Source organism: Mycetohabitans sp. B46 (assembly GCF_037389205.1).
In the GTDB taxonomy this organism is placed as follows: Bacteria; Pseudomonadota; Gammaproteobacteria; order Burkholderiales; family Burkholderiaceae; genus Mycetohabitans.
The window spans coordinates 225,543-283,213 of sequence record NZ_JADBGL010000002.1 but is presented as its reverse complement, the minus strand read 5'-3'; the positions used below and the strand labels follow the sequence as shown (position 1 = coordinate 283,213).

Below are 57,671 nucleotides of genomic sequence, written 5' to 3'. Positions count from 1 at the left end.
GTCCAAAGGACGCGCTGCGCTATACGTATAAGTTGTGGGCTGACCAGAAGACCGGCTTGCTGTTGCGCGAGCAGACGCTGGATAGCGATGGGCAGGTGCTCGAGCAGGTTGCTTTTTCGCAGGTCCGGCTCGGCGTGACGGCAGAGCGCAACGCGATTGCCCAGGCCATGCGCAACGCATCCGGTTGCGTGCGCTCCCCGGTGGAGCCAGTCAACATGGAAGCAGCGGGCTGGCAACTGCCGAATCAGATTTTTGGGTTTCACAAGGTGCGGGCGCTACGCCGGCCGATGGCCGCACGCGATCCATCGTCGTCGCCCATTGCCGTAGATCAGGCGGTGTTTTCGGATGGGCTGTGTGCGATCTCGATTTTCGTCGAGCCATTCGAGCACAATTCCCGCAAGGAAGGCTCGGGTGCGAGCGGAGCCACGCACATCCTAGTCAAGCGCCATGGTGATTATTGGATCACCGCGTTGGGCGAAGTACCGATGACGACGCTGCAACGGTTCACTTCTGCCATAGAATACAAGGCTCCTCGATAGTTCGCGCGGTCTCTTTCTTTTGTCGACAATATGAATATCCATCCGGTGCGCAGATTTCTGCTCGCGGCCGCCATGGCCCTCTGTATTCCGTTGGTGCCTCCGTGCGCAGCCGCGGCGCCAGCTGCCGCCAGCCTGCCAGATTTCACGGACCTGGTCGATAAGGTCGGCCCGGCGGTCGTCAATATCCGTACCACGACGCATGTGCAGCAACAGGTCCCGACAGGCCTGCCCCCCGGGCTGGATGACGGCGATATGTCCGAGTTTTTCCGGCGCTTCTTCGGTATTCCGCTGCCACAGCAGCCGGGCAAGCCGAACCCGCCACGCAGAGGGGGCGGAGGCGGCGATTCAGACCCGTCGGACTCGGAGCAGAGCAGCGGCGTGGGCTCCGGCTTTATCTTATCGGCCGACGGCTATGTGATGACCAATGCGCATGTGGTGGATGACGCGGACACGATCTATGTGACGCTGACCGACAAACGCGAATTCAAGGCACAGTTGATCGGCGTGGATGAGCGCACCGATGTGGCGCTCGTGAAGATCAATGCGGCGAGCCTGCCGACAGTGACGATCGGCGATTCAGACAAGGTCCGGGTTGGCGAATGGGTCGTGGCGATTGGCTCCCCCTTTGGGCTAGACAACACGGTCACGGTTGGCATCGTCAGCGCGAAGGGGCGTGATACCGGCGACTATTTGCCGTTCATCCAAACTGATGTCGCGGTCAATCCTGGCAATTCGGGCGGGCCGTTGATCAACATGCAAGGCGAGGTCATTGGCATCAACTCGCAAATCTACAGCCGTACCGGCGGTTTCATGGGGATCTCGTTTGCCATTCCGATCGACGAGGCCATGCGCGTCGCAGACCAGCTCAAAGTCAACGGGCGGGTCGTGCGGGGCCGGATCGCGGTGGCGGTCGGCGAAGTGACCAAGAACGTGTCGGACTCACTGGGTTTGCCTAAGGCGCAAGGCGCGCTGGTGTCCAACGTCGAGGCGGACGGCCCGGCCGATAAGGCCGGCGTGCAGCCGGGGGATATCATCCTGAAATTCAATGAGCGCACTGTGGATGCGGCGACGGACCTGCCGCGGATGGTGGGCGAAACCAAGCCCGGTACCCGGGCGACGCTGACGATCTGGCGCAAGGGCCAGACGAAGGATTTGTCGGTCGTCGTGGCCGAGATGCAGCCGGACAAGACGGCGAAGGCACAGACTAGTCGTCGCACGCCGCCGCGCGAGCGGGCATCGAACCAGCTTGGACTGGCGGTCAGCGATCTGTCTCCGGCGCAGCGCAAGTCGATGAATCTGACCGGCGGCGTGCAGGTCGATAGCGTGCACGGCCCGGCGGCCCGCGCCGGCCTACAGCGGGGCGACATCATCCTGCGAATCGGCGATACCGACGTCTCGAATACGAAACAATTCGAGTCGCTCGTGCAGCAACTCGATCCGCAAAAGGCTGCGGCGTTGCTGGTGCGCCGCGGCGACAACACGCAGTTCGTCCCGGTCAGGCCGCAGCCCGCGCCGGCGCAGAAGTAATGCGGGCCGACGCTCGATGATGGCGCACGGCTCGCGCCGCCTGCCTCGCCTGACGCTGTACGGCCGCGCGTGGTGTCATCTGTGCGACGACATGCGGGCGCAACTCGATGCGCTGTGGCCGAGCACGAGCGGCATTGCCATCGACGTAGTTGACATCGACGCGGATCCGGTGCTGCAAGCGCGGTATGACGAGGCGGTACCCGTGCTGCTGCTGGACGGCGTTGAGTTGTGCCGCCATCGGCTCGATCCTGTGCGCGTCGCACGGGCGCTGGCAGGCTTCGATGCGGGGCGATGGCCTGCGAGTCCAGCCTGATTGATGCGTTTTCCGCTAAAATGCGCGGATTCTTGACTTTATCGCAAGGCGTGCTCCGCTTTTGTCCGAGCGCGCCTTTTTCGCTTGATCGGCACTGAATGGATCATATTCGTAATTTTTCGATCATCGCGCACATCGATCACGGTAAATCGACGCTTGCCGACCGCATCATCCAACTGTGCGGTGGCCTGTCGGACCGCGAAATGGAAGCGCAAGTGCTCGACTCGATGGACCTGGAGCGCGAACGCGGCATCACAATCAAGGCGCAGACTGCCGCGTTGACGTACCGGGCGCGGGATGGTCGTGTCTATAACTTGAACCTGATTGACACGCCGGGCCACGTCGATTTTTCCTATGAGGTGAGCCGTTCGTTGTCCGCCTGCGAGGGGGCGCTGCTGGTCGTCGACGCAAGCCAGGGGGTCGAGGCGCAGACCGTCGCAAACTGCTATACGGCGATCGAGTTGGGTGTCGAAGTCGTGCCGGTGCTCAACAAGATTGATCTGCCCGCGGCAAACCCGGACAACGCGATGGCCGAAATCGAGGATGTGATCGGCATTGACGCCACGGACGCAGTGCAGTGCAGCGCGAAGACCGGCCTGGGCGTGCAGGACGTACTCGAAGCGCTGATCGCCAAGGTGCCGCCGCCCCGCGGCGACGCGCAGGCGCCGCTGCAGGCGCTGGTCATCGATTCGTGGTTCGACAATTACGTCGGCGTCGTGATGCTGGTGCGCATCATCAATGGCGCGTTGCGACCAAAGGACAAGATCAAGATGATGGCGACCGGCGCGCAGTATCCGGTCGAGCACGTGGGCGTATTCACACCGAAGTCGCAAAACCGCGACGTCTTGTCCGCGGGCGAGGTCGGGTTCGTGATCGCTGGCATCAAGGAATTGACGGCCGCGAAGGTTGGCGACACGATCACCCATTCGGCGAAGCCGGCGGCTGAACCGTTGCCGGGCTTCAAGGAAGTCAAGCCGCAGGTGTTTGCTGGGCTGTATCCGGTCGAGGCCAACCAGTACGATGCGTTGCGCGAGTCGCTCGAGAAACTCAAGCTTAACGATGCGTCGCTGCAATACGAACCCGAGGTCTCGCAGGCGCTGGGCTTCGGCTTTCGCTGTGGCTTCCTAGGTTTGCTGCACATGGAAATCGTGCAGGAGCGGCTTGAGCGCGAATTCAACATGGACTTGATCACGACGGCGCCGACCGTCGTGTACCAGGTGCTGATGCAGGATGGCTCGATGGTGATGGTCGAGAATCCGGCGAAGATGCCTGAGCCCGCCAGGATCGCCGAGATTCGCGAGCCGATCGTGACGGTAAATCTGTATATGCCGCAGGACTATGTCGGCGCGGTGATCACGCTATGCACGAGCAAGCGCGGCAATCAGGTCAACATGGCCTACCACGGTCGCCAGGTGCAACTCACGTATGAGATACCGATGGCCGAGATCGTGCTGGATTTTTTCGATCGGCTCAAATCCGTATCGCGCGGCTACGCGTCGATGGACTATGAGTTCAAGGAATACCGGGTATCAGACGTGGTCAAGGTTGATATGCTGATCAACGGCGATAAGGTCGATGCGTTGTCGGTGATCGTGCATCGATCGCAGTCGCAATATCGCGGCCGCGAGGTAGCTGCGAGGATGCGCGAAATCATTCCCCGGCAGATGTACGACGTCGCGATCCAGGCGGCTATCGGCGCGCACATCATCGCGCGCGAGAACATTAAGGCGCTGCGCAAGAACGTGCTGGCCAAATGCTACGGTGGCGACATCACGCGCAAGAAGAAGCTGCTCGAAAAGCAAAAAGAAGGCAAGAAGCGGATGAAGCAGGTCGGCAGCGTCGAGATTCCTCAAGAGGCATTTCTCGCTATCCTCAAAGTCGAAGACAAATAACCGAAAAACGGAATCTCCATGAATTTTGCGCTGATCCTCTTTATCCTGGTTGTGTTGACCGGCATTGCATGGGTAGCGGACAAACTGGTTTTTCTGCCTCAGCGCCGGCGGGCCGCGGATGCTGCCGCGCACGAGTTTGATCAGCAGCAACAGCGCATGGATGCGCGCTTTCGCGATGAAAACGCCGCCCGCACGCGGGCAAGGCTGCGCGAAGAATGGCTGCGCCAGCCGTGGTGGCTCGAGTATTCGGCGAGTTTCTTTCCGGTGATCTTGCTAGTCTTCGTGCTGCGTTCATTTATTGTCGAGCCGTTCAAGATCCCGTCCGGCTCAATGGTGCCCACGCTGCTTGTTGGCGACTTTATCCTGGTCAACAAGTTTGATTACGGGATCCGCTTGCCGATCATCGACAAGAAAATCATCCCGAACCGAGATCCGCAGCGCGGCGACGTCGTCGTGTTCCGCTATCCGAAGGACGAGTCGGTCGACTACATCAAGCGCGTTGTCGGCGTGCCGGGCGACGTGGTCGCGTATCAGGACAAGCACTTGACGATCAATGGCAAGGTGGTGCTCAAAACGCCGCTGCCGGATTATCTGGATGAGGACCGGCTGTCGATGGGGCAGCCGGCCAAATACGTCAAGCAGTACAGCGAGACGCTCGGAGACAAGCACCATGCGTTGCTCAACGATCCAGGCGTGCCGCCGTTCGTAATTGGCGCAGACGATTATCCCTATCGCGATAATTGCCATTACAATGACCGCGGCGTGATTTGCAAGGTGCCGCCGGGCCACTATTTCGTGATGGGCGACAACCGGGATAATAGTGCCGACAGTCGCTACTGGGGCTTTGTGCCTGAGCGCAACCTGGTCGGCCGTGCGTTCTTCATCTGGCTGAACTTCTCGAACCTGAAGCGCATCGGCTCGTTCGAATGACGCCTGAGCGTTGCACGGCTCAACCTGCGGCACGCGTTATACTTCTATCCATGCCTTTGTCACCGCTGGAAAGCCGGCTGCACTACGAATTTCGCAATGCGGAATTGTTGCGGCAGGCGATGACCCACCGAAGCCACAGTGCCACGCATAACGAGCGGCTCGAATTCCTTGGCGATTCAGTCCTCAACTGCGTGGTGGCCGCTCTTTTGTTCCAACGTTTTAGCAAGCTCGACGAAGGCGACCTGTCCCGCGTGCGGGCCAATCTCGTCAAGCAACAGTCGCTGTACGAAATTGCTCAGGCGCTGAATATCGCAGAGGCGCTGCGGCTCGGTGAGGGGGAGTTGCGCAGCGGCGGCTTCCGGCGGCCATCGATCCTAGCCGACACGCTTGAGGCGGTGCTCGGCGCGATCTTCCTCGATGGGGGGTTCGACGCGGCACAAACAGTGATCAAGCGGTTATATGTCCCTATTTTGGATCATATTGATCCGCGCACGCTGGGCAAGGATGCCAAGACACTGTTGCAGGAGTATCTGCAGGGCCGCAAGATCGCATTGCCGAGCTACACGGTGATCGCAACCACGGGTGCTGCCCATAATCAGCAGTTCGAGGTCGAGTGCACGGTGCCGAAGCTCGAGGTCAAGGTGTTCGGCACCGGTGCCAGTCGGCGTGCAGCCGAGCAGGCTGCCGCAAAAAAGGCGCTCGAAGAAGTGATGGCGGTGGCGCCACAGTTGCTCGGCAAGCCGAAGCGATCGAAAAGTGCGGCACGCGCCGCCAAGCGCGAATCCGAGGACGCACCGTCGCATAGCACCGGGGTGCAGGGCGCACTGGATTTACGCCCCGCGTTGGACCGCAAGGCTGAGCGGCTGGGCCGCGCCGAGCGCACCGCGGTGCAGCCCGCCGAGCGGGCGATGCAGCCAATGGAGCGCAGGGAGAATAATGATCGTGAACGCGCGAGCAGCGCGCCGTTGCCGCATGGCGTGCCGAGTGCCGTCGCGATGATGCGTGCTTCGCACGCCGATCATTCGATCGAGCGGGCGTCACGCCAGGCCGACAAGGGGGCCGCCGCGGCTACGACGGCCGATGCGCCATTGGCCAGGGCGGCGGCAGCGATGGCCACCCCCACCGTGGTGGCCGATGTGCCGGCTGAGCCCGCACAGGCGCCCGATGAGCGCCGCGATACGGTGCCTCATCCGGCGCCACGCAAGGCCGATGCCGGCGCGTGACCGCGACCGCGTCATGCGGCCTGTCACCATATGACCTGCCGCGCTTTACCCTTTGAACCCGACAGCTGAGGTGGGGCGCCACGCGCCCACGTCAGCAGTATTTCCTGCAGGTCCGCTTGCCATGAATTCGACTCTTGAACAAACCGGTTTCCGTTGCGGCATGATCGCGATCGTCGGGCGCCCCAATGTCGGCAAATCGACGTTGATGAACGCCCTCGTCGGACAGAAGGTCAGCATCACGTCACGCAAGGCGCAAACCACGCGGCACCGGATCACGGGTATCCGGACGCTGGACGATGCGCAATTCATCTTTGTCGACACGCCCGGCTTCCAGACCCGGCACGGCTCGGCGCTGAACCGCTCGCTGAACCGCGCGGTCACCTCGACGCTGACGTCGGTGGACGTCGTACTGTTCGTGGTCGAGGCTAGCCGTTACGGGCCCGATGACCAGCGAGTGCTGGAGTTGATCCCGCCCTCGGTGCCGACGGTGCTGATAGCGAACAAGATCGACAAGCTTTCAGACAAGAGCGTGCTGCTGCCATTCTTGAAAAGCACAGCGGCGCTGCGCGCGTTCCGTGACGTCGTACCGATGAGCGCGAAGCAGCCGGACGACATTACGCGGCTGCTGACGATCCTACGGCCGTCGTTGCCGCTCGGTGAACCGATTTACGGCGAGGACGAGCTAACCGATCGCAGCGAGCGATTCTTGGCGGCCGAGATCTTGCGGGAGAAAGTCTTCCGCTGGACCGGAGACGAGTTGCCCTACACGAGTACGGTACTGATCGACAAGTTCGAGCAGGAAGGCCGCCTGCGGCGGATTTTCGCAACGATTCTCGTTGATCGTGACAACCACAAGGCGATGATCATCGGGCAGAAGGGCGCAAAGCTGAAGCAGATTAGCACCGAGGCGCGCGTCGACATGGAAAAGCTTTTCGATGGTCCGGTTTATCTGGAGACGTTCGTGAAGATCAAGAGTGGCTGGGCGGACAACGAGGCGGGATTGCGCGCCTATGGGTACGAGTGACGTCTGGCCGGGTCATCCAGAGGAGGCCGGGCAACTCGACGCCAGCGAGGCACCCTGCCTGACGCCCGGCGGCGCGCCGCCGGGCGCGTCGGATGCGTCGGATGCGTCGGATGCGTCGGATGCGTCGGATGCGTCGGATGCGTCGGATGCGTCGGATGCGTCAGATATGTCAGATATGTCAGATATGTCGGGCGAGGTGGCGCGGTCCGCGCCAGATGACGCCGCACCGACCCGTCGCCGCGCCGCCGCGCCGCGCTCGGGCCACCGTATCGCCGAGCAGCCGGGCTTCGTGTTGCACACCTACCCGTATCGCGAGACGAGCCTAATCATCGACGTGTTGACGCGCACGCACGGCCGTCTCGCACTCGTCGCAAAGGGGGCGAAGCGGCCGCATTCGGCGCTACGCGGCGTGCTGCAGACGTTTCAGCCGCTCGCGTTGTCATGGACCGGCAAGTCCGAAATGCGGACCCTGACCAGGGCTGAATGGGTCGGCGGAATGCGTCCGCTTACCGGCGATGCACTGCTGTGTGGCTTTTACGTCAACGAGTTGCTCGTTCGGTTCTGTGCACGGGAAGATCCGCATACCACCTTGTTCGACCATTACTTGCTGACGTTGACACGGCTCGCGCATGATGAACCAGCGGTGCAGGTATTGCGCTCGTTCGAGCGCGTCTTACTGCGTGAGACCGGCTATGCTATGTCGCTCGATCGGACCGTGACGAGGCAGCATGTCGTAGCCGGGCGCTCATATGTGTTCGACCCCGAACGGGGCGTGTGTGACGTCGAGATGCTCGAGCCTGAGGCGCACGCGCTGCGCGGACCGGTCATTGCCGGGCAAACGCTGCTTGACATGGAGCGTGACGATTATTCGCGTGCGCAGACCGTCGCGCAGAGCAAGACCCTGATGCGTTTTTTGCTTAATACTTATCTTGGTGGCGCGCCGCTTGCGACGCGCCAGATCCTGATTGACCTGCAAAGCCTATGAACGTCTTCTCGTCGCCGACGCCTATCATCGAATTGGGTGTCAACATCGACCATGTCGCCACGTTACGCAACGCGCGCGGCACGGCGTATCCCGACCCGCTGCGCGCGGCGCTGCAAGCTGAGGCTGCCGGTGCCGACGCGATTACGCTGCATCTGCGCGAGGATCGCCGCCATATTGTGGATGCCGACGTGCGCGCGTTGCGGCCGTTGCTCAAGACCCGAATGAACCTGGAGTGCGCGCTGACGCAGGAAATGCTCGACATCGCCTGTGACGTGCGCCCACATGACGTTTGCCTGGTACCGGAAAAGCGCGCCGAGTTGACCACCGAAGGCGGATTGGATGTGGTCACGCATTTTGACGCGGTCAAGGCGGCGAGCCGACAACTGGCCGATGCGGGCACGCGCGTATCGCTGTTCATCGACGCTGAGCCGGAGCAGATTCGGGCGGCTCACGAAAGTGGCGCACCGGTGATCGAGCTGCATACTGGACGCTACGCCGACGCGGATGACGACGTCCGGCAGTCACAGGAATTCGAGCGGATCGCCGTGGGGGTTGACCTGGGGCTGTCGCTGGGCCTGAAAGTCAATGCCGGTCACGGCCTGCACTATACCAACGTGCAGCGCATTGCCGCGCTCGATGGCATTGCCGAGCTGAACATTGGCCATGCCATCGTCGCGCATGCCATTTTTGCGGGATGGGACAACGCCGTGCGGGAAATGAAGGCGATCATCGTCGCATCGCGTGTGGGCGCGCGTGCATGAGCACCGCAGCCGCGCCCGCGCCGAGGGTGCCCCGCGCCGTCTATGGGGTCGGTACGGACATCGTGCAGCTTAGCCGCATCGCCGCTGTAATGGAGCGCACCGGCGGCCGCTTTGCCGAGAAAATCCTCGGTCCGCAGGAACTGGTGGTCTATCGCCTGCGCGCGGCACGCTCGGACGTGCGTGGGGTGGCGTTCTTGGCCACCCGCTTCAGCGCGAAGGAGGCGTTCTCCAAAGCGATCGGGCTCGGCATGCATTGGCCCATGGCGTGGCGCGCGGTGCAGACGCTCAACGAGAAGAGCGGCAAGCCGGTGCTCGTCGCGTCTGGCGAGCTGGCCCGGTGGATGGCCGAGCGCGGACTTAGCGCACGCGTATCCGTCAGCGACGAACGTGATTATGCGGTGTCGTTCGTCATCGCCGAAGTTGACGCGTCCATGGATAGCCCCGGTGCCGGGCCGATGGACCGGCACGCAACCGACCTCAGGAACCCTAGTTGAACAACCGCAAGGGCCAATATGGTCCGGTGATGCTTGACGTCGTCGGCACTTCGTTGAGTCGTGACGATATTCGCCGGATCGCCGATCCGCTGACTGGCGGCGTGATTGTGTTCGCCCGCAATTATGCGAATCGCGCGCAATTGCTCGAGCTGACCGGCGCAATCCGCGATGTGCGCGATGACGTGATCATTGCGGTGGACCAGGAGGGCGGGCGTGTGCAGCGTTTCCGGGGGGATGGGTTTACGTCGCTGCCGCCGATGCGCGCGCTGGGCGCGCTATGGAACAACGATGCGCTCGCGGCGATCCGAATGGCCACGGCGATTGGCTATGTGATGGCATCGGAGTTGCGCGCGAGTGGCGTCGACTTGAGCTTTGCGCCGGTGCTCGATCTGGACTACGGGCGCTCGAAGGCGATCGGCGATCGCGCGTTCCATGCGGATCCGCGCGTTGTCGCGCTATTGGCCAAAAGCGTCGCGCATGGCTTGGCACTGGCCGGGATGGCAGCCTGCGGCAAACACTTTCCAGGGCACGGCTACGTAGAGGCGGATTCGCATGTCGAAGCGCCTGTCGATACCCGCGCGCTCGACGAAATTCTCGGCTGCGATGCGCAGCCATATCAATGGCTTGGGCTGTCGCTGGCCGCGGTAATGCCGGCCCATGTCGTTTATCCGGCCGTCGATACCCGGCCAGCCGGCTTCTCGTGCGTGTGGCTGCAGCAGATCCTGCGCGGCAGGCTTGGGTTCAATGGCGTGATCTTCAGCGACGATTTGTCGATGGAGGCGGCGCGCCAGGCCGGGACTACCGCCGAGGCCGCGCACGCGGCGCTTGATGCCGGATGCGACATGGTGCTCGTGTGCAATTGTCCCGAGGACGCCGACGATGTGCTGCAGCGCCTGCGCGCGCGCGTTATCGATACGGCGTCCCGGCGTCGCATCAAGCGGCTCGCCCCCCGCGGTGGCGCGCCGAGGTGGAGCGAGCTAATGCGCCAACCCGACTATTGCCAAGCACGCGAGCTGATCGACAATCTGCGGTGAACGGGGTGGACCGGCTTAGGTCACCTTCATTCGCTGAAGCTTGTTGTACAGCGTCTTGGGGCTGATGCCGAGCAGCGTCGCCGCACGATGTCGGGTGCCGCCCACCGCATCGAGCGTGGCGCGGATCAACATCTCCTCGACATCGGCAAGCGGTGTGCCGACCGCAATCTGCACTTGGTTGCTCGACAGCGAACGGCCAGTGCGGCTGCCTTCGTCGTCCGGCGACAAACTTTCGATCATGTCCTCGGACGCCTGATGCGCGCGCTCGATCACGTCGCGCAATTCACGCACGTTGCCCGGCCACTCGTATTGGAACAGCTCGCGCACGCAAAGCGGGCTGAGCCGCTTGACCGACTCGTGGCGTTGGTTCAGCACGTCGATGAAATAAGTGGCCAACAGTTCGATGTCCTCGCCGCGCTCGCGCAGCGGCGGCAATATCAGCGGCGCCACATTTAGCCGTTGCAGCAGGTCGGCGCGCAGCGTGCCGCGGGCCAGCGCCTGCTGCGGCGATTCGACGGTGGCCGCCACCACCCGGAAGTCGGCGCTCAGATCGGTGGTACCGCCCATCCGGCGGAATGTGCGCACGCCCAGCGCTCGTGCGAGTGCTTCCTGCTGCGCGGCCGGCAGCAGATCGACACGGTCGATGAACAGCGTGCCGCCGGCCGCCTGTTCCAGCACGCCGGCTTCGTTCGTCTCCGCCCCATCGAATGCGCCGCGCTGGTGACCGAATAGCATGCTTTCCCACGGCTCAGCGCTTGCGTGATTGGCCGCCGCGCCGTCCAGCTTCACCAGTGGGCCTTTCTTGCGACGGCTCATCTCGTGCAGCGTTCGCGCGGCGATCTCCTTGCCCGTTCCCGGCTCGCCGACGATCAGCACCGCTGCCTCTGTCGGCGCGATACGCTCGATCGTGTCATAGACCTGTTGCATTGCTGCACCGCGGCCAATCATTGAGCCAAAGCGGCCGACTCGCCGCAATGCTGCACGCAAGTTCTGAACTTCCTCGGTAAGCTCGTATGGGCGCGGGATGCGCGCCAACAGGCTGCGCAATCGCGGGATATTGACTGGTTTGAGTAGGTAGTCCCAAATGCCGTGGCGCAGCCCTTCGATCGCGCTTTCTACCGTCGCGTTACCGGTCATGACGATGACGGGCGTCGCGCCGTCCGGCTGGGACGGCAGCGAGTGCAGCACGTCTAGCCCACTGCCGTCTGGCAGGTTCAAGTCGACCAGCACCACATCGGGAATAAACCGCTGCAACGCGGCGCGCGCTTCTTCGAGCGTGGCTGCCGTGTCGACGGAAAAGCCATCCGTACTCAGGATGGTCGACAATCCCGACAGGCTGTTAGGGTCGTCTTCAACGATCAGGGCGTGTGGCATAGCGCGAAGAGGTATTATCTGCGGCGAATTTTTGAGCGCTGCGGTGGCGGTTCGGGGTGAGCATGCTTCGTGCCAGTTCGTAGCACTTTACCAATCAACGTGTTGCTGTAATAGGGTGACTCGCGCGCGGCCCCGATGCGGCAAATTTTTCCCGTTTGGCGCGTAAATTCTTCCACCGCTGCGCAGCGGTGTCGCGTCGCGTCGCGTAGCGTTGACCCCGTAAACAAAAAGCGCTCCAGTCGGAGCGCTTGCGTTGCAGCATTGAGACTATTCGACGCGCTGTTACGCGCGGCTGCGGTACTCGTGTGTACGCGTGTCAATCTCGATCTTGTCGCCGATGTTGCAGAATAGCGGCACTTGCAATTCGAAGCCGGTAGCCAACTTGGCATTCTTGAGAACCTTACCGGACGACGTATCGCCTTTGACCGCAGGTTCCGTATAGACGATTTCGCGCACCAGCGTGGTCGGCAACTCGACGGAGATCGCCTTGTCGTTGTAGAACACCACTTCACACATCATGCCATCTTCGAGATAGTGCAACGCATCGCCCATCATCTCGCTTTCGACCTCGTACTGATTGTAGTCCGCATCCATGAAGACATACATTGGATCAGCGAAGTACGAATAGGTAACTTCCTTGCGGTCGAGCACGACCACGTCGAATTTGTCATCGGCCTTGTACACCGACTCGTTGCCCGCGCCGGTCAGCAGGTTCTTTAATTTTAACTTGACGACCGCGGCGTTGCGGCCCGACTTATTGTACTCGGTCTTCTGCACGACCATGGGATCGTTGCCGATCATTATGACGTTGCCCGTACGCAGTTCTTGAGCGGTCTTCATAACACTGTCCTGTCCGATAAATGGGTATGGCGAATGGCTGACGGCACGCCCCCGCATTGGGCAGTCCGACAGGCGAGCCTAAACGCTTGAAAACTCACCATTTTAACGTATTTTGGACAAATGCGGCCAGATGCCCGGCTAGATCACCGACGGCGGCTAGCTCGTCCGCCCATGCGTGCGCGCGTGCCGCGAACGCTTCCCGATGCTGGATGAAATCCTGCCAATCGGGCAGGCCATGCGTTGAATTGCCGTTCCATGCGTGCCAGAAGCGCGTCAATGCGTCGCGCGCGCGCGGCTCCAGCGCCGAGCCGATATGCGCGAGGGCCGCGTCCAGCTTCGGCAGATGTGCATCATCCGCCTGTGGATAGATGTGCCAGACGAACGGCTTGCGTGCCCATTGCGCGCGCACGAACGAATCCTCGCCACGCACGAAGTTGATATCGGCGCTCCACAACAGTCGGTCGTAGCCGAGCTGATCGGTGAACGGCAACGCATGCGCGCTCAGCGCGCCTGCGCTCGCGCTCGTGCCTGCCGCGAATGCGCGCGGTCCTGCAGGATAACCGAAGAACCGCGCCACGGAGCTAGAGATTTGTCCCTGTGGAACCAGTAGCACCAACGGATCCGTCGCATCGCGCCATTGCTCGAGCAGCACGTCGAGGACGGGATTCTCGTAGGAGAACAGCGATACGACCGTGGCGGCCGGATCGGGCTGTGGCAGCCCGAGCGTCGTCCACCAGCCTGCCCGTTCGGCCGCCGATTCGACGAACGTGCGGCGCTGCGAGTCCAGGTCTTGCTCGCGAAGCACTCCGCCGGTGTGGGCGCCGAGGCCGGGGAAGAAGAACGTCTTAGCCAGCGCATGGCGGGGATGGGACGACGCGCGCAAGTGAAAGTGCGCTACCCAGTCTTCTGACGACAGGTATTCAAGGTTGATCCAGGCTACCTGCGACGAGCGTTGCGCCATCGCAGCAACGTATGACGCCGGCAGATCACAGGCGAATGCCTCGATGACGACATCGGCGATGTTCAGTACCGCCGCGCCAGGCTCAGCGAACTGGAGCCCATGCCAGTGCTCGATGATGACGCCGGCCAGCATTTGCCGCTCACGCTGGGCATCCAGCCCAGGCGCTAAGCGCGCGAGCGTGGCCAACTCGTCGATGAACAGACGCACCTGCCAGCCGTATTCATTCGCCAATTGCCGGGCCAGCCGCCAGCAGACGCCGGCGTCGCCGAAATTGTCGATTACCGTGCAGAAAATGTCGCACGTGAGCGGCGCACGCGCGACGAGTGGGTCGGGGCAGGAGGACATGGGACGCGTGCGCGACGCGCAGGCCGCTTGACGAATGATCTAAACTTCTTATTTTAGAGCACAGATCCCGTGCAGCGCACGAGAGTGATCCGGTATTGGCTACATGACTGAACCGTCCGTCCCGCCGTCCGTTGCCGAGCCCGATGCGGGTTTCGACCCTAAGCGTGTCATTGCGCAGTTGCCGCACCTGCCCGGCGTGTATCGCTACTACGACGCGCAAGGCGCCGTGCTGTACGTGGGCAAGGCGCGCGACTTGAAAAAACGTGTATCGAGCTATTTCACTAGAACGCTAGTGTCGCCGCGCATCGCGTTGATGGTCCAGCGCATCGCGCGTATCGAAACCACGGTGACCCGTTCCGAAGCCGAGGCACTGCTGCTAGAGAACAATCTGATCAAGGCGTTGACGCCACGCTACAACATTCTGTTTCGCGACGATAAGTCGTATCCGTACCTGAAGCTCACTGGGCATCGCTTCCCGCGCATGGCGTACTACCGTGGCGCGGTTGACAAGCACAACCAGTATTTTGGCCCATTCCCGAGTTCCTGGGCGGTGCGCGAGAGCATTCAGATCTTGCAGCGCGTATTCCAATTGCGAACCTGCGAGGACTCAGTCTTTAGCAACCGTACCCGCCCCTGCCTGCTGCATCAGATCGGCCGGTGCACTGCGCCTTGTGTCGGCGCAATCAGTGACGAAGACTATGCACGCGACGTGACGAACGCGGCGCGCTTTCTGCAGGGGCGTCAGCGTGAGGTAATGAACGAACTGGAGGACAAGATGCATGGTTACGCGGCCGAGTTGAAATTCGAGCAGGCGGCCGCGGTACGCAACCAGATGAGCTCCTTGTCCAAGGTGCTGCATCAGCAGGCGATCGAGGTCGGCGCCGAGCGTGGCAGCGGCGATGCCGACATCCTGGCGGTGGTTGCGCAAGGAGGGCGCGTGTGCGTGAACCTGGCCATGGTACGTGGCGGACGCCATCTCGGCGACAAGGCTTATTTTCCATCCCACGTCGAGACCGCGCTGGCCGCGCCGGACGAGTTCAGCGTGGAGGAGGCTATGGGTGCCACGTGCGTCGCCGATAGGCTGTCGGGGGGTAAGGCGCCGGCAACCGCCGATGTGCATGATGCCGACAACGGCGCGGACGTTGCCGAGGTATCAGAAGCCGGCAATGGGTCCGAGGTGGGCAATGGGTCCGAGGCGGGCGGTGGGTCCGAGGTGGGCAATGAATTCGAAGTAGATGGTGGATCCAAGGCCGGCGATGGGCCGGAAGTGACGACAGCCGCCATCCCGGCAGCCAGCGCTGCAGCAGCCGATATCCTGGCGATGGACCGTAGCACACGGAAGACAGCGCGGGATGGCATCGAGGCAGAGGTGCTGGACGCGTTCATCGCACAGCACTATATTGGCCATCCGGTGCCGCCAGTCATCATCGTTAGCCATGCGCCGGCCACGCGTGAGCTGGTTGACGTGCTGACGCAGCAGTGCGGGCACAAGGTCTCGCTGATCCGCCAGCCGCAAGGCCAGAAGCGGGCATGGCTATCGATGGCCGAGCAGAATGCACGACTCGCGCTCGCCCGGCTGCTGTCCGAGCAGGGTTCCCAGCAGGCCCGTACGCGCGCGCTTGCCCAGGTGCTGTCAATTGACCTGGAGGACTTGTCATCGTTGCGCATCGAGTGCTTCGACATCTCGCATACGATGGGCGAGGCAACCCAGGCCTCCTGTGTCGTCTATCACCATCATAAGATGCAGTCCGCCGAGTACCGGCGCTACAACATCACGGGGATCACGCCGGGTGATGACTACGCCGCTATGCGGCAGGTGCTCACGCGGCGCTATGAAAAGGTCGTATCGCAATTGGCCGGCGCATCATCGACTTTGCCGGCCGACGTGCACCCGGCTCGCGGCGCCGCACCCGCCCGCGACGCGCAGCCCGCGGCACAGGCGGTTGCGAGTGCCGGCGCGCTGCCGCACATTGTGCTGATCGACGGCGGCAAGGGGCAGGTCGAGATCGCCCGTCAGGTTTTCACGGAACTGGGGCTGGACGCCGGCATGCTGGTTGGGGTCGCGAAAGGTGAAGGTCGCAAGGTTGGTCTGGAGACTCTGGTCTTCGCAAACGGGCGGGCGCCGCTCGAGTTGGGCAAGGAGAGTGCCGCGCTGATGCTGGTCGCGCAGATCCGCGACGAGGCGCACCGCTTTGCCATCACCGGGATGCGGGCCAAACGCGCCAAAGCGCGGCACAGCTCGCGCCTGGAGGAGCTTGAGGGGGTGGGGACGAAGCGACGGCAGCGATTGCTCGCGCGCTTTGGCGGACTGCGCGGCGTGATGTCCGCTAGCATCGACGAATTGGCCAGTGTCGAAGGCGTGTCGCGCACGCTGGCCGAGCAGATTTACCGTCAATTGCATTGAGCATGGCGGCTGGCGCGTGGGCCGTTTGCTTGTGACGCGCCGGATCACGCGGCACAATGGCAATCCTGCGCAACCTTTCATCGCCCGTTCGCTTCGATGCCTTTCAATTTACCGATTTTCCTGACGTGGCTCCGGATCGTGCTGATCCCGTTGATCGTTGGCGTGTACTATCTGCCGGACACGATGCTGATCGCGCAGGACAAGAACGAAGCGGCTGCGGCCATCTTCATCCTGGCGGCGTTGACCGATTGGTTCGATGGATTTCTCGCGCGCAAGCTCAACCAGACTTCGGCATTTGGTGCCTTTCTTGACCCGGTTGCGGACAAGCTGATGGTGACCGCCGCGTTACTGGTACTGGTGCACTTGATGCGGCTCGATGCGGCCATTGCGCTGGTGATCGTGGGCCGTGAGATCGCGATTTCCGCGCTGCGTGAATGGATGGCGCAGATCGGCGCATCCAAGAGCGTCGCCGTCAATTCGCTAGGCAAGTTCAAGACCGCGTGCCAAATGATCGCGATTCCAATGCTGCTGTACTACGCGCCAATTGGCGTGCCGGGGCAGTTCGCGATCAACACGCGCGTCGTGGGCGAGTGGCTAATCTACTTGGCGGCCGTGCTGACGATCTGGTCGATGTTCTATTACATGAAGTTGGCCTGGCCGCAGATCCGCGATCGGGCTGCATGACGGGCTGGAGCGGAACGGGCATTGCTGCGATGGCACGGATTTTTTATCGGCCTCGGTCCTTGACACTGTGCGTCGCTTTCAGCATAATCTCGAACTCTGCTGAACACGCCAACGCGTGAACGGCGATAGCATCGTGCGGGAGTAGCTCAGTTGGTAGAGCGCAACCTTGCCAAGGTTGAGGTCGCGAGTTCGAGACTCGTCTCCCGCTCCACGACGCATAGTAGCTCATGCTTGCGGGAGTAGCTCAGTTGGTAGAGCGCAACCTTGCCAAGGTTGAGGTCGCGAGTTCGAGACTCGTCTCCCGCTCCAGGTGCCATGGCGCGATAGCAAAGCGGTTATGCAGCGGCCTGCAAAGCCGTTTAGGCCGGTTCGACTCCGGCTCGCGCCTCCAGACAACCCCCTAATTTCAGGGGGTTTTTTGTTTGCACCGCGCCCCTATGACGACCAGTCGCTTGACGCTTGCTGTCTTCAGCGCTGCCAGCCGTGCAGCGGCCTTCAACGCCAAAAGCGTGTGCTGCTGACGACCGCGTCGACGCCGCGTATCGCCGGCCAGTGCAATGACGTCGTTGGCGCTGCCCTCGTGGACGGCGGCTTCCCCAGTACGGCGACCCGATAGGGCCGGCAGTGGGCGGCGGGCAGCGCATGATGCTCACGCGTGCATGCGCAGGCATCATGCAATAATGAATAGTAGTCGTGCCACCTGCATGACGTCGGCGTACCAGCGTGCCATGGTGGCGCACGTCTGCCTTTCTACCTTTGGGGCCCTGTGCGGCCCATGCACGCCGGGATGAATGGATGACATGATCGAATGGCGTGTCCGGCACTTCGCCGAGTTGAGCGTGGCTGACGTCTATGACATGTTGGACGTGCGCAGTGAGGTCTTCGTCGTCGAGCAACGGTGCATTTATCGCGATATCGATCAACTTGATTGGCAGGCGTGGCGTCTGTTTGCGCGCGATACGCGCTTGCCGGGCCGTCCGTGCGCGGGCTATCTCCGGGTGCTGTCCGCCGCGCAGCACGATGCGCGCGCCGATCGCGTCATCGGCCGTGTGCTGGCCTCGCCGCGCCATCGTGGCGATGGGTTGGGCCGCGCGTTGATGGCCCAGGCGCTCGACCCTATCGGCTCGCGCTGGCCAAGCACGGCGGTGCGGCTGCACGCGCAGGTGCACCTGCCGTGCTTTTACCGCGGGTTCGGATTCGAGCCGATCTCCGACGAGCATGATAACGATAGCATTGCATCTATCTGGATGCGTCGCCTTTGACCGATAACCGCCTTCGCGCCAACACGATGAAGAACGCCGCTACAAGCGCTGTCCTGACCAAGCAGGATTTCGAAACGTTGTCCGAGTTCCGCTATCAGATGCGGCGGTTCCAGCGTTTCTCGGAAAACGCTGCGCAAAGTGAAGGCATCACGCCGTTGCAATACCTGCTGCTGTTGCATGTTAAGGGTTTCCCGGGTCGCGAGTGGGCGACCATCGGTGAGTTGGCTGAACGGCTGCAAGCCCAACCGCATGGCGTGGTGGCGCTGGTCACGCGCTGCGAGGCGTTGGAATTAGTCAAGCGCGTGCAAAGCGAAGTGGACCGGCGACAGGTCCAGGTGCATCTTTTGAAGAAAGGCGAGTGCGTGCTGGGTCAGCTTGCGTCGCTGCATCACGCGGAACTCAAGTCGCTGCGCGGTATGTTCAAGGTGCCCAAGCTCGATTACTGAACCAGGCTCGCGCGTTGCGACGTGCATCGCGCGTGCACAACTCGGCGATGGAGCGGCGTCAGGACGTTTGCTCGATCAGGTGCTTCAAGTCGTCGGTGATCATGTTGGCGGAGTCGGATGCGGTAGCGAGCAGGCGCGCGCGGCCGGTACGATCGAACACATAGACCGCCGAGCTGTGCGTGACCTCGTAGTTTCCGTTGCCGTCGGGTTTTTCGGCCTGGTACGCGACGCGATAGCGTCGCGCCAAATTAGCGATCTGTTTTTCGGAGCCGCTTAGGCCGACCACGTGTTGTGGATCGAACGCCTGTACATAAGTATGCAATGTCTGCGGCGTGTCCCGGTGGGGATCGACCGAAATAAACAGAATGCGCACGTCGCGGGCGTCGTCGCCCAATTGCTCGACCACTTGCATCAACCGGGCCATGGTCTCCGGGCATACATCCGGACAATGCGTGTAGCCAAAGAAGACTAGCGTGGTTTTGCCGGCGAACGACGCGCCGGACACAGTCTGCCCGTTGTCTGCCTGCAGCGAGAAGCCAAGATCCGGCAGGTGGCCGGAGACGTTGGTCAGTTTCCATTGGCCGGTATCCCGCGTGCACGCCGACAATGCGACCAATAGGCCGACGCACGCGGCGAGCACGGTGTGGCGCAGCACCGATTGACGGCGGGGCGCGCGCGGAATGCGCATACGCGATCGGGGCAACGGGATGAACATCGGCAAACGGAACACAGGTAGGGGCTTGGCGCGGAGCGTATCGACGCATCCACCGAATGGGGTACTTTAGCGCATTTCGTTGCGCACGGCGACCCATGCATAGCGGTGGGGCAATATGCCGCGCGTTGCCGTTGCGGTAAGATGCCACGACAATAAGGCGGACGATGCGGCAACGTGCGTGATGCTCGTCGATGGGTCATCGTCCCGCGCCGCTGTCTCTTTGATCCAGATTATTCATTCGATGCAACACTTATCCGATTCATTTGCCGCACTGCCTCGCGTCAACCCGCTTGATGCCGCATTTTTCTTCGATTTCGACGGCACGCTGGTGGAATTGGCGGGGGCGCCGGATCGTGTGGTCGTCGAACCGGTGCTCATTCAGTTGCTAGGCGGGTTGCGGCAAGCATCGCACGGCGCGCTTGCAGTAGTGTCCGGGCGCGGTATCGACAGCATTGACACGCTGCTCGCGTCGGACGCGCTGGCAAACCTACCCATCGCGGGGTTGCATGGCGCGGAGCGGCGCGATGCGAATGGCGGCGTGTTGCGCGTGGGGTTCAACGATCCACGACTCGCGTGCATCGAACGGGCGCTCGAGCGTGTGGTCGGTAACAATCCCGGCATGCTGCTCGAGATCAAGGGCGCGGCGCTTGCGCTGCACTATCGAAATGCGCCGGATCGAGAACTGGTGGCACGACGCGAGACCGAGCGGTGGTGCATTGAATACAGCGATGCGTATGTGCTGCAGCCCGGCAAGATGGTGTACGAAATCAAGCCGAAGCATGTCGACAAAGGGCGGGCGATCGCGGCATTTCTCGACGAGCCGCCGTTCGCGGGTCGCGTGCCGGTTTTTGCGGGCGATGACCTGACGGACGAAAAGGGCTTCGACGTGGTCAACGCGCGCGGCGGCGTGTCGATCAAGATTGGTGACGGCGATACTCGGGCCGGTGCCAGAGTTCCTTCGGTCACCGCATTCCGTGAATGGCTCGCGACGCTAATTGGCGCGCGGCCGCCGCGCGCGTGAACCGCCGGATGCACGGCGACCTGTACGGTGCCGCATGAGCCGGTTGATCATCGTTTCAAACCGGGTTGCGCCGATTTCCGAGGGAGGGCCCGCAGCCGGCGGACTGGCGATCGGCGTCTATGACGCGCTAAAAGAGACTGGCGGCATGTGGTTCGGCTGGAGCGGCGACACGCAGTCCGGTCCGATCGGGCCGATCAAGCTCGAGGAGCGTGGCCCGGTGACTTTTGCGACGATCGCGCTGTCCCGGCGCGACTACGAGCAATACTATCGCGGCTTTTCGAACGCGATGCTATGGCCGACGTTCCACTATCGCTGCGACCTTGCCCATTTTGAGCGGCAGGAGTTTGACGGTTACTGCCGGGTCAATCGATGGCTGGCGGACCAGTTGGTGCCGCTGATCCGGCCCGACGATGTGATCTGGGTCCACGACTATCATCTGATTCCGTTTGCCCAGGCGCTGCGTGCGCGGCATGTGGCGAACCGTATCGGCTTCTTCCTTCATATTCCGTTTCCGCCCGCGCAGTTGCTGTTGACCGTCCCGCCGCATGAGGAACTGATGCGGGCGCTGTGTTGCTTCGATCTGGTCGGTTTCCAGACTGAAGGGGATCTGCGTGCATTCGTCGACTACATCGAGCATGAGGCACAGGGGCAGGTCGAACGTCGCATCGACGCCAGGGTATGCAGCGTGCGAGCGTATGATCGCACGCTGCACGCCGGCGCCTATCCGATCGGCATTTACCCGGACGAGATCGCGCAATTGGCCGCGGCCGGCGAGAGCGCTAGCTACGTGCGCAATCTGAAGGCAACGCTGCATGAGCGACAACTGATCATGGCCGTGGACCGGCTGGACTATTCGAAAGGGCTGGTGGAGCGGTTCCGTGCGTTCGAGAAGCTGCTTGAGGCGACGCCTGCGCGCCGCAACAAGGTATCGTTTGTGCAGATCGCGCCACCGACTCGCGCTGACATGAATGCGTATCAGGACATCCGGCTGCAGCTTGAGGCGGAGGCGGGCCGAATTAACGGACGTTTCGCCGAATTGGATTGGGCACCGATCCGCTACATTCATCGGCAGTACGAGCGACAGGTGCTGGCCGCGTTGTTCCGGATATCCGATGTCGGTTACGTGACGCCGCTGCGCGACGGCATGAATCTGGTGGCCAAGGAGTATGTGTCCGCGCAGGATCCGGATGATCCGGGTGTTTTGGTGCTGTCACGCTTCGCTGGCGCCGCGCAGGAACTGCACGGTGCGTTGATCGTCAATCCCGCTGATCTCGCGGGCATGGCCGACGCCCTAGACCGCGCGCTAAGCATGCCGCTGGTTGAGCGGCGGCAGCGTCACGCGGATATGATGACGCAGTTGCATGAGAACAACGTGTCTGTGTGGCGTGATCACTTCCTTGGCGACCTGTGCTTGCCGGCGCCGGGCGGAGGCTGACAGCGAGCGCGCCGTCGAAGAGAACGGCAGCGCTGTCCACGCGCAGCGACGTCTACACGTAGCGGCGCCCGCAGCAGCGGTGGGGCGAGCGCGCGGGCCGAGCCCCGCCAGAGAGGCGCTAGCCTCGTGGCCAGAGACGCGCCAGCCTCGTTAAGCGTGCTCAACGAGCCGCGGTTCGTGGTTATGGGCCGCTGCCCGTCCCGATTGCTTTGTCAACAGGTCTCGATACGGGCCGGGCCGGTTCTTCAATTCGTCTGGCGTGCCATCGTCGATGACCTTGCCCGCGCTCATCACGATGATCCGGTCAAAGTTCTGCAGCGTCGAGAGTCGGTGCGCGATCGCCACCACGGTGCGGCCTCGCATCAGCCGGTCCAGCGCCTGCTGGATCGCTTCCTCGGATGCGCTGTCCAGTGCGGACGTCGCTTCGTCCAGCAGCAGGATCGGGGCGTCTTTCAAAATGGCGCGAGCGATCGCGATACGTTGGCGCTGTCCGCCAGAGAGCTTGACGCCACGGTCGCCGACGATCGTCTCGAATCCCTCTGGCATGGTCTCGATGAAGTCCGTGCAGCGGGCTTCGCGTGCGGCGGCGAGTACTTCTTCGCGGGACGCATCGGGCCGGCCATAAGCGATATTCTCATACACGGTTCGATGGAACAGCGAAATATCCTGCGGCACCAGCGCGATGGCACTGCGCAGGCTGTCCTGCGTGATGCGTGAGATGTCCTGTCCGTCGATCCGAATCACGCCGCGCTGTGGCTCGTAGAAGCGCTGCAGTAGCGCCAGTACGGTTGACTTGCCGGCGCCGGACTTGCCCACCAGCCCAACCCGCTGACCCGGTTCGATATGCAATTCGAAATGATCGAGAATCGGGTGACGTCGCGGATACGCGAACGTGACCTGCTCGAAATCGACGCGCCCCCCATTCGTGCTTAGCTCGGTGGCGTCGTTGCGGTCGGGCATGTCATGCGGCTCGAGCAGCGTCTGCACGGCTTCGGATAGCCTCGCCACATGCTGTGTGACATCCACCAGCGCGACCGCGAGGTCCCGCGTGCCGTGCAGGATCGTGAAGCCCAGCGAGCTTACCAGCACGATGTCGCCGGGGGTGGCCTGTCCACGCGTCCATAGCCACAGCGTCCAACCGAGCAGCCCGGCTGAGAGCAGTGCCGTGATCACCGCGTGCAACAGCCGCAGCTTCTCCAGGTACAGCAGACTTTGCTGGCGTGCGGTCATCTCGGCGCGCACTGTCATGCCGAAGCGCCGTTGTTCGCGCAGTGTCATGCCGAACGCACGCACCAGCGCCATGTTGCCGATCACGTCGACCAGTTCTCCGTCCACTGACGCGGCGCGCGTCGCGAAGGCCTGATGACGCGCGCTGCCGCGCCGGGCTAGCTTGAACAGCCCGATCGCCAGAATGGCGGAGGCCACCAGCAGTGTGCTGGCCATTAAAGGGTTGACCGCGAAAATCATCACGATCGCGCCGCACACGGCGATACAAGGCGGTAACACATTCCACGCCATCATATTCTCGGCCGTGTAGACCGCGTTGGATGTGGCAGTGATGCGACTGGCTAGCATCCCAGGCTGCTTTTCGGCGAAATAGGTCGGCGAGTGGCCGCTCAGGTAGCGGAATAGATCCTTGCGCAAATCGCCTGTGACGACCACGAACGTATGCGCGGCGATCCAGCCGCCGACCCGCCATAGCAGGTTGTCGGCGGCAATCAGGCCGACCAGCAGACCGAACGCACCCCATAGCTCGAGCGGGTGATTGCGGCCGTGACTGAGCACGTCGATCAAATGCTTGATTGCATACTGTGACGCAAGCGCGCAGCCGACTGCCGCGAATACGCTTGCCAGTACGGTGGCATGCGCGAGCGGATGATGCCGGATGTAGCGAAACAGGAACGCCAGCGGACGACGGGCGTAGCTCGCCAGCCGCGTATTGCGCGCATTGCGTTCGGCCGTCGTCAGGTGCTCGGTCTGGTCGGGGTAAAGCGTCGAATCAGTGTTTGCCATGGCGAGTACGTTGGCCTCGAACAGTGGTGACCCTGGCAGGCGGCTGCCAAAGACGGGATTGTAAACGCGCCGGAAACGGTTCGGTTAGGCGATGTGCGAATCGGCAGGCCAGGCCACGTATGGCAGTGAACCCCAACGGCAGCCGATCGGGCGTGGCCAGCAAGCGACATTTCATGTCCGTATATGACTGTATTTTAAGATACAATTCCACGGTGGACTGCGCGGATTGACTGCATGCCGTATTGCATTGCATTAAATTGCGCAGCCCGGCGCCCGGCCCGCGTGGCCAGCCCTGCAAACAATCTAAAACAGCTTTTTAAAACAAGGCTTAGCAAAGTGTATCCATACTGTAACAAGGTAAAGACTTTGAAAGGCAGGCGTGGATTGGTGCGATGCGGCGTCGATAATCGAGTCCTGTTCAGCCTCTAGGCAGTTTTGCCGAGCAGTCAACGGCTTGACGTTTCGAGCGTTGATGGCTTGCCCACCGTCGGAGGGCGACGGCATTGTGCGCGGCAGACGGGTCAGACCGAGAGACTGGACAACCGCACCGCGCCGGTGTGGCAAAACCGGCCACGCGCTCGCGCCGATGGCGCCGGCGCGGCGGCCCGGGTGGCAAGCCGGGGTTGCTGAGCCGTATTAAAACGAAGTCGTCACTTCGCCTGACTTTTTTTAGGAGTTTACCGACATGCGAATTGCTCAAATCGCGCCGCTGCACGAGGCTGTTCCTCCAAAGCTGTACGGTGGGACCGAGCGCGTCGTGTCCTATCTCACCGAAGCGCTGGTCGAACTCGGACATGATGTGACGCTGTTTGCCAGCGGAGATTCGCAAACGTCGGCCAAGCTCGATGCGGTATGGCCGCAGGCATTGCGACTGGATCCGTCGATCCGCGATACGATGGCGCCGCACATGTTGTTGCTCGAGCAGGTGCGCCGACGCTCGGAAGCGTTCGATGTACTGCATTTCCATATCGACTACTACCCGTTTCCGCTGTTCTCGCGCCAGCCGGTGCCGCATTTGACGACATTGCACGGCCGGCTCGACTTGCCCGAGTTGCAGCCGATCTTCAACGTGTTCAACGACGTGCCGGTCGTGTCGATCTCCGACAATCAGCGCAATCCGTTGTCGCAGGCCAATTGGCTCTCGACCGTGCATCATGGCCTGCCCATCGATCTGCTCACGCCGCGCACTGACATCGAGCCGAGCTATCTAGCCTTCCTGGGTCGTATTTCGCCAGAAAAGCGCGTAGATACAGCGATCCGGATCGCACAGCAGTGCGGCATGAAGATCAAGATCGCCGCGAAGCTCGACAAGGCCGATCGTGCCTATTACGAGGAACAGATCAAGCCGCTGATGTTGCTGCCGCACGTCGAGTACATCGGCGAGATCTCGGAAGCCGAGAAGGCCGAGTTCCTGTCGGGCGCGCATGCGCTGCTGTTCCCGATCGACTGGCCGGAGCCGTTCGGCCTAGTGATGATCGAGGCAATGGCTTGTGGCACACCCGTGATCGCGTTCAAGCGCGGCTCCGTGCCGGAGGTCATTGAGAACGGCGTGTCAGGTTTTGTCGTCGAGGACGAACTGAGCGCGGTGGCTGCGGTGAATCGGCTGCATACGCTGCCGCGCACCGGCGTGCGAGCGGCGTTCGAGGCTCGTTTTACGTCGAAGGTGATGGCGCAACGCTACGTCGATGCGTACGAGGCGTTGCTGCGCCGCAGCCGTCGTACCGTGCTGCGCGAAGTCGCCGCCGGCTAAACAAGCCGCATCGGGCCGGTTCGACGAGCCGGCTGCCGCTCTCCAATGCCCACGGTGTTCGATGCCGTGGGCGTTTTTGTTTGCGCGGCAATTGCCGCATTGACCTGCCCCCGGCAAACAGGGCCGGCCGGAGTTTAGTAAAGTTCGTTTTCGGAGAAGAAGACGAACATGAAGAAGCGCTTTACGGAAGAACAGATCATCGGTTTTCTGAAGGAAGCCGAGGCCGGCAGGCCGGTCAAAGAGTTGTGCAGGCAATACGGGTTCAGTGACGCGTCGTTCTACACGTGGCGCGCGAAGTTTGGCGGCATGCAGGTGTCAGAAGCGCGCCGGCTCAAGGAGCTGGAAACCGAGAACGCGCGGCTGAAGAAGCTGCTGGCCGAGGCGATGCTCGATATGCAAGCGTTAAAGGTTGTCGTCAAGGGAAAGCCCTGAGCCCGCAAGCCAAGCGCGAAGCAGTCGCGGCGATTCGCAAGAAGGTGAATATCTCCGAGCGCCGCGCCTGCCGGCTTGTCGGGCTTTCTCGCAGCGTGTTGCATTACGAAGCGAAGCTGGACCACGAGAATGATGTGTTGAGGGCTCGCCTGGTGGAACTGGCGCACGAGCGTCGGCGGTTCGGTTATCGGCGATTACACGCGATGATGGAGCGCGAGGGTATCCAGGCGAACCATAAGCGCGTGCATCGCCTTTATCGTGAAGCGGGGCTTGCCGTACGGCGCCGTCGACGGCGCCACGGCGTCATGATTGAGCGCGAGCAGTTGGCGTTGCCAAGCGGACCAAACCAGGTGTGGTCAATCGATTTTGTGATGGACGCGCTGTCCAATGGGCGGCGTCTGAAGTGCCTGACCATCGTGGACGATTTCACCAAAGAGGCCGTGGATATCGTGGTGGACTACGGCATGTGCGGCTTGTATGTCGCGCGAGTGTTGGAGCGCGCCGCGCGTTTCCGAGGCTATCCAAAAGCACTGCGAACGGACCAGGGACCGGAATTTACGGGCCGGGCGCTTGATCAATGGGCGTATGCTAACGGGGTGAGCTTAAAATTGATTCAGCCGGGCAAGCCGACGCAGAATGCTTACATCGAATCGTTCAACGGCAAGTTCCGCGATGAATGCCTTAACGAACACTGGTTCACGAGTCTCGCGCACGCTCGCGCGCTTATTGCCGCGTGGCGCCAGGACTACAACGAGCAACGGCCGCACAGCGCACTGAATTACCTTTCGCCCGCACAGTTTGCGGCGAAATATCGGGCAACAGCGGATGCTCCTGCCGCTTTCCAGGAGCTGGTTTAAAAGGACTTTGCTAGAAGCCGGCTGGCCCTAACCAAGGGGGCAGGTCAGCATTGCTCCATAAGAGTCCTTATAATGTGCCGCTGAGGCGATTGCGGCGGCCTGCAGGGCGGCTGTGCGACAAACAGGAGAATAATTTGCCGAGGGACTTGCCAAGGGCAATGCGACCGAACCGCCATACTGTGCCAGGCGCCGCGACGATCTTCGCGCTGCGCGCGATCGGCCTAGCGTTGCTTGCACGCTGGGTGCACTCCATGTCGCAGATGGGCTTCGTGTCGATGCTGAACGGTGTCGCATCGTCGCCGTGGGCATGCTTGAACATCATCCTGCTGTTCCTGCTGGTGGCGCTGCCTGGAGCGCAGGCGCGCGCGGAACGGCCGTTTCATCCGCTACCTCAATGGCTGAGGCAGGCTTTGCGTTGCTTTGCGCTTGTCTGTTTTCTGTTCGCCGCATGGTCGATCGGGTTGTTCGTCGCTGCGGCTGGACCCAAGGCACTGCTGCGGGCCGTAGCGGACAGCAATGGCTGGTTGGCCGTATCACCTTGGCTGTATCTCGCTGTGATTTGGATTTGCCGGCCGCGGCCGCTGTGGCGGTCGAATTTTGCGGCGCGGCGGTTTGCGATCGGTCGCTATGCGGTGTCCATCGATCTTGTCACGCGGACCACCGTCGTGTGGGTCGAGAGCCGCAAGGTTGGCCAGTATGATGGCCGCGAGCTATCGCTGCGCTTCGTCAACGAGGGTGCGCCGATCCGTGCATGGCGGCGGTGGGTTCGTGCCGCGCAGCCGTGCGCCCAGTTGTTGTGGAATTCGCCAGCGGCTGCCGGCCACAACCGGCAACGGGTGATGCACGCGGTGCTCAAAAATGACGCGGATCGTGCCGCTAGTTGCGCTTTGGGGAAGGCGCTTGCGTCGCTCAGCGCTGCGTGATCCATGGCTGCCAGCGGATTGAGTTGGTCTGCGGGTCATGCCGTGGTTCATGCTGTTTGAGTTCCTTTTGTCTGAATAACGTCGCAAGCTTGCAAGCCATCGAACGGTTTTAAATTTTCCATCGCCACGTGTACGGCGCCTTATTGGACCGCTTCGTCGCAGAAAATTAACATCGGCGCGGCGAATAGCGTTGTGGGATGCATGCGCTTTTTTAAGCACGACGCTCAGGTTGGCATAGTGTTATCGGACTCGGTTCTAGGGCGTGCGGCACACTACTGTAGTGTAGCGCGCGCTTTCAGCTAACCTATTAGGCAGTCGCACCTCGTCGTGTTTGTCTCTCGTTGCCGAGCTTGCCAATGGACTTTGATCTGAACGCCGCGCTGCATGATTACCGGAGCGATATCTATGCGTTGGAGGTTTATCAAAAACCTTCGGCCGCGTCGACACCGCCACCAACCAGGCCAGCAGACGTTGCCTTGACTGATTCGCCAGCCAACAGGCCGACTACGTACAACGACCTGCCGCCTGAAGTGATCCTGCGAATTGGCAGCCATGTGCCGATCCAGGATGTTGGCAGCTTTGGAGCAGTCAATAGCCGAACTTACCATTTAATGAAGGATCGGCGAACAGTTTGGCGATTTTGGAGGCGTGCCGAAAGGGCTGTCAGCCTTTCAGCGATGAATACCATAATTTGGGACTTTAGTGGCCTTATCGAGGATCCCGAGCAGCGTGTAGAGCCTATTGAAATGCTGCGGCAGCGTCTCATGACGCTGCCCCGCGAGGAGCGAGTCGAAGCTTTTGAGCGACTGTACTTTGCGGCTGATGCTGTACCAAAAGAAGGAGCGCAGATACAGAGGGCGATGATGGCAATGCTTGGTGATTTTCCGCTCTCCGAGCGTACTCTGTTATTCCGCTATTTAAGCGCGATGGTGGAACGACGTAGCCCTGAGCAGGAAAATCTTTGGCCAGATCTTGCACTCCAGTTACTGTCTTTTCCACTGACTTCGCCCAAAATTTTAGAGGGTTACAAGTTCATTTTGGCCAGAATGCCAAGTTTACCTGAGTCACAGCAGGCAGAGCTGATTCCGGTTTTGGCTGATTTACTGTTCCAGCTTTTGGACAAGTATGGGGATGCTAACACGCTCGTTCCGCAACTGTATGCTGAGTTGCGTGACAGGGCGTTGCGTCTGTCAATGCCCTATCAAGGCGCGCCGATTGGTGCATTAGCGGCGGTCGTATCGGCATTGCCGGAATCCGAGCGGTCTGTGCGCAACGCGGAAATGCGCAAAGTGCTCAAAAGGAGGGGCATTGACTTAACTCAGGTGCCCAATGCCAAGCGGGACTTAGCGGTCAGCAAGATCCTATCGTATATGAAATACAACAGATTTTCCGAGCAGGGACGTATCCGGATACTCAAAAATTTGGGGTATAGCGAAGCTTTTGATGAAGCGTAACCCGGATTCAGGTGGTTGCGCTGCACAGTTCACCGTATTGATGGCGGGCGCCGTAGAATTTGCCGCGATTCGAATTTTTTAACCTTCGGGTCGTTGCGTCTTCTAAAACAACGATTCTCTTTTTATCCCGCCCACGCCGGATATAAAAGTTTTGTGAGTCGGGACGGTATGGGAGACTGCTCCCACTCCTTCGCTTGCGCAGACTTACTTGGGCACTGTGGTGCTTCGTAATTTTATAGTTGACGTCGGAATGTGAGCACGTGGCCGCGTGTTTCACGTTAGCATTAAGGACGAGGTTGTGCAAAGGAGGCGCTTGTATGAAGCTAGTCGGGAGGGGATAGGCCGAGGTAGGTGCTGACCCCATGCCTAAGCTAGGTAGGGACATAGAGAAAAAATTTGCTTTACATTACTAATTTATAGTTACGGTCTAGCTACCGCGTGCTGCTTCCCTTGTAGGAACACTGACGCGAATAAGGGCGCTGCAGATACGTGCTCATGCGTGAACTATATTGCTGTTTTTGGGTAAAGCGCTTCATCATGACAGCATCTTGACATGTAAGGATTGTACTTGTGCGATTGTGTGTCGGATGGAGGAGTTGGTGATGGGCGTACCTAGTCATGTAATGCAAGCTGCGCACGACTCTGATGTAAAGACAGGGTCAATTGATCAGATTGTCTGATTAGTACGGTATGCTTAGTTTTTGCCTTTTCGTTTGATCTCAGTGCGAAAGATGACAAGAGGCAGTCTGGTAAATGTAGATGGATGGAGTCGTTAGTTGATTCAACGTATTAAAGCATTATCTGGCGCTGTAGCTGTAGCGCTGACTCAATACGGTTGTGGGAGCGGTGAGGTCGATATGGTAGGCAGTGCTCCCTTAGCAGATTACCAAGGGTTTTACACCGATACAGCGCCAGACGGCACTACATTTTCAACCGCCATCTTTGATGATGGATCGTTATATGCGATATCGTTTGATAAAGAGAGGACGGAATTTCACGCGTTACGAGGAACGGTTGAAGGCAGTAACGGCAACCTTTCCGCTTCGGATATCATCGGCTATAGTTTCAATGGCCTAGGATCAATGCGCGGCCAACTTTCCGGTACATATCGGGCTAAGCAATCTTTAATCGGCCAAGTTACTTATTCCGAGACGGGGCGAATCATGCCGGTTTCGGTGACCTATGATCCGCGCTATGAGGACACACCAACCCTTGCTAATGCGGCAGGTGTGTATTCGGGCCTGGCCGTCGGAAAATCGGAACGAAGTCAAGCGAACATCAGCATAACGCCGCAAGGCACGGTGAAAGTTTCGGGTCCTAACGATTGTCGAGCCGCTGGAGAAATCACGCCTAAGAAAACTGGCAACGCCTACGATATAACGGTTCGATACGATCAGATGGCGAGTTGCTCACTGTCTGGCCAAGTGATGACGGGCAGCGTGGTCATTGAGGCTGAGAAGGGTCATCTGAACGCTCTCGCAACGAGCGCGGACCGAATCCACCCACTGTTGTTTACGGGAGGGAAGTAAGCCACAACGGAAGCAAATGACTATAGCTGCGGCGCGGATGCCGTCGTGCGTCTAGGCATCACGACGTGCGCCGCTTAACACAAAGCTATACAATCCGTCGGATATTGCGCACTTGCAGCGAACGTAGTTGCTGTAGAACGGAGCCAGTACGGCCAATGTCGATGCTTTGCGGTTTATGCTTCAGTGTGATGCTGTCCCGCAAAGCTTGATAACGTCTTGGCTGCCCAAAATTGGGGTTTCCACTATAGGCGAGCAACGCGGCGCGGGTCTCCTGGCTAGACGGGTTGTCCAATCTAGAGAATTCAGGGCAGCGGTATTCTCGATGCGTTGCCGGCAAAGCCAGCTTAGTCGCCATTCCTGTCGCGCATGGTAGGTTCCCTTATCCACGCTCGACAGGTTGCCATGCTGTCGAATGGCATGTAGGTAGCCACTTGCCGGAGGGCTTCTGGTAGCAATGCGCGATAAGTCGCGCAGCTATTCGTTGCGCCGCGGGTTGACGAGACTGTCGTCGGGAGCTACCGCACGCGGCTGTTCGCCGGCGCAGACAGACACGGGGAGTGGGGCGGCGCAGCTGCTGCGGGGCGACCGGCTTGTTGATTTTCCATAGCATATTGCGCGACGGGAGTGCTGCTGAATGCGAAGTTTGTATCGAATTCCATTAGCAAGTATGCCCAATGTGTATGGATGAACCATCCCGGAACTTCGGATGGCTGTTTTACTTGAGTTACGCCGCCGATGGCGGCTCCGGAGTTCCTCATATCATAATAAGCAACTTGATTGGCGCGGGCGAAATAGGGCTGAAAGGGTCGATTAGTCGGCGATGATTGCAGGATGCCGGACGGGTGACTGGGACAGCGCGCTGCAAAAACACACCCCTGATGCGCTGGTGCAGTTGGGCCTGGCGCTGATCCACGGGCGCTGACCCATGATTTTTAAAGTGAAGGGGTTTGGCAGTTTGCTTCGCCTTGCTACACGGGCTTTCCAGTGCTCTACCGCTGAACTAAAGCGCTTAAAATTTGCCTCGGGTCCCAGGACGGTTATGGCACATCGCCATGTGCAAGTATAGCCGTCTGGACCGAAATTTGTCCTGCTAACCCGTGAGCCGTGCGCCTGCATGCGCGCACCCGAATTTCCCCCGTACGCCCGCCTGGAAACGCCCCCAAACAAAATAGAAAACGAGCCATCTCGGTGTCTACCGCATGCCTAGAACAGGCAGGGGGCGCAGGGCAAAATTAGTATTTGTATCAGTAAGTTACGATCTAAATATTGAATGCTGACACTTCATGGGGACACTGCGGCCGCATGACAGGCTCTAGAACGGGCTGGCGGACAAGGCAATAGGGGCAGGTGTAAACGATGGTATTGCAAGCCGTCAGCGGGACTATACGCAAGCCGTAAGGCTGTGAGCCGTCATTGCTGCTTCTAGCGCACCTAGCTTTTGGCAACATGCTGCGAATGCGTGCAAACGCGTGGGCTATCTGTTTGCCGTTTGCTGTGGTTTGCTTGCTGTTCGCCCGTTTGTAACGCGTTGCGAGCTATGAGTTAATTTCAGTCATCTTATCGACACAACACATCATCCTTTGCTCGCGCCGGGAGGCTTGCTGACATTGTCGCAAGTCGCGTATCTGTGCCGCACTCTTGGAGCGAGCGAAGCAATGCGACGAGTGCCAGTGACAACAGTGTACCCTAGAGACCGAAGGAGCAGCGCGCTCCTACAAGACAAGGGCGATAGGGGTGCTCTCTACAGTAACAGTGCCCCGACTTGTAATCCTCGCACTCATGCGATTACGTGTCGGATTCTATTCAGTGTGAATCCGCTCCGAAATACAAGAGACACTAAGCCGACAATTCCCATGAATCATTAGCCAACGATGCTTGTTATTAGAAAGGCGGTGAAACATACTAGAAAGTATTGTGACTAAAGAAAAGCCGGGGGTAGATTGATGAGACAATTAATCCAGGAACAGCGAGCAAGCCAGGCCACTATGGTTTGCTAAGGAATGGAGATCAAGATTGCAGCGGAACTATTCCTGTTCCGCCTGGTTCGTTGGAAACACTTTTTATTAACAATGCTTCTGTGAGGGAAAATGGATCGGAATCGTTAGTCTGTAGCTGTCTTTCGCCACTCAAGCCATATCTATTCATAATATATTGTTGAATCAATAATAAGATTAATAACATGCGTCAGAAATTAATTTTTATAGCTGTTGCCTTTATCATAAGTGGATGCATACATACCCCAGCGAATCCTGTACAAGTGGCACAGATTGGTGACGAGAGCAAGAGTTGCCGAGCAATCGTTAACGAAATAGAAGACATGAAGGCGCTAGTACTTTCTACTCAAAGTGAGGGAAATGTTAAGACAGCCAAGAACGTTGGGCTTGGGGTGGCTGGTGCGTTCCTGCTTGTGCCATGGTTCTTTATGGATCTAGGAAATGCTCCTACAGTCGAGCAGAAAGCCGCGCAAGCGCGAATTAAGCGGCTTACAGCTTTGTATGAGGACAAAAAATGCGCAGGTCCCACTACAGATAGTGTAATAGCACCTGCGCCTGTAGGCAGTGCGGCGGCGTCAAATAGCATGCAATGATCGAAGGCGGCCTCACTTCGCAACTACTGCCCGAGCTACGTCTCATCTTGTCAGCAGTGTGTTGACTACCGTGGTTGATTAGGAAAAACGTCGGGTCAAGCACTTGCTTCATTGACCATGGGCAGATTTCCGGGAACACGTCGAGGCCGGTTTCTTTGGCAGCTTTGGATACGGAGTCCGCCCAAACTCCGGTGATCCATTCAGGATCGATTAGTGAGTTCTTGAGGCTAAGTGTTTTACGCAAAACTATTTTGATTGCTCGGCGTTGTTTCTTAATTGTGGAACCTGTCAAAATTTTAGTGTGCCAAGGTCATGAGACGATAACGGAAATGACGTTCTATGACCGATGCAACTGTGACCAAGAAGAGCAAGAATCCGAAGGCGCCAAAGCTGTTTCCCGATGAACTGATTGACCCACTGCTGGCGCAGGTGCAAAGCGAGGATGTCGAGTCGATTCTGGGCGAATCGGGCTTAGCCGGGCAACTGAAGAAGCAACTGGCTGAGCGCATGCTCGCGGCATGAGCGTGCGCGAGATCCGAGGCCATTTGCTGGAACTGTATGACCTTGAGGTGTCGCCCGATCTGATACTGGATTCGGTGAATTATGACATGCAACACTGGTATGTCCCCGGGACCGGGACTTCACAATCTTTCACGCGTTCGATGAATTGCGTGTGAGGCTCCCCAAAAATCAGAACCATTCCGTCTAATCTTCGATACCCCAAAGCACGCCGATGTGCGCCTGGGTGAGTCGCTAACCGCCATCAGCCAATCCATGCTAGCGGTTCACGTTCCGGGCAGCGACGGTAACGGCTTTGTTACCATTTCAGGCCTACGTCCTTCGCGTTGCGCAGCGTCGGATTGTGGCGAGCCATATGCGGGGAATCCATGTTCGATCGCGATAATCAAAATCGGCCCTTCACATTTCGCCGAACTTGGCGCAGGCTATGTCTTTGCGTCCTGCGCGGTGCCAAATGCACTAGAGATGTCATGGACGCTGCTTGGCAATGTCGATCCCGAACTGCAGTTGGACGTCATCGTGTTCGACTGGTGGATTCGGAACCAGGACCGGACGCTGACCGAGAAAGGCGGCAATCCAAACTTGCTCTGGGACCCAGGAGCCAGTCGGATGCTGGTGATTGACCAAAACCAGGCATTCGATCCCTATTTTGACCGGTCAGCCTTTCTCGAGCTTCACCCGTTCTCGCCAGTATGGCACAGAGTCTATGAAGATTTCGTGGCCCGGCAGGTTTATGAGATGAGGATGCTAAACGCGCTCGAACAGTTCGAGTGCGCGTGCGATAAAATGCCAGCTTCGTGGTTTATCGTCGGTGATGACGTGCCGCTCGGGTTCACGCCCGACGAGGCATACGGCCTGCTGCTTAAGTGTTGCCACGAGGATTTTTGGAAACCATAATGAAACACGCGTGCCGTTACGCCATTGTCCGCTTCATGCCGTACCTGGAGACGGGTGAATTCGCGAACGTGGGACTTTTGCTGATGAGCCCCACGGCGAGGTTTTTTGGTTTCCGCATGCTCGATAGCGTGCGGCGGGTAACCGCGTTCTTTGATGAACTTGACCCGAACATCTTCCGCCGTGCGAGGAAGACCTACCAACAAGAGTTGATGCGTATCGGCGCGTCTATCGAACATGCATTCTGCAACGTATCGCCCGGCTTGGATCCGGACTATGCGAAATTCGCGTTCACCGAATTAGTGAAGCCGCGGCAGGCGATCATGTATGCCGACGCAGAGCGGGCGGTTTTAGCGGACGATCCGGCCGAGAAGCTGCTTGAGCTCTTTGATCACTATGTTGGCCGTGTGTTCGTGACTCGGGCCTATCAGGAGCGGGAAGTCGAAAAGGGCGTGCAGCGCATTTTGAAATCCGCAGAGCTGGCTGCGCTGTATAAACAGCAGGTGTTGATCGGTGATGACGCTTACCGCGCGAGGTTGCCGTTTGCGCGGATAAACGAGCGCGGTCAGGCGATACGTGCGATCAAGCCGCTGTTTCTTGCGCATGACGACCCTTCACGGCTGTACGACCATGGCTGGGACTGGCTGGGCAAGGTCAAGAAGCTGCGTCGCGACGACAAGCTCATTGGCGACATTATGTTTGCTGTCCGGCGTCCGGCAGAGGAATTTGGGCCGCATGCAGAGGCTTTCGCGGATGTAAAGCAGGATTTAGAACGCGAGGATTTCATCTCAGTTGTATCTGACAGCGATGAACGTGGCATCCTTGCGTTTGCTCAGGATTGAGTCACAGAGGGGCGCCGGCGCCTCGACCGTACCGGCTATAGGTGGGGCGGACTCGACACGCCGCGCCCAAGCTTCAACGGCGGTCTTGGTATCGAAACGGCGAGACAGCGACAGTCACCCGCGTCGCCGAGTTTGCGTTTCCCAGTACTCTCCTCATTGCCGAATCGTTGCGATGCAAATGCCTCGCCAAGTAAACAGTGGCAAATTTGTGGCAAACCGCCCGATTCAGGGGAGGATAGAAATCGAACGAGGAGGTGTCCGGTCGCCTGAAAGTAGAAGGGCCGGCAATTGCCGGCCCTTCTAATTCTGGTGGGTAGTACTGGGATCGAACCAGTGACCCCTGCCGTGTGAAGGCAGTGCTCTACCGCTGAGCTAACCACCCAAATGAGTCAGCGATTATGACAGGATTCGCGAGGTCCGTAAAGCACTTTTCGCTGACTCCGGGCTGCATTATCGACCATCTGGCGCTCACGCGAAGCCGCTATGGCGCTGGCCTGCTCATGCGCCAGATCACGTGCGCATCCGTCGACACCGCACCGACGCGCGCGGCACGCCGCTGCATCACGCGGCAGCCGCGGAGGCGGCTTCGCTCACCGACTGCGGCGGCTTCCGCCACACGCACGGCCCTTTGCGTGCTTTGTCAAGCTCGTCGAGCACATCCGCGTGGGCGGCAAGCTCGTCATCGCTCGCACTGATGACGGGCAACTCAAACTGGGCGAGCGACACGCGCGCCGTGGCGACCGACCCTGAGCCCGGCGTGTCGGCCAGCATGTCGATGACCAGGCTTTCCTGGCCGCGCGTCATCGCTAGATAGACGTCGGCCAGCAATTCCGCATCGAGCAGCGCGCCATGCAGCGTGCGGTGCGCATTGCTAATGCCGAAGCGCTCGCACAAAGCATCCAGTGAGTTACGCTTGCCGGGGAACATCGCCTTGGCCTGCACTAGCGTGTCGATCACTTCGCCGCAATGGTCGCAAAACGGCGGCAGCCCCAGCATCGCAAACTCCGCGTTGAGAAAGCCGATATCGAACGGTGCGTTATGAATGATGATGCTGGCATCCTTAACAAAATCGCGCAGCGCATCGGCAATGTCCGCGAATTTCGGCTTGTCGCGCAGAAACTCGGTAGTCAACCCATGCACGGCCAAGGCGCCGGGGTCGCTGTCGCGCTCCGGATTGATGTAAAAGTGCAAGTTGTTGCCGGTCAGCTGCCGATTGACGATTTCGACGCAGCCGATTTCAATGATCCGGTCTCCGCCTTTGGCGTTCAGACCAGTGGTTTCAGTGTCGAGAACAAGAAGACGCATGGTGGGATTGCCTGTTCAGAAAAGTTCAACATGCAGCGCGTGCGCACGCGGCTCACGCTTGCTCGAGCGATGCCACGCCCCGGTTGGCCAGTGCGTCGGCCCGTTCGTTTTCCGGGTGGCCGGCGTGGCCGCGGACCCAGCGCCATTCGATCTCGTGCAGCACGCTCAGCGCATCGAGACGTTGCCATAGATCGGCGTTCTTGACCGGCGTTTTCGCGGCAGTCATCCAATTCTTCTTTTTCCAGCCGTGAATCCATTCGCTGATGCCTTTTTGCACGTACTGCGAGTCGGTATGGACGACTGCCTTGCATGGCCGCTTCAGCGCCTCGAGCGCGGCGATCACAGCCATCAACTCCATTCGGTTGTTGGTCGTTAAGCACTCGCCACCAAACAGCTCTTTTTCCTGCGCGCCGAAGCGCAGCAGTGCGCCCCAGCCGCCCGGACCCGGGTTGCCTTTGCATGCGCCGTCCGTGTAAATCTCGATGAGGGTGTTGGATTCCATGAGTTCGTCAATAGGGTAGGGTGGCACGCAACGCCGGCGTTGTCAGTTAGCGTTTGGTGTTGCAACCGGATTCAGTGCCGGCGCGAGCGCCTGTTTTTTGATTTTGGCCGGGCCGATTAGCCGCATGCCATGCACCCGCTTGATCGCGGTGATCATGTATGCCGCGCCGAAAATTGGCCACCAGCGGTCGCCGGCCGCTTCCATGAACGCATACCGCGCGAGCCACTTCTCGGTGTCCACCGGCGGGCGGTAGCAGCCGAAGCGGCCCCGGTCCAGTTCGAAGCCGAGCAATTTGATCCAGTCCTTCATTCTCGTGAAGGCGATCAGGTCGTGTGCCGCCGGCACGAACGCATGGCCGCCGCGGCGGCTGATCGACTGTCGCATGCCCCATAGGCTCAGCGAGTTGAAGCCGACGATCACGAGTCGTCCCTCTGGCACGAGGACGCGTTCGGCTTCGCGCAGCAGCCGATGCGGATCGTGCGTGAACTCAAGCGTGTGCGGCAAGATCAGCAGGTCCACGCTCTGCGACTCGAACGGCAGGTCCAGGAAATCGCACCAAAGCGTTTCGCGTTGCGGCGGCGCGTGGCGCCGGCCGGTATCGGCGGCGCCATGACTGTCCTGGCCCGGCAATCGATAGGGCGCGCTCGCGCCGCTGGCCGCGTCCAGCACCAGGCCGCGGCATGGCATGCGGTTTTCGCGCAACGCATCAAGTTGCGGCAAGCCCAACTGCAGCGCGTAATAGCCGAACATGTCGGACACCAGGCGATCGAGTTGGCTTTGCTCCCACGCGAGCACGTATTGCCCCGGTGGTGATTCGGTCCAGGTTGGCCAGTCTATAATCGGTCGGTTCGACATTGTATCTATGGGTCCTGCGCGATGAACGTACCGTTGGCAGCCAGATCAGCCCGTGACGCCGGTGGCGGGTTGCAATACATCCCGGTTCCGGCGTTCGAGGACAACTATATCTGGGTCATCTCGAACGGATGTGACGCCGCAGTGGTCGATCCCGGCGATGCCGCGCCGGTCGCCGACTTCCTGCAGCGACAAGGCTTGCGGCTGACCGCTATTTTACTCACCCACCACCATGCCGACCATGTCGGCGGAGTGGCCACGTTGATTCAGACGTTTGGCGCACACGGCGCGATCCCGGTATACGGTCCGGGCAGCGAAGCCATCCAGGTAGTCACGGACCCGCTCGCGGGCGGGGATGAAATCCGAATCGAGCCGCTTCGGCTGGTGTTGTCCGTGATTGACGTGCCCGGTCATACACGTGGGCATATCGCCTATTTCGCGGTGGCCGGTGAGGATCCCGTGCCGCATCTGCTGTGCGGCGACACGCTATTTGCTAGCGGCTGCGGGCGTCTGTTCGAGGGCACGCCGCAGCAGATGCTGGCCTCGCTGGACGCGCTGGCAGCGTTGCCCGATGCCACCGAAGTGCATTGCGCGCACGAATACACGCTGTCCAATATTGCATTTGCGCTCGCGGTGGAGCCGGACAACGCAGATTTGCTCGCCTGGCGGGAACGGGCGCAAGGTTTACGCGCCGACGGGGTGGCGACGTTGCCGACTACGATGGTTCATGAAAAGCGTGTCAATCCGTTCCTGCGTGTCCATCTGCCGTCGATCCGGCAGCAACTGGCCGACAAACGGCATGTGCACACGAGCGAGCGGCTCGACACCTTCACTGCGTTGCGTGAATGGAAGAACGTTTTTCGCTGACGTCAACCGCGTCGGTGGATCCGGACGTCATCACTTATCCCAACGACGCCGCATGTCGGGACCCTCACATCGATGGCGGATTTCGCACGAAACCTGAAGAACAGGCCTCAACGCCCGGATTTTGCAGGCTTTTTTACAGTTTTTGGGTTGACGCGCCGCACGCGTTCTGCGTACTATCGGACCCAATTTTCCGGCGCCCCTTTGGAATCCGAGACGTTCGATGCGATTGATACTCAGCGCGCTGTTGACCCTGCTGCTCGCCGCCTGCGCGAGCAGCGGCACGAATACAGCGCAATCCTCTCAACCGGCTTCCTCCGCGCTTTCCTCCTCGCAGAACCTGCCACTCGTCGAAGGTAATCCCATCCAGAAGCATGCCGTGCTGTCCTCGTCCAAGCACACCATCGACGTGGATCATGGCAGCGTGCAAGACCTGCAAGGCTCTGATGACTTATGGAGCCGGATTCGCGCCGGCTGCCAGATCCCGGACCTGCAAAGCAATCTGGTCGCCATGCAGACGAATTGGTACGCACAGCGGCCCGACTACGTCGAGCGCATGACCAACCGCTCGAAGAAGTACCTGTATCACATCGTCGAGGAGCTTGAGCAGCGGAACATGCCAACGGAGTTGGCGCTGTTGCCGTTCATCGAATCGGCGTTCAACCCGCATGCGCTGTCGGTCGCGAAGGCTGCCGGCATGTGGCAATTCGTGCCTGGCACGGGCCGCAGCTTCAATCTGAAACAGAACATGTTCCAGGACGAACGGCGCGACGTCGTCGCCTCGACCAGTGCAGCGCTCGATTATCTGACGAAGCTGCACGACATGTTCGGCGACTGGTATCTGGCGCTGGCCGCGTACAACTGGGGCGAGGGCAGCGTGCGACGCGCAATTGCGCGCAACCTGGCGCGTGGGCTGCCAACCGATTATCAAAGCTTGTCGATGCCGGCCGAGACGCGCAACTATGTGCCCAAGCTGCAGGCGGTGAAAAACATCGTGATGAACCCGCGGCAATATGGGCTGACGTTGCCGGATATCCCGAATCACCCGTACTTTGTCACGGTGACCACCGCGCGCGACATCGACGTCAAGGTGGCGTCCAAGCTCGCGGCCCTTTCGCTGGACGAGTTCCGCTCGTTGAACCCCGGCTTCAAGCAACCGGTGATTCTCGGCGCATCGCAGCCGCAGATCCTACTGCCGTTCGAGAACGCCAATGTGTTCGAGCGCAACCTGAAGGCCTACGATGGAAACCTGTCGACGTGGACGACGTACAAGGTGACCGAACGCGCGACCCCGGCGGTGCTGGCCCAAAAAATCGGCGTCGACTCGGGCATGCTGATGGCGGTCAACAAGATTCCGGCCGGCATGCGGCTCAAGCCCGGCTCGACGCTCCTGGTGCCCAAGGATAATGGCGACGACGAGGATATCAGCGCCGACGTCGCGGAAAACGCCGTACTCGCGATGGAGCCGGACGTGCCCGATACGCGCAAAATGCTGATCCGCGTGCGGCGCGGGCAGTCAATTGCGGCGGTGGCCCGGCGCTATGGCGTGACCGTCGCACAGATCAAGGAATGGAACCATACGCGGCGCAACACCGTGACGGCGGGTCAGCGGCTGATGTTGCACGTACCGGTCAGGCGGGTGGCCGCGAAAGCGGTGCCGGCGTCGCGCGTGGGCCGCGTGGAGAAGATTTCGGCGCGCGCGCAGAAGAGGCGGGCGGTTTCGCACTATGAGGCGCGCAAGAGTCGTGCGGGCGTTGTACGCGTTGTCCAGCCGGTGCGCAGCAAGACTGGCGGGGCGAAGGCGGGCAAAGGTGTGGCGAAGTCGGCGGGCACTGCTGTGGCCATTGGGGCCGGCAAGGCGGCGCCGGCGTCCGCCGGCAAGTCCCAGGCTACGGTCGCGAGCCGCGCGAAGACGACGGGCGACGCGCGCAAACGCCAAATAAAGTAGACGGGCTCGCGCATCGGCGACGCGTTGCGGGGGCAACGCGTATGACGCTCCGATCGCCCACGCTTTTCATCGCCGCAGCGCAAGCTGCGGCGATTTCGTTTGTGCGCCGGCTGGTGGCCTCGCACGGATGACCCGTGCGCTATGTCAAAAAGTATTGAAGCGATGCTGCGATGCTGACGTGATCGAGTGGCACGACTTGCCCCGATCGATGAAGCGCCGCGCAAGCCGCAGTCGCGTGGTGCACACGCCCTGGTCGGCGAGCGTGGCTTGCAGTAGCCACCCCGAGTCATCGAAGATCGGTCCGCGCGTGGCGCGTGCGCATCCAATCCTTGGAATCTTTGCGTGGCAAGTAGCGATCGATGCGGCACTGAGCCATTGGCCGGTGCGAGGCGGCCATTATCCGGCCCGGACTGTTGGAGATTCACCGGTCCGGTTGAAAGGCGACTAAAATGAAATGGTGGCCGACACAGGGCCATCGAACCGATTGATTTTGAGGTAGGCTCGGTTTCGAGCTATAATTTGAAAGTTTAAGTTAATCAACCCGCACCCTAGCGCCTACCTCCCTCAAACCGCTCGTCCGCCGCGCGCGCGCTTCCACTGGCGCTGTTGCCTGCGGCGGGACCGCTTGTGCACGTCGTCCGTGAGTCGAACTGGCTCCGGAGGCGGGCAATGCGCCCCCGGACAAGGACGACAGGTCGGCAGCAGGGTGTCCCCGGAAGGAGCCCCCCGTGTTGCCGTCTTTTTCTCCCGCCCTGCTTGCGCTTGCCGATGGCACCGTTTTGCGCGGCTACTCGATCGGCGCCACCGGCCACACGATTGGTGAAGTGGTGTTCAATACCGCGATCACCGGCTACCAGGAAATCCTCACCGATCCCAGCTACGCGCGCCAGATCGTCACGCTGACGTATCCGCACATCGGCAATGTTGGCGTAAACGGCGAGGACGTCGAGTCGGATCGCGTCCATGCAGCCGGCCTGGTGATTCGCGACCTGCCGGTACTGGCGTCGAATTTCCGCTCTCAGCGCACGTTGTCTGACTATCTGGCCGGCGAAGGCGTGGTCGCGATTGCCGGCCTGGACACGCGCCACTTGACCCGCATCCTGCGCGAGCGGGGCGCGCAGAACGGCTGCATCCTTGTCGGGACCGACGAACAGCAAGCGGTCGAGTTGGCGCGCTCGTTCCCGGGCTTGGCCGGCATGGATTTGGCAAAAGTCGTGTCGACGCCCGCGCGCTACGAGTGGACCGAGGCCGAATGGCGGCTGGGCGAAGGTTACCGGGCGCAACCGACGCCGCGGTATCGGGTGGTCGCGTTCGACTACGGCATTAAGCGCAATATTCTGCGCATGCTTGCCGAGCGTGGGTGCCATGTAACCGTCCTGCCCGCGCAATCGAGCGCCGCTGACGCGCTCGCGCTCGATCCGGATGGCGTGTTCCTGTCCAACGGTCCCGGTGATCCAGACGCGTGCGATTACGCGATCGCCGCAACGCGCGAATTGATCGAGCGCGGCGTGCCGACGTTTGGCATTTGCTTGGGCCACCAGATCATGGCGCTAGCTGTCGGCGCGAAGACGTTGAAGATGAAGACCGGCCACCATGGCGCCAATCACCCGGTCAAGGATCTGGACAACGGCAAGGTCGTGATCACCTCGCAGAACCACGGCTTCGCAGTCGACACGGCGACGCTGCCGGCCAACGTGAAGGTCACACACGTATCGCTGTTCGATGGCACGCTGCAGGGATTCGCGCTGCAGGACAAGCCCGCGTTCTGCTTCCAAGGGCACCCGGAAGCGTCGCCAGGGCCGCATGATATCGGCTACCTGTTCGACCGGTTCGTTGACCTGATCAAGGCGAGCAAGGCTAGCCGCAGCTGCGCCACGAGCGCCGCATAGCGCCGCGCGGCGGGCGGCTGATTGCCCGCGGCGTGCCAAGCGGCGTGCAGCAGGTGCGTGCGCGATATGCGCCGCACCGCAATACCGAAGACACGAATATCAAGCGCGATACACGCGCACACCAGCGAGTAGCGTTATGCCCAAGCGGACAGACATCAACAGTATCCTTATCATCGGCGCCGGGCCGATCATCATTGGCCAGGCGTGCGAGTTCGACTATTCCGGCGCGCAGGCGTGCAAGGCGCTGCGCGAGGAAGGCTATAAGGTCATTCTGGTCAACAGCAATCCGGCGACGATCATGACCGACCCGGACACGGCCGACGTCACGTACATTGAGCCGATCACCTGGGAAGTCGTCGAGACAATCATTGCGAAGGAGCGTCCCGACGCGATCCTGCCGACGATGGGAGGCCAGACCGCGCTGAACTGCGCGCTGGACCTGCATCGGCACGGCGTGCTGGACCAATACGGCGTCGAGTTGATCGGCGCGTCGCCCGCGGCGATCGACAAGGCCGAGGATCGGCAGAAGTTCAAGCAGGCGATGGACCGGATCGGGCTGGGCTCGGCCAAATCGGGGATTGCGCACTCGTGGGAAGAGGCGCTGAAGGTTCAGGCCGAGATAGCCCATGTAACCGGCGGCGCGGGCTATCCGGTGGTGATCCGGCCCTCGTTCACGCTCGGCGGCTCGGGCGGCGGTATTGCATACAACCGTGTCGAGTTCGAAGAGATCTGCAAGCGTGGTCTAGACCTGTCGCCCACGCGCGAGCTGCTGATCGAGGAATCGCTGCTGGGTTGGAAGGAGTTCGAGATGGAGGTCGTGCGTGACCGGCACGACAACTGCATCATCGTCTGCTCGATCGAGAACCTCGATCCGATGGGCATCCACACCGGTGACTCGATTACCGTCGCGCCCGCACAGACGCTGACCGACAAGGAATACCAATTGATGCGCGACGCGTCGCTCGCGGTGCTGCGCGAGATCGGTGTGGATACGGGCGGCTCGAACGTGCAATTTGCGATCAATCCGCGCGATGGCCGCATGATCGTGATCGAGATGAATCCGCGCGTGTCGCGCTCGTCCGCGCTCGCGTCGAAGGCAACGGGATTCCCGATCGCGAAGGTGGCGGCCAAGCTCGCGGTCGGCTATACGCTGGATGAGTTGAAGAACGAGATTACCGGCGGCCAGACGCCGGCCTCGTTTGAGCCGACGATCGACTACGTGGTCACGAAGGTGCCGCGCTTTGCGTTCGAGAAATTCCGCGAGGCCGATCCGCATTTGACCACCCAGATGAAGTCCGTTGGCGAGGTGATGGCAATCGGGCGCACGTTCCAGGAATCGTTTCAGAAGGCGCTGCGAGGGCTGGAGGTCGGCGTGGACGGGCTGGATGAAAAGTCCACGGACCGCGACGAGATCATCGAGCGGATCGGCACACCGGGTCCGGACCGGATCTGGTATGTTGGCGACGCATTCCGCGTGGGCCTGTCGCGCGACGAAATCTTCGACGAAACCGCGATTGATCCGTGGTTCCTCGCCCAGATCGAGCAGATCGTGTTGAAGGAAAAAGCGCTCGCCGCCCGCTCGCTGGCCAGCCTGTCACGTGACGAGCTGTGGTACCTGAAGCAGAGCGGCTTCTCGGACCGGCGTCTGGCCAAGCTCACGGGCGCAAGCCCGGCCGAGGTACGCGCGCGTCGCATCGAGTTGAATGTGCGGCCGGTCTACAAGCGCGTAGACACCTGCGCGGCGGAGTTTGCGACGAAAACTGCCTACATGTATTCGACGTACGAGCAGGCGTGCGAGGCGCAGCCGACGACGAACAAGAAGATTATGGTGCTGGGCGGCGGCCCAAACCGGATTGGCCAGGGCATCGAGTTCGACTATTGCTGCGTGCATGCTGCGCTGGCGATGCGCGAGGACGGCTACGAGACGATCATGGTCAACTGCAATCCGGAAACGGTGTCGACCGACTATGACACGTCGGATCGGCTCTATTTCGAGCCGCTGACGCTGGAGGACGTGCTCGAGATCGTCGACAAGGAAAAGCCGCTCGGCGTGATCGTGCAATACGGTGGCCAGACGCCGCTGAAGCTCGCACTGGATTTAGAGGCCCATGGCGTGCCGATTGTGGGCACGCCGCCGGACATGATCGATGCGGCCGAGGACCGCGAGCGCTTCCAGAAACTGTTGCAATCGCTCGGCCTGCGCCAGCCGCCGAACCGGACCGCCCGTACCGAGGACGAAGCGCTGCGGCTGGCCGGCGAGATCGGCTATCCGCTTGTCGTGCGTCCTTCCTATGTACTGGGCGGCCGTGCGATGGAGATTGTGCATGAGCCGCGCGATTTGGAACGCTACATGCGCGAGGCGGTCAAAGTATCGAACGATTCGCCGGTGTTGCTGGATCGGTTCCTGAATGATGCAATCGAATGCGATGTCGATTGCATCTGCGATGGCAGCGCGGTCTTCATCGGCGGCGTCATGGAGCATATCGAGCAGGCGGGCGTGCACTCTGGTGATTCCGCATGCTCATTGCCACCGTACTCGCTGTCGGCTGCGACGGTGACCGAGCTTAAGCGGCAGACCGCGGCAATGGCGCGAGCGCTGAACGTGATCGGGCTGATGAACGTGCAGTTCGCGATCCAGCAGGTGCCGCAGGCCGACGGTACGCTCGGCGATGTGATCTACGTGCTGGAAGTCAATCCGCGCGCGTCCCGCACGGTGCCGTACGTGTCGAAGGCGACCGGGCTGCAACTGGCCAAAATCGCCGCGCGCGCGATGGTCGGACAGACGCTGGCCGCGCAGCAGGTGACACGGGAGGTCGAGCCGCCTTACTTCAGCGTGAAGGAGGCGGTGTTCCCGTTCATCAAGTTCCCGGCTGTCGATCCGGTGCTGGGACCGGAGATGCGCTCGACCGGTGAAGTGATGGGCGTCGGACGCACGTTCGGCGAGGCGCTGTTCAAGTCGCAACTGGCTGCCGGCTCGCGGCTGCCCGCGTCGGGCACCGTACTGCTGACCGTGATGGACGCGGATAAGCCCAAGGCTGTCGAGCTGGCGCGCATGCTGCACGAGCTTGGCTATCCGTTGGTTGCGACGAAGGGCACGGCCGCGGCGATTGCGGCCGCCGGCGTGCCGGTCAAAGTCGTCAACAAGGTCAAAGACGGTCGGCCGCATATCGTCGACATAATCAAGAACGGCGAGATCGCGCTCGTGTTCACGACTGTCGATGAAACCCGGACCGCGATCGCCGATTCGCGCTCGATTCGCATGAGCGCCCAGGCGAACAAGGTTACGTACTACACGACGATGTCCGGTGCGCGCGCCGCGGTCGAAGGCCTGCGCTATTTGAGAAACCTCGAGGTCTATGATTTACAAGGGCTTCACGCTCGCCTAAACTGATCATCGATCCGGCGGTTTGCGCAGATGAGGTAAGATGCGTCTGTACCCGTCGGTGGTACCTGAAAAAGCCCTATGAGCCGCGGTTGAGCGGTATCCCGGAATGGGATGCGATCAACCGCGGTAATTTTTTTAATCCTGAGCCTTTTATGAGCACTATTCCACTGACGAAGCGCGGTGCCGACCAACTGCGTGACGAATTGCAACGACTGAAGTCGGTCGAGCGTCCGTCGGTGATCCACGCGATCGCCGAGGCGCGTGCACAAGGTGATTTATCGGAAAATGCCGAGTACGATGCCGCGAAGGAGAAGCAGGCGTTCATCGAGGGCCGCATCGCTGAGCTTGAGTCGAAATTATCGGCCGCGCAGATCATCGATCCAAAGGCGGTCGACGCGGACGGACGCGTCGTATTCGGCGCCACCGTCGATCTCGAGGATCTCGATTCGGGTGACAAAGTCACCTACCAGATCGTCGGAGACGACGAGGCAGATCTCGAGCATGGGCTGATCTCGGTCAGTTCGCCGATTGCTCGCGCGTTGATTGGCAAGCTCGAGGGCGATGTGGCGGCGGTGCAAGCGCCTAGCGGCGTGCGCGAGTACGAGATCATTGCGGTACGCTACGAGTAAAATGTCATGTTCCTGTTGATCGCGGTATTTGAACAATGATTGCACAGCGCCTGTTCCGCCTGTTCGCGATGCTGTGGGTCGGCAGTCTCGTCAGCATCGGCTACCTGGCTGCGCCAACCCTGTTCGCGTCGCTCGATCGTGCGAGCGCGGGCATGGTCGCCGCCTCGTTATTCCACACGCAGGCGGTGATCGGTATGGGAGCCGGTATCGTGCTGCTCGGGTTCGCGCACGCGTTCGTCAAGCGCGGCGACCGAGCGTACCGGGCCGCGCGCTGGGTGATCATCGTGATGCTGGCATGCGTACTGGTGGGCTATTTTGCGCTGCAGCCGTTCATGAATGCATTGCGCGTCGCGGCGCAGCAAGCGGAGACCGATGTCGGACATTCCGCCTATGCGGCGCGCTTTGGTGCGTTGCACGTCGCGTCCAGCGTCATTTATCTGGTGCAAAGCCTGCTTGGCCTCGTGCTGGTGTGGCGCTTGCCGGTCGCTACGCGGTCGATGTTCTGAGTGCTCGCACCGCCACAATCGCGGTGCGCGCGCCGTGCAGGCTGGGCGCAAGCGCATGCCGGCAAACGTCGCGCGTGGATGCGCGGGATCCAGTAGCAGGCCGGTTGTGCCTATTTGTTGGACTGGTGCTGGCGCTTCAGACTCGTCTGCCGCTTTTTCGCCTTTTTGACATTGCCGCCAGCGGTGACGCGCTCATTGCCGAGCACCTTGACCAATTGCGGCTTGGGGCGCCGTACTGTGCTGGACGGTTTCACCACCTTGACGACACGGGGCGCGGCACCGGCCGTCGACGCGTCGCGGCGCGCGGCGGACCGGGCGGTGCCGGCGCTTGGCACGTCGGCGCTGCGCTGTGGCACGGCCCGGGCCTGGGTCGCGCGGGTGCGCGGTGCCGTGCCGCGCGGGGCGCTGGCCTCGGTGTCGTCGCGTCGCGGTCTCCAGATCACCAGCAGTTTGCCGATGTGCTGAATGGGCGCCGCCGACAGACGGTCGCAGATTGTGTCATAAAGCGCCGCGCGCTCGTCGCGCTCGTCGCCGAACACGCGGATCTTAATCAACCCATGCGCGTTCAGGTGCACGTCGATCTCGTTGAGCACCGCGTCGGTCAAGCCGTCTGCGCCGATCAGCACGACTGGCTTGAGCGGATGGGCTTGCGAGCGCAGCGCGCTGCGCTCGGCGGAAGAAAGGGTAAGGGCAGGCATGAGGGTAATCCGGCAAGCAGGGTCACGGCCAACGGCCGCAAAAGACGCGTATTATCCGCCAAAAGCGCCGTCACCGTGTCGCTCGGCCCACATTTAAACTGTTTTATGGCAAAAAAACCGTTTCAATCAGTCGTGGTTGCATGACCACATCAATGATCCGTACGTCAAACTCGCGCAGCGCGACGGGTATCGGGCACGCGCGGCGTACAAGCTCAAGGAAATCGACGAACAGGACAAGTTGATCCGGCCCGGGCAGGTGATTGTTGACCTGGGCGCCGCACCGGGAAGCTGGAGCCAATATGCGCGCAACAAGCTGGCGGCCAGCGCCCACCGTGCTGACGGTGGCATCGACGGCACGATCATTGCTCTAGATATGCTACCCATGGAGCCGGTCGCCGACGTGACATTCATCCAGGGTGATTTCCGCGACGATGCGGTACTGGCGCAGCTAGAGGCGGCCGTTGAAGGTCGTGCAGTAGATCTTGTCATTTCCGACATGGCCCCCAATCTGTCGGGTGTGGCGGTGGCGGATGCCGCGCGGATCGAGCACGTGTGCGATTTGGCGCTCGAATTCGCGCAGAATCACCTGACACCACAGGGTGCGCTGCTGGTCAAGTGTTTTCACGGCAGCGGCTATAGCCAGATCGTCGAGCGGTTCAAGCACCAGTTCAGGACCGTGGCGGCGCGCAAGCCGAAGGCCTCGCGCGACAAATCGTCGGAAACGTTTATTCTTGGTCGGGTGTTAAAGCATCCGCGGGCGTAAATGCAGCAATATTTGCAACAATATCGGTTCGGTAGTGCACCGTTTCGGCATGGCGCGCTGAAACAGGCGAAACATGTGGTTTTTCAAGTTTTTTGCTATCCGCCTGAGCGCCAATCGCTATGGCAGGGGGAGGCGGACTGGATTAGAATGCCTGAGGGTGGTTGGCTTTCTGGCTGAAAGTCGGATGCTGCCCTATATGAGTGAAGGAGTGGTGCGTTGAACAACAACATGTTTTCCAAGGCGGCAGTGTGGCTTGTCATTGCACTGGTGCTGTTTACGGTGTTCAAGCAGTTCGACAAGCCCCGCGTCCCGGAAGGCGTCACGTATTCGCAGTTCATGGACGACGCGAAGAACGGCAAGATCAAGAACGTCGTTGTCCAGGGCCGCAACCTCACCGTCACTCCTGCGGACGGCCAGAAATACCAGATTGTGTCGCCCGGCGACATCTGGATGGTCGGCGACTTGATGAAGTACGGTGTGCAGGTTAGCGGCAAGGCGGATGATGAACCGAACGCGCTGGTGTCCGCGCTGTACTACCTTGGTCCGACGATTCTGATCATCGGGTTCTGGTTCTACATGATGCGACAGATGCAGGGCGGCGGCAAAGGCGGCGCGTTCTCGTTCGGCAAGTCGCGCGCGCGGCTGATCGACGAAAATAACAATGCGGTAAATTTCACCGATGTCGCCGGCTGCGATGAGGCGAAGGAAGAAGTATCCGAACTGGTCGATTTCCTGCGTGATCCGCAGAAGTTTCAGAAGCTTGGTGGCCGCATTCCACGCGGTGTGCTGCTCGTCGGACCACCGGGGACCGGCAAGACGCTGCTTGCGCGTGCGATCGCCGGCGAGGCGAAGGTGCCGTTCTTCAGTATTTCGGGTTCGGACTTCGTTGAAATGTTCGTCGGCGTGGGCGCCGCCCGCGTGCGCGACATGTTCGAGCAGGCGAAGAAGCACGCGCCCTGTATCGTGTTCATCGATGAAATCGACGCGGTCGGCCGTCATCGTGGCGCTGGCATGGGCGGTGGCAACGACGAGCGCGAACAGACGCTGAACCAGATGCTGGTTGAGATGGACGGTTTCGAGGCCAATTCAGGCGTGATCGTGATTGCCGCGACCAATCGCTCCGACGTGCTCGACAAGGCATTGCTGCGTCCCGGACGCTTCGACCGTCAGGTCTACGTCGGCTTGCCGGACATCCGTGGACGCGAGCAGATCTTGAAGGTCCATCTGCGCAAAGTGCCGATTTCGAACGATGTCGATGCGTCGGTGGTGGCGCGCGGCACACCAGGCTTTTCCGGCGCGGACCTCGCGAACTTGGTGAATGAGGCGGCGCTGTTCGCCGCGCGGCGTGGCAAGCGCATCGTCGAGATGCAGGATTTCGAGGATGCCAAGGACAAGATCTTCATGGGCCCGGAGCGCAAGTCAGCCGTAATGCGCGAAGAGGAGCGTCGCAATACCGCGTATCACGAGTCGGGTCATGCGGTGGTCGCAAAGCTGCTGCCGCACGCCGATCCGGTGCACAAGGTAACGATCATGCCGCGCGGTTGGGCGCTGGGCGTCACGTGGCAGTTGCCCGAGCATGATCGCGTCAATCTGTACCGCGACAAGATGCTCGAGGAGATTGCGATCCTGTTTGGCGGCCGGGCTGCCGAGGAAGTCTTCTTGAATTCGATGTCCACTGGCGCATCCAATGACTTCGAACGGGCGACCAAGATGGCCCGCGACATGGTGACGCGATATGGCATGTCCGACGTGCTTGGGACGATGGTCTATATCGATACGGAGCAGGACGGCATGCTCGGCCGGTTGTCGTCGCGCTCGGTATCCGAGGCGACGCAACAGAAGGTTGACGCGGAGATTCGCCGCATCCTCGACGAGCAATATGGGCTCGCGCGCAAGCTGCTGGAGGATCACCGTGAAAAGGTCGAAGCGATGGTCAAGGCACTGCTCGATTGGGAAACGATCGACGCGGACCAGATCAACGACATCATGTCTGGCAATGATCCGCGTCCACCAAAGAATCTGCCTCCGCCGTCCGGCGACGCGCCGAGCGGCGGCACGGGTGGTGGCGCTGAGGTGAAGCCCGCGCCGGGCGCGGCTGCCCCCGCGTAACCGCAGCCGCTTCTCCGCCAAGGGCTGGTGCTGGTGCACCAGCCCTTTGTCATTTGTTTTCTACCGGGTATTGCTGTTCGATGTCGAGCACTCCTAGCGCAACCGGCCTGGTCGCCGGCGCGACGCTGCAATGCGGTCGCTTCAGGCTGACGCTGGCGCGGCCCCTAGTGATGGGCATTTTGAATGTGACGCCAGACTCGTTCTCCGATGGCGGACGTTTCATCGGCTACGATGCCGCGCGGGCGCGCGCTCAACAGATGATCGACGAGGGGGCGGACCTGATCGACATCGGCGGCGAATCGACGCGGCCCGGCGCACCGCCGGTCCCACTGGACGAGGAGTTGGCGCGGGTATTGCCTTTGATCGACGCGTTGCGTGATACGGGCGTGCCGATCTCGATTGATACGTACAAGCCCGAGGTGATGCGTGCCGCGCTCGACGCCGGCGCAGACTTGATCAACGATATCTGGGGCCTGCGTCAGCCCGGCGCGCTCGATGCGGTGCGTGACACGCGTTGCGGACTGTGTGTGATGCATATGCAAGGCGAGCCCGGTACGATGCAGCGCGAGCCGCAGTACCGCGATGTCGTCGCGGAGGTTCGCGACTTTCTCGACGAGCGGATCCGGTCACTGGAGAGCGCCGGGATCGCCGCAGACCGGCTTTGTGTCGATCCAGGCTTGGGTTTTGGCAAGACAGCCGAGCACAACTTCACGCTGCTGCGTGAATTGCCGCACGCCGTGCCCGCCGGCGTGCCGATCCTTGTGGGGCTGTCGCGTAAGTCGATGATCGGCGCGGCCACGGGTCGCAGCGCGCCGCAGCAACGGATAGCCGGCAGCCTTGCCGGCATGCTGGCGGCGGTTGATCGGGGCGCGGCGATTGTGCGCGTGCACGACGTCGCGCCGACGGTCGATGCATTGAAAGTTTGGCAGGCGATGCAGGCACGACCGTGGTGCGACGCCCAGTCCGGGCACGGCTAGAACGATAAACAGCAAAAGGCGACGCATGTTGCGGCGTGCGCGGCGCACGCCTGCGGACGCGTCGCACAGTACGAAAAAGAGGAGTTCAACATGAGTCGTCGTTATTTCGGCACGGACGGTATCCGCGGCAAGGTGGGCGAGCCGCCGATCACCCCGGATTTCGTGCTGCGGCTCGGTTATGCGGCGGGCAAGGTGTTGGCCGGCGCGGACACCACGGGCAGTGGGCGGCCGACCGTATTGATCGGCAAGGATACGCGGGTTTCGGGCTATATGCTCGAGGCGGCGCTGGAAGCGGGTTTCTCGGCGGCCGGCATCGACGTGATGCTGGCCGGGCCGATGCCCACGCCAGGCATCGCGTATCTGACGCGCGCGCTGCGACTGGCCGCCGGTGTCGTGATCAGCGCGTCGCACAACCCTTATTACGACAACGGTATCAAGTTCTTTTCGGGCGACGGCAACAAGCTGCCCGACGATGTCGAGCATGCGATCGAAGACCAACTCGAGCAGCCGATGACGTGTGCACCGTCCGAGTGCCTTGGCAAGGCGCGGCGCCTGGACGACGCGGCAGGACGGTATATCGAGTTCTGCAAGGGTACGTTTCCGGCCGCATTCGACCTGCGTGGACTGAAGCTTGTTGTCGATTGCGCGAATGGCGCGGCCTATCAGGTCGCGCCGCACGTGTTCCATGAATTGGGAGCCGAGGTCGTGCCGATCGGTGTTGCCCCGAACGGCTTCAATATCAATGACGGGGTGGGTGCGACCGCGCCTGACACACTGGTGACGGCCGTGCGTGCCAATCATGCCGATCTGGGTGTCGCGCTGGACGGCGACGCGGACCGGTTGCAGGTCGTCGACGCGTCCGGCCGCCTGTATAACGGCGATGAGCTGCTGTACGTGCTCGTGAAGGACCGCATCGCCACACACGGATCGGTGCCGGGCGCGGTTGGTACGCTCATGACGAACCTAGCGGTGGAGGTCGCGCTACAGCAGCTCGGCGTTGAGTTCGTGCGCGCCTCGGTAGGCGATCGCTATATCCTGGAGCAGCTGCGCGAACGAGGTTGGCAACTCGGCGCTGAAGGCTCCGGCCACATCCTGTCGCTGGACCGCCATACGACCGGCGACGGCATCGTATCGGCGCTGCTCGTGCTCGCCGCGATCAAACGTAGTGGTCAGACGCTGGCTCAACTGCTCGGCGGACTGACGTTGTTTCCGCAGACGCTGGTCAACGTGCGGATGACGCCGGGTGCCGATTGGCAAGGCAGCCCCGCGATTCGTGAAGCCGTCGTGCAGGCCGAGCGCGCATTGGGCCCGTCTGGTCGGGTGCTGATCCGCGCGTCCGGCACTGAACCCGTGCTGCGCGTGATGGTCGAGGCGCAGCGGGCCGACGAGGCAAGCGGCCACGCTCAATCGATCGCCGAAGTCGCGCGCGCGGCGACCACGGGTAGCCTGGGCGCCGGCGCGGTAAAAAGTTTCGCAGGCTGAATTGGAAGCCTGCAAGCTGAGCCGGACGTTCGCAAGCTGAACCGGAAGCCTGCAGGCTAAACCAGAGGACCGCAGCTGAACCAGCAAGCCTACAGTTGGACCAGAAGCCCGCAGGCTGGAGCGGATTCGCCGCCGCGGGCATCTTCAATCGGCAATGTGACTGTCCCGGTTTATTGACCGAATGTCACATAACTGTCACATCCTCCGCCTAAGCTTCTCGCTGTCTCGAGTCCGCTTATCCCTGGTCCTGGAGGTCTTATGAAATCGATGCACACCGCGATTGCCGGCGTTGTCGGCGCTCTGTTTGCCTGGTCTGTGCAAGCTGCCGATATCACCGGCGCGGGCAGCACGTTCGCGGCGCCAATTTATACGAAGTGGGCCGATGCCTATCGGAAGTCGGGCGGCGGCAAAGTCAACTACCAGGGTATCGGATCGTCCGGCGGCATCAAGCAGATCATCGCGAAGACGGTTGACTTCGCCGGCTCGGACGTACCGCTGAAGGATGACGCGCTCGTCAAGGATGGCCTGTTCCAATTCCCAACCGTGGTCGGCGGCGTGGTGCCGGTCATCAACGTGCCGGGTATCAAGGCCGGCGAACTGGTGCTGTCCGGCGAAGTGCTGGGCGATCTTTACCTGGGCAAGATCAAGAAGTGGGATGATCCGGCGATCGCCGCGCTCAATCCGAAGGTGAACCTGCCGGATACCGATGTCGCCGTGGTGCGTCGCGCCGACGGGTCGGGTACGAGCTTTATCTGGACGAACTACCTGTCGAAGGTGAACACCGAGTGGAAGTCAAGGGTCGGTGAAGGCACGGCGGTGAGTTGGCCGGTGGGCATCGGCGGCAAAGGCAATGACGGCGTGGCCGCGTTCGTGCAGCGCTTGCCTGGCTCGATCGGCTACGTCGAATGGGCCTATGCGAAGCAAAATCATATGACCTACACCGCGCTGAAGAACCAGACTGGCATGGTCGTCGAGCCGACGACTGAAACGTTCAAGGCCGCGGCCGCCGGCGCCGACTGGAAGCAGTCGTTCTACCAAATTCTGACGAACCAGCCGGGCAAGCAAGCCTGGCCGGTGGTCGGCGCGACGTTCGTGCTGCTGCATACCGCGCAGGACAAGCCCGCGCAAGGCAAGGAGACGCTCAAGTTCTTTGACTGGGCATTCAAGAGCGGTATGCAGGCCGCGCACGAACTGGACTACATTTCGCTGCCGGAATCGGTCGTTAGTGAAATTCGCACGCAGTGGAAGTCGAAGGTGAAGGACGGCGCGGGCAAGGCGCTTGCCGAGTAACCGGTATCCCGTGTCGGCGCGGCGGGCGCAACCGCTTCGCGCCGCGCCGGCGCGTGGTGCTTTGACGACAACCGGCTACGCGCGCGAGCGTTGCGCCGCGTGGCCTGTGAAGAGGCATCATGGCCGACATTCAAACTGCATCCGGCTCGGGCGGCAACCGTGCGATGAAAGCGCCGGGCCGCACAGGCGACCTCGTCTTCGGCGCGCTGGCGCGGCTTGCTGCGATCGTAACCTTGCTGATGCTAGGCGGGATCCTCATCTCGCTGATCATCTCGTCTTTGCCCACCCTCCAAAAGTTCGGCTTTTCGTTCCTGTGGCGCTCCGATTGGGATCCACCCTCCGATCAATTCGGTGCGCTGGTGCCGATCTACGGCACGATCGCCACATCGCTGCTCGCCTTAATTATCGCGGTACCGGTCAGCTTCGGCATTGCGTTGTTCCTGACCGAACTCTCTCCTGCCTGGCTACGGCGCCCGTTGGGCATCGCGATCGAGCTGCTGGCCGCGATTCCGTCCATCGTCTACGGCATGTGGGGCCTGTTGGTATTCGTGCCGATCTTCGCGAGCGGGTTCCAGAAACCATTACAGACCGTGCTCGGCTCGATGCCGCTGGTCGGCGCGCTGGTGGCCGGCCCGTCGGTGGGCATCGGCATCCTGGCTGCCGGCGTCATCCTCGCAATCATGACCATCCCGTATATCGCCGCGGTCATGCGCGACGTGTTCGCAGTGACTCCGGTCCTGCTGAAGGAGTCCGCGTACGGCATGGGCTGTACGACCTGGGAGGTCATGTGGAAAATCGTGCTGCCGTTCACGAAGACCGGTGTAATTGGCGGCATTATGCTTGGCTTGGGCCGTGCGCTCGGCGAGACTATGGCGGTCACGTTCGTGATCGGCAACACCAATTTGCTGTCCGGTGCTTCATTGTTCGCCCCAGGCAACAGCATCACGTCGGCGTTAGCGAATGAATTCGCCGAGGCCCAGCCCGGGCTGCATACGGCAGCATTAATGGAGCTGGGCCTCATCCTTTTCCTAATTACCTTCATCGTGCTCGCCTTGTCGAAGGTGATGCTGTTGCGTCTGGAAAAAGGGGAGGGCGCACGATGAGTCGTCCCGTCTATTCTCGCGCGCCGGATCGCATGTCGCCGGGTAGCGCGGACGCCGATGATGCGACGCGTATCCGGTTGCAGGCACAACGCCACCGCACCAACGCGATCGCGTTGACCCTGTCGTTGCTGGCCATGGCTTTTGGCCTGGTGTGGTTAGCGTGGATCTTGTTCACGACGCTGCGCCTGGGCGTCGATGGACTGTCGCTGACGCTGTTTACCGAATCGACGCCGCCACCGAACACGGACGGCGGCGGGCTGGCCAACGCGATCGTCGGCAGCCTTGAGTTGGTGACGTTGGCCACGCTGCTCGGTACGCCGATCGGCATTCTGGCCGGCGTCTATCTGGCCGAGTACGGTCAATCCAGCCTGCTGGCCAGCACGATGCGGTTCATCAACGACATCCTGTTGTCCGCACCGTCCATTGTCGTTGGCCTGTTCGTCTACGCGCTGGTGGTGACTCGCATGGGGCATTTCAGTGGCTGGGCCGGCGTGGTGGCGCTTGCGCTGTTGCAGATCCCGATCGTGATTCGCACCACAGAGAATATGCTGAAGCTGGTGCCCAATGCGCTGCGCGAGGCGGCATTCGCACTCGGCACGCCGAAGTGGAAAATGGTGACATCGATCACGTTGAAGGCGTCGGTGGCGGGCATCACGACGGGCGTGCTGCTGGCGGTCGCGCGTATCGCCGGCGAAACCGTCCCCCTGTTGTTCACCGCGCTATCGAATCAGTTCTTCAGCCTGGACCTGAATCAGCCGATCGCGAATCTGCCCTATACGATCTTCAAGTTCGCGATGAGTCCGTTCCCGCAGTGGCAATCGCTTGCGTGGGCAGGCGTGTTTCTGATTACGCTGGGTGTGCTGGGCCTGAACATTTTGGCCCGCGCGTTGTTTTCGAAGTAAGCGACGGAAGACTATCCATGAACATGGCTGAGCGTCACCTCGACTCTTCACGTACCGGCGACAGCGCGCCGACTCTACTCGATCCGGCCAAAAGCGGCGCCCGCGCGCTGGCGCCGCCGAAGATCGAGGTGAAAAACCTGGACTTCTTCTACGGTAAGTACCATGCGTTGAAGCACATCAATCTGCGCATTCCCGAGAAGCAGGTCACCGCATTCATCGGACCGTCCGGTTGCGGCAAATCCACGCTGCTGCGCACGTTCAACAAGATGTTCGCGCTGTATCCGGAGCAACGCGCCGAGGGCGAGATCCTGATGGACGGTGAGAACCTGCTCGCAACCACCCGCGACATCTCGTTGCTGCGCGCGCGGGTCGGCATGGTGTTCCAGAAGCCGACGCCGTTTCCGATGTCGATCTACGACAACATCGCGTTTGGCGTGCGGATGTTTGAGACCTTGTCG

Annotated in this window: 49 protein-coding genes, 4 tRNA genes and 1 pseudogene (2 of these 54 cut by a window edge); 43 read left to right on the top strand and 11 right to left on the bottom strand. The window is 60.9% G+C overall.

What is annotated here, in order from left to right; translation table 11 throughout:
- The 11 genes from IHE30_RS03320 to nagZ all read left to right on the top strand — a co-directional run.
- Positions 1–539, top strand: the 3' portion of a protein-coding gene (locus IHE30_RS03320) for a MucB/RseB C-terminal domain-containing protein (RefSeq protein WP_443193585.1). It extends 508 nt beyond the left edge of the window; the window shows 539 of its 1,047 coding nt (coding positions 509–1,047); the start codon falls outside the window, past its left edge; the stop codon is at positions 537–539.
- A gap of 30 nt (positions 540–569) precedes the next feature.
- Positions 570–2,066 (top strand): DegQ family serine endoprotease, encoded by a 1,497-nt coding sequence (locus IHE30_RS03315; protein ID WP_337688781.1) that lies wholly within the window; start codon positions 570–572, stop codon positions 2,064–2,066.
- A 16-nt stretch (positions 2,067–2,082) separates the two neighbouring features.
- A complete protein-coding gene (locus IHE30_RS03310) occupies positions 2,083–2,379 on the top strand; it encodes a glutaredoxin family protein (RefSeq protein ID WP_337688780.1) in 297 nt (98 codons plus the stop codon).
- A gap of 98 nt (positions 2,380–2,477) precedes the next feature.
- Entirely contained in the window at positions 2,478–4,271 is a 1,794-nt protein-coding gene (gene lepA, locus IHE30_RS03305) for a translation elongation factor 4 (protein WP_337688779.1), read from the top strand.
- An 18-nt stretch (positions 4,272–4,289) separates the two neighbouring features.
- Entirely contained in the window at positions 4,290–5,201 is a 912-nt protein-coding gene (gene lepB / locus IHE30_RS03300) for a signal peptidase I (RefSeq protein ID WP_337688778.1), read from the top strand.
- Positions 5,202–5,251: 50 nt separating this feature from the next.
- Positions 5,252–6,424 (top strand): ribonuclease III, encoded by a 1,173-nt coding sequence (gene rnc / locus IHE30_RS03295; RefSeq protein WP_337688777.1) that lies wholly within the window; start codon positions 5,252–5,254, stop codon positions 6,422–6,424.
- Positions 6,425–6,584: 160 nt separating this feature from the next.
- Complete coding sequence (gene era, locus IHE30_RS03290) at positions 6,585–7,448, top strand: GTPase Era (RefSeq protein ID WP_443193594.1); 864 nt, start codon at positions 6,585–6,587, stop codon at positions 7,446–7,448.
- Positions 7,435–8,433 carry a DNA repair protein RecO gene (recO, locus tag IHE30_RS03285; protein ID WP_443193584.1) on the top strand — a complete coding sequence of 333 codons (999 nt, stop codon included), beginning with the start codon at positions 7,435–7,437 and terminating at the stop codon, positions 8,431–8,433. Before era ends, recO begins: the two co-directional genes overlap by 14 nt.
- A complete protein-coding gene (gene pdxJ / locus IHE30_RS03280; protein ID WP_337688775.1) occupies positions 8,430–9,194 on the top strand; it encodes a pyridoxine 5'-phosphate synthase in 765 nt (254 codons plus the stop codon). The genes recO and pdxJ overlap by 4 nt, the downstream gene beginning before the upstream one ends.
- Positions 9,191–9,688 (top strand): holo-ACP synthase, encoded by a 498-nt coding sequence (gene acpS / locus IHE30_RS03275; protein WP_337688774.1) that lies wholly within the window; start codon positions 9,191–9,193, stop codon positions 9,686–9,688. The genes pdxJ and acpS overlap by 4 nt, the downstream gene beginning before the upstream one ends.
- A 29-nt stretch (positions 9,689–9,717) precedes the next feature.
- The gene (gene nagZ / locus IHE30_RS03270) at positions 9,718–10,722 is read left to right on the top strand and encodes a beta-N-acetylhexosaminidase (RefSeq protein ID WP_337689000.1); all 1,005 of its coding nucleotides are present in this window, start codon (positions 9,718–9,720) and stop codon (positions 10,720–10,722) included.
- A gap of 15 nt (positions 10,723–10,737) precedes the next feature.
- On the opposite strand, the gene IHE30_RS03265 is transcribed toward nagZ, so the two are convergent.
- The 3 genes from IHE30_RS03265 to earP all read right to left on the bottom strand — a co-directional run bounded on the left by IHE30_RS03265 (position 10,738) and on the right by earP (position 14,242).
- Complete coding sequence (locus IHE30_RS03265) at positions 10,738–12,096, bottom strand: sigma-54-dependent transcriptional regulator (RefSeq protein ID WP_337688773.1); 1,359 nt, start codon at positions 12,094–12,096, stop codon at positions 10,738–10,740.
- 282 nt (positions 12,097–12,378) lie between these two features.
- Positions 12,379–12,936 carry an elongation factor P gene (gene efp / locus IHE30_RS03260; protein ID WP_337688772.1) on the bottom strand — a complete coding sequence of 186 codons (558 nt, stop codon included), beginning with the start codon at positions 12,934–12,936 and terminating at the stop codon, positions 12,379–12,381.
- 94 nt (positions 12,937–13,030) lie between these two features.
- Positions 13,031–14,242 (bottom strand): elongation factor P maturation arginine rhamnosyltransferase EarP, encoded by a 1,212-nt coding sequence (earP, locus tag IHE30_RS03255; RefSeq protein WP_337688771.1) that lies wholly within the window; start codon positions 14,240–14,242, stop codon positions 13,031–13,033.
- Between the two features lie 103 nt (positions 14,243–14,345).
- On the opposite strand from earP, the gene uvrC reads away from it, so the two are divergent.
- From uvrC to IHE30_RS03220, 7 genes are all read left to right on the top strand, one after another.
- A complete protein-coding gene (gene uvrC / locus IHE30_RS03250) occupies positions 14,346–16,646 on the top strand; it encodes an excinuclease ABC subunit UvrC (protein ID WP_337688769.1) in 2,301 nt (766 codons plus the stop codon).
- Positions 16,647–16,742: 96 nt separating this feature from the next.
- Positions 16,743–17,330 (top strand): CDP-diacylglycerol--glycerol-3-phosphate 3-phosphatidyltransferase, encoded by a 588-nt coding sequence (pgsA, locus tag IHE30_RS03245; protein WP_337688768.1) that lies wholly within the window; start codon positions 16,743–16,745, stop codon positions 17,328–17,330.
- A 135-nt stretch (positions 17,331–17,465) separates the two neighbouring features.
- Positions 17,466–17,541, top strand: a tRNA-Gly gene (locus tag IHE30_RS03240).
- 22 nt (positions 17,542–17,563) lie between these two features.
- Positions 17,564–17,639, top strand: a tRNA-Gly gene (locus tag IHE30_RS03235).
- Between the two features lie 8 nt (positions 17,640–17,647).
- A tRNA-Cys gene (locus IHE30_RS03230) sits at positions 17,648–17,721 on the top strand.
- A 400-nt stretch (positions 17,722–18,121) separates the two neighbouring features.
- Complete coding sequence (locus tag IHE30_RS03225; RefSeq protein ID WP_443193583.1) at positions 18,122–18,592, top strand: GNAT family N-acetyltransferase; 471 nt, start codon at positions 18,122–18,124, stop codon at positions 18,590–18,592.
- 26 nt (positions 18,593–18,618) lie between these two features.
- Positions 18,619–19,038, top strand: coding sequence for a MarR family winged helix-turn-helix transcriptional regulator (locus IHE30_RS03220; RefSeq protein WP_337688996.1), 420 nt, complete (start codon positions 18,619–18,621; stop codon positions 19,036–19,038).
- Positions 19,039–19,096: 58 nt separating this feature from the next.
- On the opposite strand, the gene IHE30_RS03215 is transcribed toward IHE30_RS03220, so the two are convergent.
- Positions 19,097–19,726, bottom strand: coding sequence for an SCO family protein (locus IHE30_RS03215; RefSeq protein ID WP_337688995.1), 630 nt, complete (start codon positions 19,724–19,726; stop codon positions 19,097–19,099).
- A 268-nt stretch (positions 19,727–19,994) separates the two neighbouring features.
- Here IHE30_RS03215 and otsB point away from each other — a divergent pair, with 268 nt between their 5' ends.
- Entirely contained in the window at positions 19,995–20,774 is a 780-nt protein-coding gene (otsB, locus tag IHE30_RS03210) for a trehalose-phosphatase (RefSeq protein ID WP_337688993.1), read from the top strand.
- Positions 20,775–20,808: 34 nt separating this feature from the next.
- Positions 20,809–22,209, top strand: coding sequence for an alpha,alpha-trehalose-phosphate synthase (UDP-forming) (gene otsA, locus IHE30_RS03205; RefSeq protein ID WP_337688767.1), 1,401 nt, complete (start codon positions 20,809–20,811; stop codon positions 22,207–22,209).
- Positions 22,210–22,359: 150 nt separating this feature from the next.
- Here the strand turns inward: otsA and IHE30_RS03200 are convergent, their stop codons facing one another.
- On the bottom strand, positions 22,360–24,222 hold the full coding sequence (locus IHE30_RS03200) for an ABC transporter ATP-binding protein (RefSeq protein WP_337688766.1): 1,863 nt from the start codon (positions 24,220–24,222) through the stop codon (positions 22,360–22,362).
- Between the two features lie 685 nt (positions 24,223–24,907).
- On the opposite strand from IHE30_RS03200, the gene IHE30_RS03195 reads away from it, so the two are divergent.
- From IHE30_RS03195 to IHE30_RS03170, 6 genes are all read left to right on the top strand, one after another.
- On the top strand, positions 24,908–25,972 hold the full coding sequence (locus IHE30_RS03195; RefSeq protein WP_337688765.1) for a glycosyltransferase family 4 protein: 1,065 nt from the start codon (positions 24,908–24,910) through the stop codon (positions 25,970–25,972).
- A 168-nt stretch (positions 25,973–26,140) separates the two neighbouring features.
- A protein-coding gene (locus IHE30_RS03190) for an IS3 family transposase (RefSeq protein WP_337688634.1) occupies positions 26,141–27,261 on the top strand; the annotation gives its coding sequence in 2 pieces (ribosomal slippage) (positions 26,141–26,399 and positions 26,399–27,261; 1,122 coding nt in all).
- Positions 27,262–27,419: 158 nt separating this feature from the next.
- Positions 27,420–28,184 (top strand): hypothetical protein, encoded by a 765-nt coding sequence (locus IHE30_RS03185; RefSeq protein ID WP_337688991.1) that lies wholly within the window; start codon positions 27,420–27,422, stop codon positions 28,182–28,184.
- Positions 28,185–28,540: 356 nt separating this feature from the next.
- Positions 28,541–29,638, top strand: coding sequence for a hypothetical protein (locus IHE30_RS03180; protein WP_337688764.1), 1,098 nt, complete (start codon positions 28,541–28,543; stop codon positions 29,636–29,638).
- A 776-nt stretch (positions 29,639–30,414) separates the two neighbouring features.
- A complete protein-coding gene (locus IHE30_RS03175; protein ID WP_337688763.1) occupies positions 30,415–31,167 on the top strand; it encodes a hypothetical protein in 753 nt (250 codons plus the stop codon).
- Between the two features lie 2,179 nt (positions 31,168–33,346).
- Positions 33,347–33,754 (top strand): hypothetical protein, encoded by a 408-nt coding sequence (locus IHE30_RS03170; protein WP_337689027.1) that lies wholly within the window; start codon positions 33,347–33,349, stop codon positions 33,752–33,754.
- On the opposite strand, the gene IHE30_RS03165 is transcribed toward IHE30_RS03170, so the two are convergent.
- Complete coding sequence (locus IHE30_RS03165) at positions 33,690–34,046, bottom strand: DUF29 family protein (RefSeq protein WP_337688762.1); 357 nt, start codon at positions 34,044–34,046, stop codon at positions 33,690–33,692. The genes IHE30_RS03170 and IHE30_RS03165 overlap by 65 nt on opposite strands.
- Positions 34,047–34,093: 47 nt before the next feature.
- On the opposite strand from IHE30_RS03165, the pseudogene IHE30_RS03160 reads away from it, so the two are divergent.
- From IHE30_RS03160 to IHE30_RS03150, 3 genes and pseudogenes are all read left to right on the top strand, one after another.
- Positions 34,094–34,273: pseudogene (locus IHE30_RS03160) on the top strand (IS256 family transposase); the annotation flags it as partial.
- Positions 34,274–34,528: 255 nt separating this feature from the next.
- Positions 34,529–35,170, top strand: a complete 642-nt coding sequence (locus IHE30_RS03155) for a HipA family kinase (protein WP_337688989.1) — start codon at positions 34,529–34,531, stop codon at positions 35,168–35,170.
- Entirely contained in the window at positions 35,170–36,009 is an 840-nt protein-coding gene (locus tag IHE30_RS03150; protein ID WP_337688760.1) for a DUF3037 domain-containing protein, read from the top strand. Before IHE30_RS03155 ends, IHE30_RS03150 begins: the two co-directional genes overlap by 1 nt.
- A 307-nt stretch (positions 36,010–36,316) precedes the next feature.
- Here the strand turns inward: IHE30_RS03150 and IHE30_RS03145 are convergent.
- The 4 genes from IHE30_RS03145 to IHE30_RS03130 form a co-directional block, all read right to left on the bottom strand.
- Positions 36,317–36,391, bottom strand: a tRNA-Val gene (locus IHE30_RS03145).
- 179 nt (positions 36,392–36,570) lie between these two features.
- Complete coding sequence (gene dnaQ, locus IHE30_RS03140) at positions 36,571–37,314, bottom strand: DNA polymerase III subunit epsilon (protein WP_337688759.1); 744 nt, start codon at positions 37,312–37,314, stop codon at positions 36,571–36,573.
- 52 nt (positions 37,315–37,366) lie between these two features.
- Positions 37,367–37,816: a ribonuclease HI gene (rnhA, locus tag IHE30_RS03135; RefSeq protein ID WP_337688758.1), complete on the bottom strand. Its 450-nt coding sequence runs from the start codon at positions 37,814–37,816 to the stop codon at positions 37,367–37,369.
- A 42-nt stretch (positions 37,817–37,858) separates the two neighbouring features.
- Positions 37,859–38,671: a class I SAM-dependent methyltransferase gene (locus tag IHE30_RS03130; RefSeq protein ID WP_337688757.1), complete on the bottom strand. Its 813-nt coding sequence runs from the start codon at positions 38,669–38,671 to the stop codon at positions 37,859–37,861.
- A gap of 21 nt (positions 38,672–38,692) precedes the next feature.
- Here IHE30_RS03130 and gloB point away from each other — a divergent pair, with 21 nt between their 5' ends.
- The 6 genes from gloB to IHE30_RS03100 all read left to right on the top strand — a co-directional run bounded on the left by gloB (position 38,693) and on the right by IHE30_RS03100 (position 47,889).
- Positions 38,693–39,535: a hydroxyacylglutathione hydrolase gene (gloB, locus tag IHE30_RS03125; RefSeq protein ID WP_337688755.1), complete on the top strand. Its 843-nt coding sequence runs from the start codon at positions 38,693–38,695 to the stop codon at positions 39,533–39,535.
- A gap of 220 nt (positions 39,536–39,755) precedes the next feature.
- The gene (locus tag IHE30_RS03120) at positions 39,756–41,480 is read left to right on the top strand and encodes a transglycosylase SLT domain-containing protein (protein ID WP_337688753.1); all 1,725 of its coding nucleotides are present in this window, start codon (positions 39,756–39,758) and stop codon (positions 41,478–41,480) included.
- Between the two features lie 728 nt (positions 41,481–42,208).
- On the top strand, positions 42,209–43,369 hold the full coding sequence (carA, locus tag IHE30_RS03115; RefSeq protein ID WP_337688752.1) for a glutamine-hydrolyzing carbamoyl-phosphate synthase small subunit: 1,161 nt from the start codon (positions 42,209–42,211) through the stop codon (positions 43,367–43,369).
- A gap of 136 nt (positions 43,370–43,505) precedes the next feature.
- Positions 43,506–46,760: a carbamoyl-phosphate synthase large subunit gene (gene carB / locus IHE30_RS03110; protein WP_337688749.1), complete on the top strand. Its 3,255-nt coding sequence runs from the start codon at positions 43,506–43,508 to the stop codon at positions 46,758–46,760.
- Between the two features lie 146 nt (positions 46,761–46,906).
- On the top strand, positions 46,907–47,383 hold the full coding sequence (gene greA, locus IHE30_RS03105) for a transcription elongation factor GreA (protein ID WP_237575260.1): 477 nt from the start codon (positions 46,907–46,909) through the stop codon (positions 47,381–47,383).
- Positions 47,384–47,418: 35 nt separating this feature from the next.
- Positions 47,419–47,889 (top strand): DUF4149 domain-containing protein, encoded by a 471-nt coding sequence (locus IHE30_RS03100; RefSeq protein WP_337688745.1) that lies wholly within the window; start codon positions 47,419–47,421, stop codon positions 47,887–47,889.
- A 110-nt stretch (positions 47,890–47,999) separates the two neighbouring features.
- On the opposite strand, the gene IHE30_RS03095 is transcribed toward IHE30_RS03100, so the two are convergent.
- On the bottom strand, positions 48,000–48,587 hold the full coding sequence (locus IHE30_RS03095; RefSeq protein WP_337688743.1) for a YhbY family RNA-binding protein: 588 nt from the start codon (positions 48,585–48,587) through the stop codon (positions 48,000–48,002).
- Positions 48,588–48,723: 136 nt separating this feature from the next.
- On the opposite strand from IHE30_RS03095, the gene IHE30_RS03090 reads away from it, so the two are divergent.
- The 8 genes from IHE30_RS03090 to pstB form a co-directional block, all read left to right on the top strand.
- On the top strand, positions 48,724–49,350 hold the full coding sequence (locus IHE30_RS03090) for an RlmE family RNA methyltransferase (protein WP_337688741.1): 627 nt from the start codon (positions 48,724–48,726) through the stop codon (positions 49,348–49,350).
- 216 nt (positions 49,351–49,566) lie between these two features.
- Positions 49,567–51,459 (top strand): ATP-dependent zinc metalloprotease FtsH, encoded by a 1,893-nt coding sequence (ftsH, locus tag IHE30_RS03085; RefSeq protein ID WP_337688739.1) that lies wholly within the window; start codon positions 49,567–49,569, stop codon positions 51,457–51,459.
- An 80-nt stretch (positions 51,460–51,539) separates the two neighbouring features.
- Positions 51,540–52,436, top strand: coding sequence for a dihydropteroate synthase (gene folP / locus IHE30_RS03080; RefSeq protein WP_337688737.1), 897 nt, complete (start codon positions 51,540–51,542; stop codon positions 52,434–52,436).
- Between the two features lie 90 nt (positions 52,437–52,526).
- Positions 52,527–53,918 carry a phosphoglucosamine mutase gene (glmM, locus tag IHE30_RS03075; RefSeq protein ID WP_337688736.1) on the top strand — a complete coding sequence of 464 codons (1,392 nt, stop codon included), beginning with the start codon at positions 52,527–52,529 and terminating at the stop codon, positions 53,916–53,918.
- Positions 53,919–54,176: 258 nt separating this feature from the next.
- Positions 54,177–55,208: a phosphate ABC transporter substrate-binding protein PstS gene (pstS, locus tag IHE30_RS03070; protein ID WP_337688734.1), complete on the top strand. Its 1,032-nt coding sequence runs from the start codon at positions 54,177–54,179 to the stop codon at positions 55,206–55,208.
- 119 nt (positions 55,209–55,327) lie between these two features.
- Positions 55,328–56,311 carry a phosphate ABC transporter permease PstC gene (pstC, locus tag IHE30_RS03065; RefSeq protein WP_337688733.1) on the top strand — a complete coding sequence of 328 codons (984 nt, stop codon included), beginning with the start codon at positions 55,328–55,330 and terminating at the stop codon, positions 56,309–56,311.
- A 32-nt stretch (positions 56,312–56,343) separates the two neighbouring features.
- Positions 56,344–57,213, top strand: a complete 870-nt coding sequence (pstA, locus tag IHE30_RS03060; RefSeq protein WP_337688988.1) for a phosphate ABC transporter permease PstA — start codon at positions 56,344–56,346, stop codon at positions 57,211–57,213.
- A gap of 17 nt (positions 57,214–57,230) precedes the next feature.
- On the top strand, positions 57,231–57,671 hold the 5' portion of the coding sequence (gene pstB, locus IHE30_RS03055) for a phosphate ABC transporter ATP-binding protein PstB (RefSeq protein WP_337688732.1). 408 nt of this gene lie beyond the right edge of the window; 441 of the gene's 849 nt are visible here — the first part of the coding sequence; the start codon lies at positions 57,231–57,233; its stop codon lies beyond the right edge, outside the window.

Excerpts from the sequence above, each read along its gene's own strand:
- IHE30_RS03150 (WP_337688760.1), top strand. The coding sequence starts at position 35,170 with ATGAAACACGCGTGCCGTTACGCCATTGTCCGCTTCATGCCGTACCTG.
- folP (WP_337688737.1), top strand. The coding sequence starts at position 51,540 with ATGTCGAGCACTCCTAGCGCAACCGGCCTGGTCGCCGGCGCGACGCTG.
- rnc (WP_337688777.1), top strand. The coding sequence starts at position 5,252 with ATGCCTTTGTCACCGCTGGAAAGCCGGCTGCACTACGAATTTCGCAAT.
- pgsA (WP_337688768.1), top strand. The coding sequence starts at position 16,743 with ATGCCTTTCAATTTACCGATTTTCCTGACGTGGCTCCGGATCGTGCTG.
- IHE30_RS03180 (WP_337688764.1), top strand. The coding sequence starts at position 28,541 with ATGGACTTTGATCTGAACGCCGCGCTGCATGATTACCGGAGCGATATC.
- IHE30_RS03225 (WP_443193583.1), top strand. The coding sequence starts at position 18,122 with ATGGATGACATGATCGAATGGCGTGTCCGGCACTTCGCCGAGTTGAGC.
- pstS (WP_337688734.1), top strand. The coding sequence starts at position 54,177 with ATGAAATCGATGCACACCGCGATTGCCGGCGTTGTCGGCGCTCTGTTT.
- recO (WP_443193584.1), top strand. The coding sequence starts at position 7,435 with ATGGGTACGAGTGACGTCTGGCCGGGTCATCCAGAGGAGGCCGGGCAA.
- lepB (WP_337688778.1), top strand. The coding sequence starts at position 4,290 with ATGAATTTTGCGCTGATCCTCTTTATCCTGGTTGTGTTGACCGGCATT.
- acpS (WP_337688774.1), top strand. The coding sequence starts at position 9,191 with ATGAGCACCGCAGCCGCGCCCGCGCCGAGGGTGCCCCGCGCCGTCTAT.
- IHE30_RS03155 (WP_337688989.1), top strand. The coding sequence starts at position 34,529 with ATGCTAGCGGTTCACGTTCCGGGCAGCGACGGTAACGGCTTTGTTACC.
- IHE30_RS03220 (WP_337688996.1), top strand. The coding sequence starts at position 18,619 with ATGAAGAACGCCGCTACAAGCGCTGTCCTGACCAAGCAGGATTTCGAA.
- gloB (WP_337688755.1), top strand. The coding sequence starts at position 38,693 with ATGAACGTACCGTTGGCAGCCAGATCAGCCCGTGACGCCGGTGGCGGG.
- IHE30_RS03170 (WP_337689027.1), top strand. The coding sequence starts at position 33,347 with ATGCGTCAGAAATTAATTTTTATAGCTGTTGCCTTTATCATAAGTGGA.
- era (WP_443193594.1), top strand. The coding sequence starts at position 6,585 with ATGATCGCGATCGTCGGGCGCCCCAATGTCGGCAAATCGACGTTGATG.
- uvrC (WP_337688769.1), top strand. The coding sequence starts at position 14,346 with ATGACTGAACCGTCCGTCCCGCCGTCCGTTGCCGAGCCCGATGCGGGT.
- glmM (WP_337688736.1), top strand. The coding sequence starts at position 52,527 with ATGAGTCGTCGTTATTTCGGCACGGACGGTATCCGCGGCAAGGTGGGC.
- IHE30_RS03185 (WP_337688991.1), top strand. The coding sequence starts at position 27,420 with ATGCGACCGAACCGCCATACTGTGCCAGGCGCCGCGACGATCTTCGCG.
- IHE30_RS03095 (WP_337688743.1), bottom strand. The coding sequence starts at position 48,587 with ATGCCTGCCCTTACCCTTTCTTCCGCCGAGCGCAGCGCGCTGCGCTCG.
- IHE30_RS03200 (WP_337688766.1), bottom strand. The coding sequence starts at position 24,222 with ATGGCAAACACTGATTCGACGCTTTACCCCGACCAGACCGAGCACCTG.
- lepA (WP_337688779.1), top strand. The coding sequence starts at position 2,478 with ATGGATCATATTCGTAATTTTTCGATCATCGCGCACATCGATCACGGT.
- earP (WP_337688771.1), bottom strand. The coding sequence starts at position 14,242 with ATGTCCTCCTGCCCCGACCCACTCGTCGCGCGTGCGCCGCTCACGTGC.
- nagZ (WP_337689000.1), top strand. The coding sequence starts at position 9,718 with ATGCTTGACGTCGTCGGCACTTCGTTGAGTCGTGACGATATTCGCCGG.
- pstC (WP_337688733.1), top strand. The coding sequence starts at position 55,328 with ATGGCCGACATTCAAACTGCATCCGGCTCGGGCGGCAACCGTGCGATG.
- IHE30_RS03195 (WP_337688765.1), top strand. The coding sequence starts at position 24,908 with ATGCGAATTGCTCAAATCGCGCCGCTGCACGAGGCTGTTCCTCCAAAG.
- IHE30_RS03100 (WP_337688745.1), top strand. The coding sequence starts at position 47,419 with ATGATTGCACAGCGCCTGTTCCGCCTGTTCGCGATGCTGTGGGTCGGC.
- IHE30_RS03120 (WP_337688753.1), top strand. The coding sequence starts at position 39,756 with ATGCGATTGATACTCAGCGCGCTGTTGACCCTGCTGCTCGCCGCCTGC.
- carB (WP_337688749.1), top strand. The coding sequence starts at position 43,506 with ATGCCCAAGCGGACAGACATCAACAGTATCCTTATCATCGGCGCCGGG.
- IHE30_RS03130 (WP_337688757.1), bottom strand. The coding sequence starts at position 38,671 with ATGTCGAACCGACCGATTATAGACTGGCCAACCTGGACCGAATCACCA.
- IHE30_RS03265 (WP_337688773.1), bottom strand. The coding sequence starts at position 12,096 with ATGCCACACGCCCTGATCGTTGAAGACGACCCTAACAGCCTGTCGGGA.
- IHE30_RS03315 (WP_337688781.1), top strand. The coding sequence starts at position 570 with ATGAATATCCATCCGGTGCGCAGATTTCTGCTCGCGGCCGCCATGGCC.
- dnaQ (WP_337688759.1), bottom strand. The coding sequence starts at position 37,314 with ATGCGTCTTCTTGTTCTCGACACTGAAACCACTGGTCTGAACGCCAAA.
- otsB (WP_337688993.1), top strand. The coding sequence starts at position 19,995 with ATGCAACACTTATCCGATTCATTTGCCGCACTGCCTCGCGTCAACCCG.
- efp (WP_337688772.1), bottom strand. The coding sequence starts at position 12,936 with ATGAAGACCGCTCAAGAACTGCGTACGGGCAACGTCATAATGATCGGC.
- IHE30_RS03215 (WP_337688995.1), bottom strand. The coding sequence starts at position 19,726 with ATGCGCATTCCGCGCGCGCCCCGCCGTCAATCGGTGCTGCGCCACACC.
- otsA (WP_337688767.1), top strand. The coding sequence starts at position 20,809 with ATGAGCCGGTTGATCATCGTTTCAAACCGGGTTGCGCCGATTTCCGAG.
- IHE30_RS03310 (WP_337688780.1), top strand. The coding sequence starts at position 2,083 with ATGATGGCGCACGGCTCGCGCCGCCTGCCTCGCCTGACGCTGTACGGC.
- pstA (WP_337688988.1), top strand. The coding sequence starts at position 56,344 with ATGTCGCCGGGTAGCGCGGACGCCGATGATGCGACGCGTATCCGGTTG.
- greA (WP_237575260.1), top strand. The coding sequence starts at position 46,907 with ATGAGCACTATTCCACTGACGAAGCGCGGTGCCGACCAACTGCGTGAC.
- pdxJ (WP_337688775.1), top strand. The coding sequence starts at position 8,430 with ATGAACGTCTTCTCGTCGCCGACGCCTATCATCGAATTGGGTGTCAAC.
- rnhA (WP_337688758.1), bottom strand. The coding sequence starts at position 37,816 with ATGGAATCCAACACCCTCATCGAGATTTACACGGACGGCGCATGCAAA.